This is a genomic window from Streptomyces sp. NPDC014889, assembly GCF_043081205.1.
GTDB lineage: Bacteria > Actinomycetota > Actinomycetes > Streptomycetales > Streptomycetaceae > Streptomyces.
This window is the reverse complement of record NZ_JBIBWH010000026.1, coordinates 1-57671: the sequence shown is the minus strand read 5'-3', so window position 1 is coordinate 57671 and position 57671 is coordinate 1. Positions and strand designations below refer to the sequence as shown.

At 69.7% G+C, this 57671-nt stretch carries 42 protein-coding genes and 1 pseudogene (1 of these 43 running past the window's edge); 28 read left to right on the top strand and 15 right to left on the bottom strand.

Annotated elements, in window-relative coordinates:
• Positions 1-219: the beginning of a sulfite exporter TauE/SafE family protein gene (locus ACF09J_RS34375; protein WP_392309388.1), read on the bottom strand. The gene continues 543 nt to the left of window position 1, outside the view; the window shows 219 of its 762 coding nt (coding positions 1-219); its start codon is at positions 217-219; its stop codon lies beyond the left edge, outside the window.
• Positions 220-1112: 893 nt separating this feature from the next.
• Positions 1113-3167 carry a SpoIIE family protein phosphatase gene (locus ACF09J_RS34370; RefSeq protein WP_392309387.1) on the bottom strand — a complete coding sequence of 685 codons (2055 nt, stop codon included), beginning with the start codon at positions 3165-3167 and terminating at the stop codon, positions 1113-1115.
• 325 nt (positions 3168-3492) lie between these two features.
• On the opposite strand from ACF09J_RS34370, the gene ACF09J_RS34365 reads away from it, so the two are divergent.
• From ACF09J_RS34365 to ACF09J_RS34350, 4 genes are all read left to right on the top strand, one after another.
• Complete coding sequence (locus ACF09J_RS34365; protein WP_392309386.1) at positions 3493-4026, top strand: hypothetical protein; 534 nt, start codon at positions 3493-3495, stop codon at positions 4024-4026.
• A 203-nt stretch (positions 4027-4229) separates the two neighbouring features.
• Entirely contained in the window at positions 4230-4535 is a 306-nt protein-coding gene (locus tag ACF09J_RS34360; RefSeq protein ID WP_392309398.1) for a ferrous iron transport protein A, read from the top strand.
• Entirely contained in the window at positions 4532-6469 is a 1938-nt protein-coding gene (locus tag ACF09J_RS34355) for a ferrous iron transporter B (RefSeq protein WP_392309385.1), read from the top strand. Before ACF09J_RS34360 ends, ACF09J_RS34355 begins: the two co-directional genes overlap by 4 nt.
• Positions 6466-7044 carry a NifU family protein gene (locus tag ACF09J_RS34350; protein ID WP_392309384.1) on the top strand — a complete coding sequence of 193 codons (579 nt, stop codon included), beginning with the start codon at positions 6466-6468 and terminating at the stop codon, positions 7042-7044. Before ACF09J_RS34355 ends, ACF09J_RS34350 begins: the two co-directional genes overlap by 4 nt.
• Before the next feature lie 225 nt (positions 7045-7269).
• Here the strand turns inward: ACF09J_RS34350 and ACF09J_RS34345 are convergent, their stop codons facing one another.
• The 7 genes from ACF09J_RS34345 to ACF09J_RS34315 form a co-directional block, all read right to left on the bottom strand.
• Positions 7270-7548: a hypothetical protein gene (locus tag ACF09J_RS34345; RefSeq protein ID WP_392309383.1), complete on the bottom strand. Its 279-nt coding sequence runs from the start codon at positions 7546-7548 to the stop codon at positions 7270-7272.
• Positions 7549-8408: 860 nt separating this feature from the next.
• Entirely contained in the window at positions 8409-12929 is a 4521-nt protein-coding gene (locus ACF09J_RS34340) for an Ig-like domain-containing protein (RefSeq protein WP_392309382.1), read from the bottom strand.
• A 286-nt stretch (positions 12930-13215) separates the two neighbouring features.
• On the bottom strand, positions 13216-15063 hold the full coding sequence (locus tag ACF09J_RS34335; RefSeq protein ID WP_392309381.1) for an alpha-L-fucosidase: 1848 nt from the start codon (positions 15061-15063) through the stop codon (positions 13216-13218).
• A gap of 29 nt (positions 15064-15092) precedes the next feature.
• A complete protein-coding gene (locus ACF09J_RS34330; RefSeq protein WP_392309380.1) occupies positions 15093-16517 on the bottom strand; it encodes a glycoside hydrolase family 28 protein in 1425 nt (474 codons plus the stop codon).
• Entirely contained in the window at positions 16514-17932 is a 1419-nt protein-coding gene (locus ACF09J_RS34325) for a glycoside hydrolase family 28 protein (protein WP_392309379.1), read from the bottom strand. Before ACF09J_RS34325 ends, ACF09J_RS34330 begins: the two co-directional genes overlap by 4 nt.
• A gap of 447 nt (positions 17933-18379) precedes the next feature.
• Positions 18380-20533, bottom strand: coding sequence for an alpha-galactosidase (locus tag ACF09J_RS34320; RefSeq protein ID WP_392309378.1), 2154 nt, complete (start codon positions 20531-20533; stop codon positions 18380-18382).
• Positions 20534-20566: 33 nt separating this feature from the next.
• Entirely contained in the window at positions 20567-21790 is a 1224-nt protein-coding gene (locus ACF09J_RS34315; RefSeq protein ID WP_392309377.1) for an ROK family protein, read from the bottom strand.
• Positions 21791-21902: 112 nt separating this feature from the next.
• Here ACF09J_RS34315 and ACF09J_RS34310 point away from each other — a divergent pair, with 112 nt between their 5' ends.
• The 3 genes from ACF09J_RS34310 to ACF09J_RS34300 all read left to right on the top strand — a co-directional run bounded on the left by ACF09J_RS34310 (position 21903) and on the right by ACF09J_RS34300 (position 24999).
• A complete protein-coding gene (locus ACF09J_RS34310) occupies positions 21903-23186 on the top strand; it encodes an ABC transporter substrate-binding protein (RefSeq protein WP_392309376.1) in 1284 nt (427 codons plus the stop codon).
• Positions 23187-23365: 179 nt separating this feature from the next.
• Positions 23366-24175: a carbohydrate ABC transporter permease gene (locus ACF09J_RS34305; RefSeq protein ID WP_392309397.1), complete on the top strand. Its 810-nt coding sequence runs from the start codon at positions 23366-23368 to the stop codon at positions 24173-24175.
• Complete coding sequence (locus ACF09J_RS34300; protein ID WP_392309375.1) at positions 24172-24999, top strand: carbohydrate ABC transporter permease; 828 nt, start codon at positions 24172-24174, stop codon at positions 24997-24999. Before ACF09J_RS34305 ends, ACF09J_RS34300 begins: the two co-directional genes overlap by 4 nt.
• Positions 25000-25125: 126 nt before the next feature.
• On the opposite strand, the gene ACF09J_RS34295 is transcribed toward ACF09J_RS34300, so the two are convergent.
• Complete coding sequence (locus tag ACF09J_RS34295; RefSeq protein ID WP_392309396.1) at positions 25126-25257, bottom strand: transposase; 132 nt, start codon at positions 25255-25257, stop codon at positions 25126-25128.
• 263 nt (positions 25258-25520) lie between these two features.
• On the opposite strand from ACF09J_RS34295, the gene ACF09J_RS34290 reads away from it, so the two are divergent.
• From ACF09J_RS34290 to ACF09J_RS34245, 10 genes are all read left to right on the top strand, one after another.
• Complete coding sequence (locus ACF09J_RS34290; RefSeq protein ID WP_392309374.1) at positions 25521-26213, top strand: FadR/GntR family transcriptional regulator; 693 nt, start codon at positions 25521-25523, stop codon at positions 26211-26213.
• Between the two features lie 848 nt (positions 26214-27061).
• Complete coding sequence (locus ACF09J_RS34285) at positions 27062-27913, top strand: fumarylacetoacetate hydrolase family protein (RefSeq protein ID WP_392309373.1); 852 nt, start codon at positions 27062-27064, stop codon at positions 27911-27913.
• Between the two features lie 11 nt (positions 27914-27924).
• Positions 27925-29292 carry an L-fuconate dehydratase gene (locus tag ACF09J_RS34280; RefSeq protein WP_392309372.1) on the top strand — a complete coding sequence of 456 codons (1368 nt, stop codon included), beginning with the start codon at positions 27925-27927 and terminating at the stop codon, positions 29290-29292.
• Positions 29289-30050: an SDR family NAD(P)-dependent oxidoreductase gene (locus tag ACF09J_RS34275; protein ID WP_392309371.1), complete on the top strand. Its 762-nt coding sequence runs from the start codon at positions 29289-29291 to the stop codon at positions 30048-30050. Before ACF09J_RS34280 ends, ACF09J_RS34275 begins: the two co-directional genes overlap by 4 nt.
• 2 nt (positions 30051-30052) lie before the next feature.
• Positions 30053-31042, top strand: coding sequence for an aldo/keto reductase (locus tag ACF09J_RS34270; protein WP_392309395.1), 990 nt, complete (start codon positions 30053-30055; stop codon positions 31040-31042).
• Complete coding sequence (locus ACF09J_RS34265) at positions 31042-31779, top strand: (Fe-S)-binding protein (protein ID WP_392309370.1); 738 nt, start codon at positions 31042-31044, stop codon at positions 31777-31779. The genes ACF09J_RS34270 and ACF09J_RS34265 overlap by 1 nt, the downstream gene beginning before the upstream one ends.
• Positions 31779-33245, top strand: coding sequence for a LutB/LldF family L-lactate oxidation iron-sulfur protein (locus ACF09J_RS34260; RefSeq protein ID WP_392309369.1), 1467 nt, complete (start codon positions 31779-31781; stop codon positions 33243-33245). Before ACF09J_RS34265 ends, ACF09J_RS34260 begins: the two co-directional genes overlap by 1 nt.
• Positions 33242-33892: a lactate utilization protein C gene (locus tag ACF09J_RS34255; protein WP_392309368.1), complete on the top strand. Its 651-nt coding sequence runs from the start codon at positions 33242-33244 to the stop codon at positions 33890-33892. Before ACF09J_RS34260 ends, ACF09J_RS34255 begins: the two co-directional genes overlap by 4 nt.
• Positions 33889-34200, top strand: coding sequence for an L-rhamnose mutarotase (locus tag ACF09J_RS34250; protein ID WP_392309367.1), 312 nt, complete (start codon positions 33889-33891; stop codon positions 34198-34200). The genes ACF09J_RS34255 and ACF09J_RS34250 overlap by 4 nt, the downstream gene beginning before the upstream one ends.
• Complete coding sequence (locus ACF09J_RS34245) at positions 34197-35048, top strand: amidohydrolase family protein (RefSeq protein WP_392309366.1); 852 nt, start codon at positions 34197-34199, stop codon at positions 35046-35048. The genes ACF09J_RS34250 and ACF09J_RS34245 overlap by 4 nt, the downstream gene beginning before the upstream one ends.
• Before the next feature lie 233 nt (positions 35049-35281).
• Here ACF09J_RS34245 and ACF09J_RS34240 read toward each other — a convergent pair whose 3' ends face one another.
• Positions 35282-36607, bottom strand: a complete 1326-nt coding sequence (locus ACF09J_RS34240; protein WP_392309365.1) for a histidine kinase dimerization/phospho-acceptor domain-containing protein — start codon at positions 36605-36607, stop codon at positions 35282-35284.
• A gap of 154 nt (positions 36608-36761) precedes the next feature.
• On the opposite strand from ACF09J_RS34240, the gene ACF09J_RS34235 reads away from it, so the two are divergent.
• From ACF09J_RS34235 to ACF09J_RS34205, 7 genes are all read left to right on the top strand, one after another.
• The gene (locus ACF09J_RS34235; RefSeq protein ID WP_392309364.1) at positions 36762-37421 is read left to right on the top strand and encodes a hypothetical protein; all 660 of its coding nucleotides are present in this window, start codon (positions 36762-36764) and stop codon (positions 37419-37421) included.
• 5 nt (positions 37422-37426) lie between these two features.
• Positions 37427-38167, top strand: coding sequence for an ABC transporter ATP-binding protein (locus ACF09J_RS34230; RefSeq protein ID WP_392309394.1), 741 nt, complete (start codon positions 37427-37429; stop codon positions 38165-38167).
• Complete coding sequence (locus tag ACF09J_RS34225) at positions 38154-38861, top strand: ABC transporter ATP-binding protein (protein WP_392309363.1); 708 nt, start codon at positions 38154-38156, stop codon at positions 38859-38861. The genes ACF09J_RS34230 and ACF09J_RS34225 overlap by 14 nt, the downstream gene beginning before the upstream one ends.
• On the top strand, positions 38858-41503 hold the full coding sequence (locus ACF09J_RS34220) for an FtsX-like permease family protein (RefSeq protein WP_392309362.1): 2646 nt from the start codon (positions 38858-38860) through the stop codon (positions 41501-41503). The genes ACF09J_RS34225 and ACF09J_RS34220 overlap by 4 nt, the downstream gene beginning before the upstream one ends.
• 38 nt (positions 41504-41541) lie before the next feature.
• Positions 41542-42273, top strand: coding sequence for a response regulator transcription factor (locus tag ACF09J_RS34215; protein WP_392309361.1), 732 nt, complete (start codon positions 41542-41544; stop codon positions 42271-42273).
• Between the two features lie 931 nt (positions 42274-43204).
• Complete coding sequence (gene abc-f, locus ACF09J_RS34210; RefSeq protein WP_392309360.1) at positions 43205-44839, top strand: ribosomal protection-like ABC-F family protein; 1635 nt, start codon at positions 43205-43207, stop codon at positions 44837-44839.
• Between the two features lie 79 nt (positions 44840-44918).
• Positions 44919-46616, top strand: coding sequence for an ABC-F family ATP-binding cassette domain-containing protein (locus ACF09J_RS34205; protein ID WP_392309359.1), 1698 nt, complete (start codon positions 44919-44921; stop codon positions 46614-46616).
• Between the two features lie 275 nt (positions 46617-46891).
• Here ACF09J_RS34205 and ACF09J_RS34200 read toward each other — a convergent pair whose 3' ends face one another.
• The 3 genes from ACF09J_RS34200 to ACF09J_RS34190 are packed head-to-tail and all read right to left on the bottom strand — an operon-like array spanning position 46892 to position 51960.
• Positions 46892-49639 (bottom strand): alkaline phosphatase family protein, encoded by a 2748-nt coding sequence (locus ACF09J_RS34200; protein WP_392309358.1) that lies wholly within the window; start codon positions 49637-49639, stop codon positions 46892-46894.
• A 6-nt stretch (positions 49640-49645) separates the two neighbouring features.
• Positions 49646-51022, bottom strand: coding sequence for an ABC transporter permease (locus tag ACF09J_RS34195; protein ID WP_392309357.1), 1377 nt, complete (start codon positions 51020-51022; stop codon positions 49646-49648).
• A complete protein-coding gene (locus tag ACF09J_RS34190) occupies positions 51019-51960 on the bottom strand; it encodes an ABC transporter ATP-binding protein (RefSeq protein WP_392309356.1) in 942 nt (313 codons plus the stop codon). Before ACF09J_RS34190 ends, ACF09J_RS34195 begins: the two co-directional genes overlap by 4 nt.
• A gap of 380 nt (positions 51961-52340) precedes the next feature.
• Between ACF09J_RS34190 and ACF09J_RS34185 the strand changes: the two genes are divergently transcribed.
• The 4 genes and pseudogenes from ACF09J_RS34185 (at position 52341) to ACF09J_RS34170 (ending at position 56797) form a co-directional block, all read left to right on the top strand.
• On the top strand, positions 52341-52994 hold the full coding sequence (locus ACF09J_RS34185) for a LuxR C-terminal-related transcriptional regulator (RefSeq protein WP_392309355.1): 654 nt from the start codon (positions 52341-52343) through the stop codon (positions 52992-52994).
• A gap of 164 nt (positions 52995-53158) precedes the next feature.
• On the top strand, positions 53159-54247 hold the full coding sequence (locus ACF09J_RS34180; RefSeq protein ID WP_392309354.1) for a DUF418 domain-containing protein: 1089 nt from the start codon (positions 53159-53161) through the stop codon (positions 54245-54247).
• Complete coding sequence (locus ACF09J_RS34175) at positions 54244-55251, top strand: sensor histidine kinase (protein WP_392309353.1); 1008 nt, start codon at positions 54244-54246, stop codon at positions 55249-55251. Before ACF09J_RS34180 ends, ACF09J_RS34175 begins: the two co-directional genes overlap by 4 nt.
• Positions 55252-55310: 59 nt before the next feature.
• A pseudogene (locus ACF09J_RS34170) lies at positions 55311-56797 on the top strand (oxygenase MpaB family protein).
• Positions 56798-57172: 375 nt separating this feature from the next.
• On the opposite strand, the gene ACF09J_RS34165 reads toward ACF09J_RS34170, so the two are convergent.
• Positions 57173-57517, bottom strand: coding sequence for a MerR family transcriptional regulator (locus ACF09J_RS34165; RefSeq protein WP_392309352.1), 345 nt, complete (start codon positions 57515-57517; stop codon positions 57173-57175).
• Between the last annotated feature and the right edge of the window lie 154 nt (positions 57518-57671).

Below are 57671 nucleotides of genomic sequence, written 5' to 3'. Positions count from 1 at the left end.
CGTCGATGTAGGCCCGACAGGGCTGAGTTGGCGTCGGGATACCCACGCGCTGGCCGCGGCGCCGGGTACGAGGGCGACTCGCGACACCGCGTTGGCCGTCACCGGTGGCAGGCCGAAGGCGACGAGAGCGGGCAGCGCCACGAACGTTCCCCCGCCCCCGATGGCGTTCAGGAATCCGGCGGCGACACCGGCCAGCAGGACAAGAGAAGACTCGATCACCTGCCGAGCATCGCCCTGCGGCGAGCGGGTTCACAATGCGTCATCGGAGCACCCAGCCTTAGGCTAGGCCTTAGTCTGAGCCATTAGAGGTCACCCAGCTGGGTGACAGGCGAGTTCGGCTTGCAGACGGGATGGGCACAGGTTCCGCGATCATGAACTTGCGACTGATCACTGACCTAGTCCGCGGGGCGTGGACGCACCTCGGGAAGGTCATCAAGGAGCGGGCCGGGGAGCATTTCGACCGCTTGAAGAACGACAACCGCGTGGGCGAGTTCTTCCGGAAAGTCTCGCTGAAGGTCTGCGAAAGGTCGCCCAGTGGGCGCAGGGGCACCTACAGCTCCCCGCGCCGGGGGCCCGGCGGCGGCACCCCGCCCTCAGGGCGGCCGCCGCTGAGGCCAGCATGAGCGTCAACGCGTACGTCGCGCGCGCCGCCCGCCGCTCCGCCACCCTCGACGCCGCACGGCAACTCGCCGCGATCGGCATCGGCGACGACCTGGCTGGCGAGGGCGACACCCTGTGAAGCGCGGGGAGATCTGGGCTCTGCCCGATGTCCGCAGCGTCCTGATCATCAGCCTGACCGGCCTGGAGGAGCCCTATGGCGCCCTCCTCGTGATCGTGCTGCACGAGAGCGGCCGGTACCGGCCCGTCGGTCCCGCGGCCATGGCCCGGGCGGACCAGGCCCTGCGTGGCGTCCAAGACCCCCAGCCCCGAAAAGCCGGGCGGCAGGCCGAGTTGCCGACCAGCGCACAACGCGGCGGGCGTGCCGTACCCCGTAGGCGTGCACGCCGGCATGGTCCCCCGACTGTGCAGCACCATTGCCGCTCCGCCGTCCGTGAGTCGCCCGGCGGGCATTGTCAATGGGCTGCCGCCCATCAGCAGCTGTCCCGCCGGCCCTACGGCTCCAAGGAACCGATCCGGGCGAGCAGCAGGGCGACGTCGTCGTCGGGTGAGGGGCCGAGCCGGTCCAGTACGGTTCGGCCGAGGTCGTCCAGCGGCAGCGCGGAATTGGCGGTCAGCACGTCACAAAGCTGGGTCAGGCGCTGGTCGAGGTCCGCGCAGCGGGTCTCCACGAGGCCGTCGGTGTAGAGGGTGAGGATGCTGCCCGGGGGCAGTTGCAGCTCGGTGGGTACGAAGTCGATGCCGCCGACTCCCAGCGGCGCCCCGGCGGGCAGTTCCAGCAGTTCGGCCGTGCCGCCGGGGCGGACGACCGCGGGTGGGGGATGGCCTGCCCGGGTGATCGAGCAGCGGCCGTCCGCGAGGTCACAGACCACGTAGGCGCAGGTGGCCAGGGGCGCGTCGGGAAGATCCGCCAGACTGGTGTCCAGCTGGCGCAGCAACTGCTCCGGGGACAGTGCCAGGCGGGCGAGCGCCCGCATGGCACTGCGCAGCTTTCCCATCGCGGCCGCGGCCGCGATGCCGTGTCCCATGACGTCCCCGACCACCAGGGCGGTCCGTCCTGCGGGCATCGGCACGACGTCGTACCAGTCACCGCCGACCTCGTTGACGTCGCTCGCGGGCCGATAGCGGTGGGCGACCTCGATCCCGGGCGGGGGCGTCAATCGGTCGGGAAGCAAGCTGCGCTGCAACGTCACGGCCGTGTCGTGTTCGCGGGTGTACAGACGGGCGTTGTCGAGGTAGACGGCCGCGCGGGAAGCCATGTCGCGGGCCAGCGTCACGTCGTCGGAGGAGAAGGGCCGGGCGGAAACCGTCCGGAAGAAGGTGGCCGCTCCCAGCACCCGGCCGCGGGCGAGCAGCGGGACGATCAGCAGGGAGCGCACCCCCAACTCGCGAAGTCGCCGGACGGCGTCGGTGTGGCAGGAGGAGGCGGTGATGGCCCGCTCGTCCACAGCGGCCACCACGAAGGGGGCCCCAGATGCTATGGCCTGCACATATGGTGCATCCGCCGGGTAGCGCAGGGTCGCGCCCAGCGGGGCGAGGACCTCGGCCGCCGGCGATCCCCAGGCCGGGGCCTTGCCGAGCCGCCGCAACGCGATGCCACCGGTCAGGTCGGTGCCAGGATCCGCGCCGGGGTCGTTTGCGATCGCCGCCATCAGATCCACGGTGGCGATATCAGCGAGCCCGTGCAGCGTCACGTCGGCCAACTCCTGCGCGGCCTCCCCCATGTCCAGAGTGGTACCGATGCACGTGCCGGCCTCGTTGAGCAGGTCGAGCCGCCGGCGCCCCTCCGCTGCCGCCTGCTCGGCCCGGACCCGTGCAGTGACGTCGACCACCGAGGCCCCGACACCGAACGGGCGTCCCCGAGGGTCCTCCAGACGAAAGTAGGAAGAGGACCACACCCGGTCCTCGCAAGGGGCTGCTAGGGTGCGGCCCGTCGCTCGGAAGTCGATCACGGTCTCGCCGGTGTCCAGCACCCGCTGCATCACCCTCTCCACCTCGGCGCATTTGACACCGGGCAGCACATCGGTCAGCCGCCGGCCGAGGTGCTCGGCCTCCGGCACTCCGTTGATCGCCTCCAGGGCGGCGTTGACCCGCAGAAAGCGCAGCTTGCTGTCGTGGGCGCACAGCCCGATCGGAGAGTGGCTGAACAGCCCGTCCAGGACAGTGCGGGACACGCGCATTTCCAGCGCCTCGGAAACGTCCACGAGGAACGCGAGCACGTCGCCGTCACCGGGCGGTTCCGTGACCGGGTTGGCCCACACCGCGAGCTTCACCAGGTGTCCGTCCCGGTGCCGCGCCGTGCAGGACTCCGTCGTGGCACGTCCGGCGGCGATCCGCTCCAGCAGCGGGACCCCGAGCAGCTCGCCCCGGCTGCCCAGAACCTCCGATGCCGAGTAGCCGAGCAGGGCCTCGGCCGCCGCATCCCAGTGAACGATGCGGCCCGAGGCGTCCACCCATACAGCGGCCACCGGCGATTCGCCCAGCCAGAGGTCACCCCGGCCCACCCCCGCCGCCTCGGCCACCTGCTCGAATGCTTCGGGACGGCGCATAGGGACTCCTCCCAGGCTGCTCTGCTCCATTGTCCCGCCATCCGCGCGAGGACCACGAATCGATCCACGAGGTCCGGCGTGACACCGTGAACAAGGAGCACGGGAGCTGTAAGACGTCCGCTGCAGGAGGCTGCGAGGGAGCACGGCGACAAGGGCGAATCCGGGGTGTACGCGGGTAGTTGGTATGTGCGTAGCGAGTGCGAGTGCGTTGACCAGCAAGGACATGGAGGGCTGAGGTTGAGCCTTCCGTCCAGGCGCGGTGCGCGGTGATGACAGGACGCCGGCGAACTGACGGGCTGCCAGGTTTCCTGACTACACTGACCGCGTGATCAAGACGGAGGTCGGTTTCTACGCGTTCTTCGGCTTGGGCTGGCTGCTCGCCGGACTGGGGCACTTCGGAGGCGCAGCCATGGGGGCGGCGTTCCTGATGGGACTGGCGGTCGCGCTCACCCTGGTACTGGTGGCACGCAGACCGCCGCCGGAACCGGCAGGTGAGGTACGCCAGCCGTTGCCGCCCCTGCAGCGACGGCGGTTCGGGCAGGTCAATGCCGTGCAGTGGCTCCTCATCGCCGCGATCGCCACAGGCTGCGGCGCGGGCGGGGTCCCCGAGCTGATCATGCCGCTGGTCGCGGTCGTGGTCGGGCTACATTTCCTCCCTCTGGCCCGTGTCTTCGCCGACCGCCGGCTTGTCGTTCCTGGCGTGGCTCTGACTGTCCTCGGCATCGCCGGTCTCCTGGCGTGGGCTGCGGATGCCTCTCCAGGCGCTGTCTTCACCCTCGTGGGAGTCGGCTGTGCGCTGACCCTGTGGTCCACGGCGGCTTGGTCCATCACCGGGGCGAGGCGGGCCGTCTCGGCCTGACTGCCAGGCACGGAAGATCGGAGTACGTCGCGCCCGTGTCCGGGAACAGGTGCCAGAACTGGACCGTCATCGAGCCGGCGTGGAGGCGCGCGCCCACTTCACGGTGGTGAGGCTGGCCTCATCAGGGGGCACGCTCGATCTTGCCGCTACCGGGATAAAAGGTTAGCCTGCCCTAAGCTACTTAGGTGATCCCGGGGTTGAGGATGTCGATGGTCTCAGTGCAGTTGGGTGCGCGTCAGAGCGGTCCGTCCGTGCCGACGGATTCAGCGGGGGATGCGCGGCTGGCCGACCTTCGACCCGGGATGAGTGGCCAGGTGATCGACATCGATGCGTCGGTCGAGCCGAGCACCGCGCGACGACTGTTCGACTTGGGGTTCGCCCCCGGCGCGGAGGTCACCGTGCTGCGGAAGGCGCCGCTCGGTGACCCCGTTGTCTTCCAGGTCGTGGAGTACGAGGTGGCACTGCGCAAGGCGCAGGCCGCCGGCATCCGTGTACGGCGCACTGCATGAGCGCGCACTGCGGTCCGGTGGCCCAGACGGTCACCGGCAATACTCGTCTGGCTCTGGTCGGCAGTCCGAACTCGGGCAAGAGCACGCTTTTCAATGCCCTGACCGGCCTGCGGACCAAGACCGGTAACTACCCAGGAGTGACCGTCGCGCGCTATGAGGGTCTGGCGCGTGTCGGCGAGCACGAGGTGGTCATCGAGGATCTGCCCGGCACCTACAGTCTCGACCCGATCAGCCCGGACGAGCAGGTCGTCGCCGATGTGCTCGACCCGGACAACCCGGGCATCGGCACACCCGACGGGATTCTCGTCACGATCGACGCGACGACGCTGCGTCGTTCTCTCGGGCTGCTGGCCCAGGTCATGCAGACTGGTCTGCCGATCTGTGTGGTGCTCACCTTCCGCGACGAACTGGCCCGCCGCGGCGGCACCCTTGACGTCTCGGCCCTCCGCCGTGCACTCGGCGTGCCGGTCGTCGCGGTGACAAGCGGGTCACGCAACGACCTGGCGCAGTTGCAGTCCATGCTGCTCGACCGGGCCGCATGGGAGCGGCCGGTCGTCCCGCCGCCCACCGACCCCTCGCAGAGACGGGCCTGGGTGGAGTCGCTGCTGCAGAGCGCGGACTACCAGGTACCCGAGGTCGATCACCGCACCCGGCGCATCGATGCCGTGCTGCTGCACCCGCTGTGGGGCACGCTCATCTTCTTCGCCACCATGTTCGCGTTCTTCCAGATCATCTTCACCGTCGCGACACCGCTGCAGGACGCGGTACAGAGCCTCTTCGACCGGCTCGGCACACTGGTCACCGAGTACGTCTCGAACCCGTTGCTCTCCGGCTTCCTCGGCAACGCCCTGATCGGCGGCCTGGGCAGCGTGGTGGTCTTCCTGCCACAGATCGCCCTGCTGTTCCTCATGATCTCGCTGTTGGAGGGCAGCGGCTACCTCTCCCGTGCGGCATTCCTGATGGACCGGCTCATGTCCAGGGCCGGGCTGGAGGGCCGGGCGTTCGTCGCCCTGCTCTCCTCCCTCGCCTGTGCCATTCCCGGCATCATGGCCACCCGCTCCCTGCCGTCGGCCAAGGACCGCTTCGCGACCATGATGGGCGCGCCGCTGATGACCTGCTCGGCGCGCCTGACGGTCTACGTGCTGCTGACCGGCCTGCTGGTGAGTCCCGATACCAGCGTCGGTCCTTTCGGCGCCCAGGGCGTCGTCATGTTCGCCCTGTATCTCGTCGGCGCGCTCTCGGCCATGGCGACGGCCTGGGTCTTCAAGCGGTTCAGCAGCCGGGGCGGGCCGGTGCTGCCGTTCTACATGGAGATGCCGTCCTACCGGCTGCCGCGGCCGCGGTCGGTGGCCGAGGCCATGTGGAGCGCCTGCAAGGGCTTCCTGCACAAGGTCGGCCGGATCATCCTGCTGGTCACCATCGGGCTGTGGCTGCTGCTCAGCCTGCCCATGCACAGCGATGCGCAACTGCGCTCCGCCGGAGTCGACCCGGCCGACCGGACCGCCGTCTCGGCCTATGAGGTCGACCACAGCTACGCGGCCGACATCGGTCACGCCATGGAACCCGTCTTCGAACCCCTTGGGTTCGACTGGCGGATCAACATCGGCGTGCTGGGATCGCTGTCCGCCCGCGAGGTGTTCGTCGCCACCCTCGGCCAGGTCGCTGCCGCCCAGAACCCCGACCAGCCGGCCGAAACCCTGGCCCGCATGACCTACACCGACGGGCCGCACCAGGGAGAGAAGCTCTTCACCCCGGCCACGACAGCCGCCCTGCTGGTCTTCTTCCTCTACGCGCTTCAGTGCATGTCGACCGTCGGGGTCATGCGCCGTGAGACCGGCTCGTGGAGATGGCCCGCCGTCGCCTTCGGCTATATGTTCGTGCTGGCCTGGACCATGGCCTTCCTGACGCACACCGTCGTAGGACTGCTGGCATGAGCGTCATCCCCATGCACCCCGAGGCCACGGCCGACCCGAAGACCGTCCGCTGGGTGATCCCGGCCGGCACGCTGCCAGTCGTCGGAGAGATCGCCGAGGCACCGGACGAGCTCGGGACAATGCTCCACTCCGAAGACATCGCCTTCATCGAGGTGGAGGCAGGGGCCGTGGTGATCCGGCTCGCCGACGGCCGGAGCTGGTCCGGCACAGGAGCGCGGGTACGCGACGCGCTCAGCGCCGCACTGCAGCACCCCCAGCAGTGGCGGCCGGCCGACGTGGTCACCGAGGACGACCTGCTGCGCGCCGCACTGCAAGACGTCCTGGACGGATCCGCCGGCGACTACATCCGCTCCCACGGCGGCGAAGTGACGATCGTCTCCGCCCACGACCGGCACGCGGAGGTGCGGATGGCGGGCACCTGCACCCACTGCCCGGCTGCTGGGTTCACCCTCCACTCCCGCCTCGAGGCGGAACTGCGTGCCCGGTTCCCCGATCTGGTCGAGTTGCGGGCCACGCAGGAGCCCGGCAGGGCGGCAAGACGCACATGGCTCACCCTGCGCCGCCGCAGCGCGTGACCGTAAAAGGAGGGGCGGCGACGGGATTCGTGGCAACCACCGTGGTCGCCTCTTCGATGGCGCACTCGAGGAGGGAGCCATCACGGATGCCCCGGGTAGACGTGCGCTCCGCCGTTGATCGCCTGCCGGATCTCGTACTCGGAGTCGGTCGCGTGGGCGGTGTTGGACCTTTCAGGACGCTCCAGCGGGGTGGAGCCGCGGCGGGCCCGCGTCGCGTTTGCAGGTTCAGCTGGTGTGAAGCCCGGCTCGGTCCCTGCTCCGTCGGGTGCGGATCTCGCGGAGCGACAGGACTATGGCCGCGAGGGTGAACGGGAAGGCGATGGCGCTGGCTATCTGGTCGATGCCGAAGGCGCGCAGGAGGCTGGCGCCGAGCGCGATCAGGAAGAGGGACACGGGGAGGTATCTGCGCGACGCGGGAAGGTTCCGCATCCGGGCAACAGTGAGCGAGCCCCAGAGCGTGAGGCAGAAGACCGTGACGCCCACGGCGGCGGTTGCGATCAACATAAGGAGACGTTTCTCTCAGGGGAGGGATGGTGCCCTGCGGAGCGTCTCCGTGGGGGCACCATCCTATTGGTTGCAGGTGTGGCGGAGCGCCAACCGTTCGTGCAGAGGGTGCGGTAGCTGGACAAGCTTGCCTGTCCGGCTCGCCCGCGTCACCACGGAGTACGCCGCCCCTGGATGAACGGGAAGGGGCATGGCCTGCTCCGTATCGGCGTCAGACATCGAGGGCGGCGACGAAGGCAGGGGAGGGCGCACGGATGCGGTCTGAGGGCACGTCGCCAGCGAGTGCCTGGACGGCGAGGTTGGTGCCGGCGCGTCCGCCGCGCCGGCATCGCCCCAGCACGACGTGCTCCGGCTCCGGATGCAACGGGCTGGACCCCGTCGTCTTGGGGTCCGGTCCCGACGGGCCGGGCCCCACCGGCGCCCGTCCCGCTGTCCGGAGGGGCCGTCCCCGTCGAGGCGTTGTCCGGCGCGCTCGACGCGCTGGGCGGGCTGCTTCCTGCCCGTCACGTCGTGGAAGGTGCGCGCACGCTCATGTTCTTCGACAGCGGCTGGGACCAGGTCGGGCATGGCTGTGATGGGCGGGTACCCGGCGGGCTCGCTCGTCCTCGGCCTCGGCGTCAGCGACTGGTACGACCGCGGGGGCTAGCTTTCCTCAATAGCGACCGCAGTTGGGTGCGGCTGAGCTTGGCGGCCTGGGTCGGGGCCGGGGTCGGGGTGGTACGGGTAAGGGTCTGACGATGCCGATGCTGGATCAGCCGCCAGAGGTCCCGGTACGACGCCGTACAGCCTGGTCGGCACGCGGCCGCCGCATGAAGAAACGGCACTTTCCTCGGAGGGAAAGTGCCGCTTCGTCAGTTGCTTCAGTTCGCCGGTGTCGTGGTGACCGTGACCTGGCGGTCGTTGGCCGCGTACAGCTCCATCGACGCCACGTTCGCGTGCGAGGTGCTCGTGCCCAGCCAGCGGTAGTACCGATAGGCCGTGTTGTTGTTGAGCGCCTTCACGTACCAGGACGACGAGTTCGCTGTGCTCGGGCTGTCGTCGATCGTGACAAGGTCGACGAAGCCGCCGCTCTCCGAGGTGTTCGAGCCCTGGAGCTTCGCCCCCGCGATCCGGGCCGCGTTCGTACCCGAGCGCGGCAGGAACCGGAGCACATTGACGGGCGTCGGGCTGCCGAAGTCCCAGCCCACGTACGGCGTTGTGGAGCTGTGGTCGTAGAACGTCCCCGGATTGTCGTCGAAAGCGTTCCGCGGCGGGTACGAACCCCCGCTCGTCGAGCCGAACGCAGTGCCGTTGCCGTTGTCGTTCAGGCTCAGGTTGCGCAGCGGTGACGGTACGTCGGTGAAGGTCACCGTGACCGCCACGTCCGCGGCATCCGGGGCCTTCGCCGTCACCTGGTAGGAGCCGTTGCCCGTCACCATCAGCAGGCCACCGCTCGGGTCGATGGTCGCGTCCGGCGCGGCCGACCCGTCGGCCGCAGTCACCGTCCAGGTCCGCCCGGTCCCGGCGACCAGCTGGACCAGGTGCCCGCCGCGCACTGCCACAGCGCTCACGCCGGACAGGTCGGCCTTCGGCACATCCGAAACGTCCCCGGATTTCACGGCAGACGCTGCCGACGCCAGCGCGGTGCAGGCGGCATCCACGTCCGCCTGGGTCGCCTGCGGGTCGTCGTTGACCTTCCGGGCCGCGGCCAGCGCCGCCCGCAGGTCATCCCACGCCTTCGGGGTCGCGAAGTCGTCCGCGGTCAGCTTCGACGCGTCGGCGATCGCCGTGACCAGATCGGTCTTGTCCGGCAGGGTGACCTCGAGGGCCGGGTCGATCGCCTTGATGGCCTCGTTCAGCGCGATGGCCGCGAAGTACGCGGTGTCCTTGCTGATGTTCACCGCCGAATACCCGGAGTAACGCGCCTTCACGCCCAAGGCGTTGATGTACGCCATCTGGAGGCGTTCCTGCCGTCCTTCCCAGTCCCGGCTGGTCGAGACCCGCTTGAAGCCGCCACCTGCGGTGGTGTCGCCCGAATACGCCGAGACCTTCTTCGCCGCGGCGAGTACCGAGGCCAACGGGCTGTACTTGCTGAAGTCAGCTCCCGGTGAGGTCACTTTCACGGTGGTCGTGACCGGCGGCAGGCTCGGGTTGGCCATGCTGGTGCCGGTGATCTCCACCGTGCCCGCCCCGCGCGCGATCACGAGCCCGTTCTTGTCGACCATCGCCACGTTCTGGTCGCTCGACCGCCACGCGATCCGCCGGTCGTAGGCGCCCACCGGCGACACCGAAGCCGTGAGCTGCAGCCGGTTCGTGCCGGTCACCTTGCCGGTGCTGGCACTGGTGGACGCCGGCCCGTAGATCGTCGCTTCCGACGGGCTGAGCAACTGCAGTCCGGTCGGGACCGTGGACACGTCGGCGACCTTGACGTTGATCGTCTGGCTCACCCCCTTGTCGGACAAACCGCCCCGTTCCACGCTGCGCGCGGTGATCGTCGCGTTCGCGACCTTGCCGCCGCCGGTGCCGACCGCCTGGATCGTCGCCGTCTTCCCGGACCCGGTCACCTTCACGACCTGGTTGTTCGAGGACTTCCACTCCACCGTGTCGCCGGGCTTGCCGCCCTCGAGTGTGGCCGTGACGGTGCCGGTGCCCGCGGGAGCGTGGCGGTTCGCGCTGTCGTGGACCAGCGTCGTCGAGTACGTGGACAGCGAGATGCCGGTGACGATGTGGGTCTGGTCGGTGGTGTCGACCATGACCATGTACCGCCTGCCCTGCTTGGTGTTGAACACGAGCTTGCCGCCCTGCACGTCGTAGTCGACGCGCTCGCCCAGCGTGTTGTCGGCGTTGACCACCTGGATGACCGGGCGGCCGCCGGCCCACGGGTCGACCAGCGCGATCTTCCCGTCCCGCTTGCTGGTCACGTCCACATAGGACACCGAGCCCTTGTCCGCGTCGAACGCGCTCGACACCTCGACGTTGCCCTTCGCACCCAGCCGCTCGTAGCTCACCGACTGGGTCCGGTCCCAGTTCGGGAAAACCGACAGGGTCGTCGGGAGGTCCGGCGTGGTGCTGCTCTGCAGCAGCATCGCGTTGACGCCCTCCATCGCCCCGACGGTCTCGACCGCGCCACCGCTGCCGTAGTAGGTCAGGTTGCTGGTGCGCACCTTGGCCTTGAGCGCGGTCTTGAACTTCGCCAGCAGATCCGCGGCCGGCCAGCCTGCGTGCGCCGCGATCGGGAACACCTTGGGGAAGCCGTTATTCTGGCTGCTCCAGCCGGCGAACCCGGTGGCCGACCAGGAGTTCATGTACTCCAGCGTGTTCCGGACCTTGCCGAGCAGTTCCGGGTCGCCGTCGAGCTGCTGCGCGTTCTCGAAGGGGAACACCACACCCTCGAGCTCGACCGGCTGGTCGCCCGGCTCGATCATGTCGACGTGCGCCTGGTTGGGCGACTGGTAGTCCGTGGCCATCAGCGTCGGGACGAAGTTGTCGTTGTTGTTCGCGGAGAAGATGCCCTTGGGGAGTCCGGCTTCCGGGAACGCCGTGTGGGCTGCCAGGTCCTTCCATCGAGCGACGGTGGCCGAGGCTTCGCCCATCTCCTTGGCGTGCGCGGACAGGAACTTCGACAGGTACTTGATCGCACCGATGTCGAGGTCGGGGTTGATGTCGGCGGCGTCGCCCTCGTGGATCGACGAGCCGATCACCGAGTAGTGGTACTGCCCGTTCCCGTCGTCCTGCTTCAGGACGTAGGAGCTGTAGAAGTCGAGCAGCTGCTTGAGGTGCGGATAGAGCACCTTGCGCAGGTACTGATCATCCAATGTGTACTCATAGTAGGAAAGCATGTTGATCGCGGCGAAGAAGCCGTTCGACTTCTGATCCGTGGACCCCGAGCTGAACCCGTAGACCGGCACGGGCGCCTTCGAGTTCAGTGCCGGCTGGTCGCTCGCCAGCAGGTGGAACGGGGACAGCGTCCGGACGTGCACCGCGCCGTCATGTCCCTGTGCGGCGGCGTTGTTCTGCTGCCACGGCAGGTCGTAGGCGATGACCCGGTTGAACGGCACTTCGGTGTCGATGCGGTTGGTCGAGCCCGACGCGTAGTACTGGGCCTGCTGGTTGTAGTTGAGGAAGTACCGGCCGCCCCAGCCGACGTTGTCGGCGGGGATCCACTCGCCGTACATCGAGCCCGGCAGGTTCTGCGGGTTCACCTTCCCGTTCGCGCTCTTCGGCCGGTTCGAGCTGCCGAGCACGTACAGCGATCCGTAGTAGTACTGGGCCACTTCCGGATCGGCGAACTGGACGTAGCTGCGGAGCCAGTACTTCTTCCACCAGGCCTGGTGCTCGGCCTTGAGCTGGTCGACGGCGCTCTGTGACGCATACGTGCGGGCCCCGTCGACGGCGTCCTTCTGCACGTCCGTGACGCTCTTGATCGCGTTGTAGTTGCCGCTGCTGCTGCTCAGGTAGGTGACCAGGGACGCGGTCGCGCCCGGCGCGACGGTGACCTTCCCGGACTCGCCCAGCGAGTTGTAGTACTTGCCCTTGTTGCTGTCGTAGTAGTCGTTCGCTTCGATTTCCTCGCGCGGGTTCACGAGTTCGGCGCCGACGACGGTCGTCGCGGTCGCCATCCGGCTGCGATGGCCGCTCGTGTTGGTGGTGGTGCTGTCCCGCGTCGTCCAGAGGACGGGACTGGCCTGCGAGGAGTCCACTCCGCCGGTGTACGGGTAGGTCTTCTGCGCATCGGTCAGGTCGGTCGCGCTCGAGTTCGCGTACGCCATCGCCGGGACCCACTGCTTGGCCCTCAGCGTCACCGGCCCGGTTCCGTTGTTGCGGATCTCGGTGACGAAGACGTTCGCGGTGTCGGCGGTCCAGGAGTTCAGCTGGAGCGGAGCGTCGGCACCTTGGTCGTCCTTGAGCTCCAGGTTCGTGGTGACCTGGGCGTTGAGGATGTCCTGCTTCATCCTGAACACACTCGCCGCGTTGGTACCCGCCGCGGTCGTCGGCCAGATGTCCAGTCCGCCGCCGGAGAGGATGCCCTGATTGTCCTTGACCGAGCTGCCCTGCGCGTGCAGCGTGCCCCAGAAGTCGTTCTTGCCGAAGTAGAACTGCTGCGAAGTGTTGGACACGCCGGCAGCGACGGCGCCGATGTCGCCGTTGCCCATGAGCTGGCCCGTCGTGTAGCTGCCCTTGTCGACGTCGCTGATCTTGAGCGGCGACGTCACCGAACCGGAGATGCCGGACAGGATCTTCTGGAGCTTGGCCCAGTCGTCCTGGCCGAGATGGTCGAGTACCGCTTGCGGCACCTTGAAACCGTGGGGGTTGGATGGCCCGACGTCCGCGGCGAGTGCGGGAACGGCCGTGAGGGCCCCCACCACCGCGAGCGCGGATATTACCGTTGTATGACGTCTCACATGAGCTCCTTGGCCGCCAAGACTTCACGAGCGACGGCCACCGATGTCAAGGCCACGGGGCCGTAAGCCGAGAGTATGGAAAGGAGGTCCGATGTCTGTCAACGATTTGGACCTCAAAATACGGACAGTTAACCCTACGCATTCCGGCGGCCGGAAATTGATCCGATGTGTGCGACCGTGTGAGGTCATGGTGCGGCCGATGGGGTTCCCGCACTGAACCCGGCGATGACAGGGGACGCCGCCCGGCGGCGGATGCCGTCGGGCGGCGCCTGGGGACGGGCGGGCCTCAGCCGTGGTTCCTGGGGTACATGAAGCCGACCTGGATCTCGTCGATCTGGAGTTGCTTGTAGAACTTGGACACGGTGGGCTCGGCCCAGGTGTCGGCGACGTCGAGCCTGAGGTAGCGGGTCTTCAGGACCGGGCCGCCGGGCTCGCCGAGGTCGATGAAGCGGACGCCGCGGGCGCTCTCGAGGACGCCTTCCTTCACCTGTCGCCAGTGGACGCCGTCAGCGCTCGCGGAGACCGAGTAGTTCTTGATGCGTGCGGAGTCCTCCTTGCGGCCGAAGGTCTCCCGGTTGTGGGTCGGGGACCACTCGCGCTGGTTGACGGCGAGGTAGGCGGCCTTGCGCTCCTCGCCGAGGTCGAGGGTGAAGGAGACGGGCAGCTTGCCCTTGTTGTCGGTGTAGGTGGTGAAGTCGCCGTCGGTCAGGGCCGGGGCGTCGGCTGTGACGGTGCCCGAGGGGTAGACGCCCTGGCGGTGACTGGTGGTCTCGACCTTGAAGACGGTGTCGTACGGGTCCCAGTCCTGGACCGACCGGATCGTGAGGGTGCCGTCGTGCTGGTCGAAGGGGATGTTCTTGCCGGTGCGCAGGTCGGTGATCCCCTTGACGCGGTGGCCGTTGTCCCGGATCTTCACCTGATCGCCCGTGGTGGGGCGGGTGGTGACGTGGATGTACTGGGTGGTGTCCGGGTGGGCGCGGCTGACGGTGACGTAGCCGTACGCGCCGTCGTTCCAGGCGCCCGGCTGCATGCCGCCGTACATGAAGCCGCCGCCGTCCACGCCGTGCAGGGACTCCCAGATGGGCGGGAGGTAGTCCTTCATCAAGTTGATGAACTTCTCCTGCCGCGGTGGGAACCTGCCGTCGACCATGGCGGTGAAGTCCATCAAAGACCGGACGGAGTTGCCTGCGTTGGCGATGTATCGGTCGACGTTGAGGTCGGTGGTGACGGGCTGGTCCTTGCCGTCGTACCACCAGGAGCCGGAGTCCGGGACCTTGTAGCAGGACTCGGCGAGCCGCGGCATCGGGGTCCAGATCGCCGAGGGCTGGTCGTAGGCCGGGGTCATCCCGGTCTTCTGCTCGTGGGACACCATGTCCATGATCGGGGTGTCCTCGTTGTTGTTGCTGAGCGTCATGTCCGGACGCGTCTCGTAGATCTTCTCGTACAGGTTGTTCTGCATCCAGTACTCGTTGTTGTTGTCGATCCAGAAGCCCGCGAGTTTCGGGTAGTTGTGCATGACCTCGAAGAAGTTCTCGTAGGAGAACTCACCGAAGCCGGGGCGGGTGGTGAGGTCGACGTCGCGGCCCTTGTAGGCGGAGTAGGCGGCCGAGTCGAGGGTCTCGATGCCCTGTTCGCCGTGCCACTTGGGGTCGTCGGTCATGTAGAGAATGGTCTTGAGGCCCTTGGCCTCGGCGGCGTCGATCAGCTCACCGAGGATGTCCCGCTTGGTGGAGCAGGAGCCGGGGATCTTCGACGGCCAGGGGCGGGCGTAGCCGAGGCGGGAGTGGAAGGTGGCGAGGACGATGTAGCTCGCCTTGATCTTCTTCGCCTCGTCGATCCAGTAGTCGGGGGTCCAGCCGCCGTCGGTGACGGCCTCCTCCCACGACTCGCACGTGTAGTGCTTGGGCGCGGTGAACATGCCCCAGTGCAGGAAGAGTCCCGCGGTGGCGTTGCGGAGCATGTTCTGGCGGGGCGGATAGGCGGGCGCTGCGGCAGATTCCGGAGCTGCGGGGGCGGCGTTCTGGGCCTGGGCTGCCGGGGTGGCGGTCAGGGCGAGCCCGGCGAGCAGGGAGAGTACGGCCGCCCACAGCGCTCCGGTCCTGCGCCGGCCGGTGCGGGTTCTGGTACCGCTCACCTGATGCGATCCGGTGGGGACGGTGCGATTCACGCGGTCACCTCTGTTCCGTTGACGAACACTTTCCTCAGGACCAGATCCGGGGCGGACCGAATGATGTTCGGGTTCGCCATGTCGGTGAAGTCGCAATGCTCGATGTGGATGCCGAGGAACGGGTCGGAGTCCAGTCCCTCCAGGTTGATGGCGCGACGGGCGCCGTCATGGACCATGTGCTCCACGCGGACGTTGCGGATGACCGCTGGGCGGTCGCCGGTCTGGTTCGAGTAGCGGGTGGTCAGATAGATGCAGTCGCGGTCGATCTGCCGCCCTTGGAACCGGCGCACGTACACGCCGTCTATGGCACCGCCCCGTTTCTTGTTGGTCTTCAGGAAGACGGGGTGGCGGGGGTTGTAACGGCCGGGGAAGTCGAGGGGGTTGATCCTGCAGTCCTCGGCGAAGATGTCGTACGCCCCGCCGGACATCTCGCTGCCGACCGCGAGTCCGCCCCACCGACCGGAGAACACACAGTTCTGGATGACGATGTTCCGGCTCGGTACGCCGACGCGAAGTCCGTCCTCGTCGCGCCCCGACTTGACGGCGATGGAGTCGTCCTCGGTGTGGAAGCGGCAGCCGGTGATGTGGACGTCGGTGCAGGACTCGGGGTCGCAGCCGTCGCTGTTGGCGATGCGGCCGATCACGTCGACGTCCTTGACCAGGACGTTGGTGCACAGCACCGGGTGCAGGGTCCACATGGCGGGTTCGAGGAAGGTGACACCCTCGATGAGGATGTTCCGGCAGCGGTAGAACTGCACCATGCTGGGACGCAGGTAGTGGCCCTCACCGAAGACGCGCTGGTCGACCGGGACGCCCTCCTCGCCCATGCGGCGCAGTTCTGCTTGGTCGACGGGGGCGCCGCCGCCGGGGTCGCGCCAGCTCTTCCAGGGCCCGGTCATGCCTTGTCCGTCGAGGGCGCCGGTGCCGGTGATCGCGAAGTCACGCTGGTCGAGGGCGTAGACGAAGGGCGAGTAGTTCCAGCACTCCGTGCCCTCCCAGCGGGTGAGTACGACGGGCAGGTATTCGGCCGGGTCGGTGCTGAACAGGACGGTGCCGGTGACGTGCAGGTCGACGCCGCTGCGCAGATGGATCGCGCCGGTGAGGAAGCGGCCCTCGGGTACGTCGACATGGCCGCCGCCGGCCCGGTGGCAGGCGTCGATGGCGCGCCGGATCGCCTCCGTGTTCTTGGTGGTGCCGTCGCCCACGGCGCCGAAGTCGCGGATGTCGAAGCGGCGGCGGGGGAAGCGGGGCGGACGGATGCGGGCGAGGATCCTCGGGACCCTCTCCCAGGGGTCGCGCGCCAGGTCACGCACGGTGCGGTCGGCGGCGGCCAGGGCCGCCCCGGGCAGCAGAGGGGGCAGCGCGGCGGCGGCCGTGAGGGCTCCGGCGGCCCGCAGCAGGGCGCGGCGTGTGGGGCTCATCGTCGCACCTCGACTCCGTTGACGGTGACCCGCTCGAATGTCAGGTCGTCCGTGAAAGCCGTGCTGTCCGGTTGGCGCACGCCGGTGAAGTCGCAGTCGGCGAGGTGGACTCCGCGCAGGTGGTCGGTCTCGAGGCCGACGAGTCCGAGGACGGAACGGGCGCCGTCGAGCCGGGTCTCGCGCACGGTGATGTCGCTGACGGCGACGGGCAGGGTGCCGCCCTCGCCGCCGTTGTAGTCCATCGTCACGTAGACGGCCTCCCGTTCGACGGCCTGTCCGGTGAAACGGCGGATGTGCACGCCCTCGACGTAACTTCCGCGCTTCTTGCTCGCCTTGATGTACACCGGGTACTTCACGGGGTAACGGCCTGGGAAATCCGGTGAATTGATGACACAGCGCTCGGCGAAGACGTTCCGCACACCACCGGACATCTCGCTGCCGACGGTCAGGCCGCCCCAGCGGCCGGAGAACATGCAGTCCTGGACGACGATGTTCTCGCTGGGGATGCCGACCCGGTGGCCGTCCTCGTCGCGTCCCGACTTGACGGCGACGCAGTCGTCGTTGGTGTTGAAGCGGCAGCCCGTGATGTGGACGTCGCGGCTGGCCTCGGGGTCGCAGCCGTCGGTGTTGTACAGGCTGCTGTCGACGGTGATGCCGCGCACCGTCACATTGGAGGAGAGCACCGGGTGCACGGTCCACATGGGCGGGTCGATCAGGGTGACGTCGCTGACCAGGACGTTCTGGCAGCGGTGGAACTGCACCATCTGGGGCCGCAGATGGTGGCCGGCGCCGAAGACCCGGTCCTCCACGGGGGTGCCCGAACTGCCCATCTTCCGTAGGAGCTTCTGGTCCGGACTCTGCAGTCCGCCGGTGCGATACCAGCTTTCCCAAGGGCCGAGCCGGGCTTGTCCGTCGAGAACGCCGCCACCGGTGACGGCGACGTTCCGCTGCCCGGAGGCGTAGATGAACGGCGAGTAGTTCCAGCACTCGGTGCCCTCCCAGCGGGTGAGCACGGCGGGTAGGAAGTCGGCGGGGTCAGGGCTGAAGGCGATCACAGCGCCCTCGGCCACATGGAGGTCCACGCCGCTGAGCAGCCGGATCGCTCCTGTCAGGTACCTGCCATTCTGGGCGACGACGTGGCCGCCGCCCGCGTGGTGCGCGGCCGCGATCGCGCGCCGGAAGGCACCGGTGCACAGGGTCGTCCCGTCGGCGACGGCGCCGTAGTCACGGACGTCGAACCAACGGCTCGGGAAGTGCGGCGGGTGGATACGGGCAAGGATGCGGGGGACCTGACGCCAGGGGTCGTCCCGGCCGACGGGCACGGCGTCGGGGTGCGCGGCGGCTGCCCGGCCGGGCAGCGCCACCGCCATGGCGGCCGAGAGGCCGGCCGCCTTGAGGGTCGTTCGTCTGGACAAGGGCGCGTACAACGACGGTCACCTTCCTTGGAACGTGTGGAGGGATGTCAGTGCGGGATGCTGTTTGTCCACGCGGCCCAGTCGTCGTCCTGGCCGCGGGTCACCAACTGGGGCGGATCGACGAAGCGTTGCACGACGGGCTCACCCCTTTCATCGGATGTATTTCGGTCGGGCGCTCCACAGGCGCAGAGAACAGTGACGAGTGCAACACCGCCGACGACCCAGCACGACAGCGTTCGGAGTGAAGCCGGATGCCTGGCTGAGGGGCGAACACAGCGGCTCCTGCGGGCGTCGGCGGGGGCATTTCCGATAGGATGAGGAGCTCCCTCGATCCGCGTGCTCGAACAAGGTCCTGCGATACATCGGATCTGTCAAGGCAGTACACCCAGACCAGATCACTCAATTCACGAATCACGAGGTCAGCGGGGAACGTCTCGGATCGCCGGATCAGGCCGCGCGCAGGTGGACCAGCGCCGCGCTCTGGGGGGCCCGCGCAGGACCCGGTAGCCCAAGTGCCCCCAACGCCGCACCGGATGCCTGAATGCCCGCAACCTCCCAGGTCACCGACGGGTGGGGCGGAGCGACAAGCGAGGCGCGGTAGCTCCGGTCCGGGTCGAGTCCCGGGATGCGGAGCCGCGGTGGCACCGGCACGATCTCGTCGATCTGGGCGTAGGAGAAGAGCGCCTCCGACCGGTCCCGAGAGACGACTCCATGCGCGAGCAGACCGTCGGGCAGCTCGACACGTGTCAAGCGGCCCGTGTGCAGGAGCGCGCGGTGGCGCTTGTAGAGGTCGATCCAGCACGCGAGGCGGTCCAGTTCGTGGGTCGGCACCTTCGTGAGGTCCCACTGGATGCCGAACTGGCCGAAGAATGCCGTGGCTGCGCGCAGGTCCAGGGTGCTGGTTCGGCCGGTCTGGTGGGAGACCGGCGCGGTGACGTGGGCGCCCAGGTACTCCAACGGGGCCAGCTGGGCGGTCCAGTGCTGGATCGGCTGGCGGGACAGTGGATCAGTGGCGTCGGAGGTCCAGGCGCTCTGGACCCGCGCCAGCACGTCCAGGTCGATTCTGCCGCCTCCCGAGGCACAGCTCTCCCACGAGACGGCGGGATGGCGGCGAGCCAGCTCGTCGAGGAGCTCGCGGAAGGCAAGGGTCTGCCGCCGTGACGCAGGACGGCCGGAGTCGCGCGAGCCGCCGCAGTCGATCTGGTCGCGGTTGTGGTCCCACTTGACGAAGTCGATCCGGTGCGCCGCCACCAGGCGGTCGAACGCGTCGAGCAGGTGTGCCCGTACGTCCTCGCGGCTGAGGTCGAGCAGGTAGCAGTTGCGTTCCAGCACGGGCGACCGGTCGCCCGTCCGCAGGATCCAGTCGGGATGGGCGCGGTAGACCGCCGAGGTCGGGTTGACGGCCTCCGGCTCCCACCAGAGGCCGAATTCCATCCCTTTCCCGTGCACCCGGTCCACGAGCGGTGCCAGCCCGTCCGGCCACACCGCGGGGTCCGGGGTCCAGTCGCCCAGGCCGTCGTCGAGGGAAGTGCGGCCCACGAACCACCCGTCGTCGAGCACGAAACGCTCGGCGCCCAGCCTGGCCGAGATGTCGACCAGCGCGGTCAACGTGTCGATATCCTGGTCGAGGTAGACCGCCTCCCACGGGTTGAACATGACGGGTGCGGGTGGGGACGGATGGGCCGCGAGTGACCGGACGTACTGATGTGTCGCATCCGCCAGGCCGTCGAGCCCGCACGCGGACGCGGTCACGTGCACCCAGGGCATGGCGTATGTCTCGCCCTCAGCGAGGACCAACTCGCCCGGGTGCAGCAACTCGCCGGCTCTGACGACGGCGACGCCGGAGCTGAGCTGCTCGACGGCATACCGGTGGTTGCCGCTCCAGGCGAGGTGGACGCCGAGCACCTCACCGTCGCCGTAACCGAAGCCAGGGGTACCGACCACGATCAGACCGGTGCCGTCGAGGATGCGCATGCCGCGGCGGTGCTCCCGGACCCACTGCCCGTCCGCGAGAGCACGGCGCTGGGGCTGCCGCTCGCGGCCCCAGCGCCCGGTGAAGTCGAGGATCTCGCCCGCGCCGGTCGGAACGGGGATGACCACGTCGAGCGCGTCAACGACGTAGGGACCGGCGCCGGCGTTGGTCAGCAGGTGCCGGAGGCGGAGCCCTCCCCCCGGGACGGCTTCGGCCTCGAAGCGCAGTCCGAGTCCTGCTGCCTCGTCGGTGGCCTCGACCACGAGCGAGTCGTCGGCACACCCCACGGAACCAGGACCGAACGCGGTGGACCAGTCGCTCCCGGGGCCTTCGGGGCCCACCCGGTGGCCGAGCAGCGCAGGCCGTCCCAGGTAGCCTCGCGCGTGCTCCGGGAGCACGCTGACCGGTGAGCCGATCAGCCAGGAGTTCCAGGCCGTGGTCTCGACCGAGGCTGGGATCGTCAGGGAGCGGACGTCCGTCGCCGCCAAGGAAAGCCCCACCCACCCGATGTCGGGCAAGCCGTCCGCCCGCGGCAGCAGGACCATCGTCGTGGTCTCGGTCCCGCCGAGACCGGAGAGGGACACGGGGGCGGTGGGCGCGGGCACGGCGACGCGTCCGGGCTCGATCATTCGGTGACTCCTTGATGCGGTGAGAGGAGCGGATCAGGTGTGCACAGCGAGCAGGCGCGCCTTGAGATCATCGAGGGCCAACCGGGCAGCGCCGAGGGCGACGGACTCGTCGCCGAGCAGGGACACGCGGAACTCCGGCGAGTTGAGGGAGGTCGCGGCCAAGTGCCGCTGGAACGGACCGGCGAGAACGTCCCCAGCGCGGGACAGACCGCCGCCGAGCACGACGAGGTCGGGGTCGACGGCGTGGACCAGGGTGGAAGCGCCCAGGGCGAGGGCCGTGGCGACGCGGTCGACGGTGCGCACCGCAGTGCGGTCTCCGTTCGCGGCCGCTTCGAAGAGCGCCCGGACGTCGTCGCCTGTGGCCTCCTCGGCGGTCGAGCCCGCGAGCTTGCGGCTCTCGTGGTGGAGCTTCGTCATCGCGTCGGCCCACCCCAGGATCTTCATGGCGCCGACGGACGCCGCCAGGCCGTGGCGTCCGTTGTGGATCTGCCCGCCGATGACGATCGCGGCCCCGAGGCGGTGGCCGGCGTGCATGTAGACAAGGTCGCGTGCCTCGGTAGCGGCGCCCTGCCACTGCTCGGCCACCGCCGCGAGGTGGATGTCGTTGGAGACCAGCACGTCGCGCTTGAAGCGCCCCGACACTTCCGAGACCACGTCGATCTCGTCGAAGCCCGGCAGCGAGTAGACGTCGAGGTCCTGGCCCGCAGGAACTGTGCGGATGTCCCTGACCTCCGAGCCATTGGCCGCCACGCCGGTAATGCCACAAGCCACCGAGCGGACGTGCTCCCAGCTCGTCCCGGTCTGCCGAACGGTCGCCTCCATCAGACGCGCCGCAGCCCCGATGCGCCCAGCCGGTCTGAGACCAGGATCCACGCTGCGCCTGCGCACAGCCACGACATCCCCGCGCAGGTTGCTGATGACCACGGCCACCTTGTGGGCGCCGATGTCGACTCCGACGACGGCGAAGTTCTCGGCCACGACCTCGTAGCGCCGGGCCGGCCGCCCCGCGGGCCGCTCGCCGTTCGGACGCCCGACCACCTCACGAACGAAGCCCTGGTCCAGTAGCGTCGCCAGCAGTTCCTCGGCGGTGGGGCGGGAGACTCCGACGATCGAACGCACGTCGCGGACCGTCAGCGACGGGGTGTCGAGAAAGGCCCGCACCGCGGCTGCGAGGTTGAGCTTGCGCAGCAGACCGGCATCGCCTGCACGGCCGGCGGGAGCCGCTGCGCCCCGGGTTTCACGTGTGTCTTGACTCACAGCGCCACGCTATCTAGATTGACGCCCCACCGGCAATATTGCCAAGAAAGTTACTTTACCTAATTCTGGCCGAGCGACATCCCTGGTGGGTTCGACCAGCAAGGAGGCCTCAATGGGCAAGCGGACCAACTGCGTCGCGATGGCCGGGGCACTGGGCCTGGTCGTACTGACGGGCTGTGCCGTCGGGGGCGGGAACACGGATGGGAACGAAGCGGGCGGCGCCGTGACGCTGAACCTGCTCACCTTCGAGACCCCCAACCTCACCGCCAAGTACTGGGACGACATCATCGCCAAGACCAGTGCCAAGGTGCCGGGGGTGAAGATCAAGAAGCTCGTCGCGCCCAGTGCCGAGCAGCGCAACGAGTACGCGCGCCAACTGGACTCGACCGGCGCACTGCCCGACATCATGGTCGCGATCGACCCTGCCGGACTGGCACAGGCGGGCAAGCTCGCTCAGTTCAGCCGGAAGGAACTGGCGGACTGGGTCACCCCGACCGCGAACAGCTTCGACGGCAAGATCTACCAGCTGCCCACCAACACGCAGAGCTGGCAGATCTACTACCGAAAGGCGGACTTCGAGAAGGCGGGCATCACCAGACCTCCGAAGACATGGAACGACCTGCTCGCCGCGGTCGGAAAGCTCAAGGCGTCGCAGATCACGCCGTTCGTCATCGGCAGCGGTGCACCGGACGGCCTCGGCCCGCGGTGGACCTTCTCCCAACTGATGGCCACCGAGGTCTACGCCAAGGACCCGAAGTGGCTCGACAAACTGGTCGCCGGCAAGACGGATTTCAGCGACCCTCTGTTCGTCGAAGCGGCGACCAAGATGAAGGCACTGGCGGGCAAGAAGAACGTCGACAACCTGTCGGCCACCTACGCACAGGCGCAGGACGCTTTCCTCGCGGGCAAGGGCGCCATGTACCCGATGGGTTCGTGGTTCGCGGCAGCCCCGGACAAGGCGCAGCAGAAGCAGATCGGGGCCTTCCCCATGCCCACGCAGGACGGCTCGCTCGTCGTGCCCGCGTTCACCGGTGGCGGACTCTCGGTGAGTGCCAAGGCCCACGATGTCGCGAAGGCCAAGCGGTGGGCCATCGAGTTCTCCAAGCTGAACGCCGACGGCGGGGCGCGCTACGACGGCTTGTTCATCGCCCTCAAGGGCTACAAGCCGCCGGCCGGCCTCCCGCCCCTGTACAACGAGACCCTCGATCTCTACAAGAACGCGCAGTCCAGCGGGACGGTGACGCCGAACTTCGGCGACGAGAGCGGCATCCCGGCCCTGCCGTCCGGCTTCATGCCTGCGGTCGACGCCGGGCTGAACGATCTCCTCAACGACCGCTCGGACGTGGGCAAGTTCGTCACGACGCTGAACACCAAGTTCAAGGAGCTCGCGAAGTGACGCACACCACGCGCACCCGGACGGGGGTGGTTGCCACTGGAGGAATCTCGCCGGCTGGTCAGCCCACTGCTGCCTCGTCCGGGCGCACGGGTGGGCCGAGCAGGCGCCGCACCTGGACGTGGCCGTCGGCGGGAGCCTTCGTCGTCTTCGTCCTGCCGACCCTCACGGTCTTTACCGCGATGGTCCTGGCTCCCATCCTGTGGACCCTCTACATCGGGATGACCGATGAGCGCGCCACCCGATCGAAGACCTCGTTCGTCGGCCTGGACAACTACGGTCACCTCCTCGGGGACGAGGGGTTCCGGCACTCCCTGTGGAACACCGCTGTGATCACAGTGATCGTGGTGCTGCTGACGAACCTGCTCGGTCTCGCAATCGCCCTGCTGCTGCGCCGGCAGGGCCGGCTCTACAGCCTTCTCCGCAGCGTCTACTTCACACCAGTGATTCTCTCCGCCGTGGTGGTGTCGGTGATCGGGCGCTCGATCCTGGCGGACGACGGCCTGCTGAACAGCACGCTCGTCTCGATGGGGATCGAGAACCCGCCAGGCTGGCTCACAGATCCGTCGTACGCGATCTACTCCGTCTCCGGGATCATGGTCTGGCAGATGCTCGGCTTCGCCATCGTGGTCTATCTCGCTGCGCTCGCGGGAATCCCCACCGAACTCGAGGAGGCCGCGAGCCTCGACGGCGCCGGACCCTGGCAACAGTTCCGCGCCATCACCTGGCCGATGCTCGCGCCCGCGTTGACGATCAACACCGTCATGCTGATGATCAGCACGTTCAAGGTCTACGACCAGATCGCCGTGCTCACCAACGGCGGCCCCGGCACGGGCGGCACGGCCACCGTCGCCTTCGACGTGATCCGCACCGCCTTCTCCGAGCAACGCCCAGGAATGGCGTCCGCGATGGCCGGGATCATGCTCGTCCTCGTCTCGGCCGCGAGCGTGACCACGCTGAAGCTCCTGCAACGCAGAGAGGTGGACCTGTGAACCCCCGAACGCCGTGGGCACGCCCGCTGCTGGCCACCAGCGTGGCCGCCGTCTTCTGCCTACCGCTCTATGTGGCGCTGGTCAACGTCTTCAAACCCAGCTCCGAGGTCGTCGCATCGCCGCTGGCGCTCCCGGTTCCGCCGACCCTCGACAACCTCGAGCACGTGCTGACCCGGCCGGATGGACTGTTCTGGTACGGCCTCGCCAACTCCATCATCCTGACCACAGCATCGATCCTCATCACCACCGTGCTGGCCGCGATGTCGGCGTACCACCTCGTGCGGTCGGGCCGCTGGTGGAGCCGTGCCGTCCTCGGCGTCATGCTGGCCGGCCTGATGATCCCGCCCGCCGTCATCATGCTGCCGATCACGCGGATCCTCGACGCCATCGGGCTGATGCACACGATGCCGGGCGCCGTGCTGGTCAACGTCGGGTACTACCTGCCGTTCGCCGTGTTCGTCTTCATGGGCTTCATCCGCTCGATCCCGTGCGAGCTCGAAGAGGCCGCGGCGGTCGACGGTGCCGGGCGGTTCCGGACCTTCTGGCAGGTGGTCTTCCCACTCCTGCGACCGGCCTCGGCCAGCGTGCTGATCTTCCTCGGGGTCTGGGTCTGGAACGACTTCCTCACACCGCTGCTCGTCCTGGGCCCCGGAGCCGGGAACACCGTGACGGTCGGGATATTCCGCTCCATCGGCCCCTACCAGCAGGACTTCGGCGCGGTGTTCGCCTTCATGCTGCTGGCCACACTGCCCGTACTGGCCTTCTACCTCGCGTTTCAGAAGCAGTTCGTGCGCGGCCTGACCGGTGGCGCCACGAAGGGCTGAGCCGGTGGTTTGCATTCGGATGTGGATGTCGTGGGGTTCTTGAGGACGCTGTTGAACGCCTCGCTCACGGCGCTGACGCCCCTATAGTTCGTCAAGCTGCTCCGGCGGTTTCTGGGCGGGCTTTGATCATCTGGTCGGCTGGTGGAAGCGCATCCGGACGATGACGATCCGGTAGAGCGCGGAGTTCAGCTGCCGGTGGCCGCCGTGGTTGAGCCTGTGGCGGTCGGTCCTGCCCGAGGAAGCCGGGACGGGGAGCAGCCGGTGGCCTTCGCGGCCGTGTCCTGGGCGATCTTGGTATGGCGGATCATCTCCACCGTGCCCTCAGCACTCTTCGGGGTCACGGTCGCGGTGCCGGCCAGCACCGCCCGGGCGGCGTTCTCCGCGTCGATGGGGTCGGACTTGCGGCGCTGGCGTCGCACCCTGCGGTCGGGGCGGCCAGGCGGCGGATCAGTTCAACCTTCGTTCACGGCGTTCATTCATCCGATGTATAATCGCGGTCGCAGCATGAGGAGGTCACCACTGTGCCGGTCACCGACGAGGCGATCGAGAAGATCAAGGCGATGATCGTCGAAGGCGAGCTGCGCCCGGGGCAGCGGCTGCCCAAGGAGGCTGAGCTGGCCGAGCGGCTGGGGCTGTCGCGCAACTCCCTGCGGGAGGCGGTCAAGGCGCTCTCGCTGATACGAGTGCTGGACGTGCGCCAGGGCGACGGGACGTACGTGACCAGCCTGGAGCCCGACCTGCTGCTGGACGCGCTCGGCTTCGTCGTCGACTTCCATCAGGACGACACGGTGCTGGACTTCCTCCAGGTTCGCCGGATCCTGGAGCCGGCCGCCGCGGCCATGGCGGCGGCGGTGATGCTGGACGAAGGTGTCGCCGCGCTGGAGGAGGTGCTCGACCGTCTTCCGCGGGAGCCCTCGCTGGAGGAACTCATTGCCAACGACCTCGAGTTCCACCGCCTGATCGCCTCCGGCTCCGGTAACCCGGTACTCTGCTCGCTGATCGACGGAATCTCCGGGCCTACCGCCCGGGCGCGGATCTGGCGAGGGCTGACCGAAGAGGGTGCGGTGCAGCGCACCCGCGACCAGCACCGGGCGATCTGCGAGGCCATCGCCGCCCGGAACCCCGAGCTGGCCCGGTCCTGGATGACGGTGCACGTCGCCGGCGTCGAACAGTGGCTGCACGGCACCCTCGGCGGGAGCACGTCCGCGTTCTGACGGCGCGTCACTACTACTGCTTCCCTGATTCCTGTGTCAGACCTTGCGGGTGTCGGCCCAGGGCTTCGGCAAAGTTGCTCGAGGTCCAACCCGTGATCATGTGAGTCCGAGGCGGGTGAGCGGCCGGCGGACGTCGCGGGCGTTGCGCCGAAGGGCGGAAGCGATGCTGGTCTTGCCGCCATGCGAAGGGCGCCGATGGCGAGGTTGCGTCCAGGTCGCCACGGCGCGGGGTGCGGCGCCTGTCCGCAGATGGAAGGCGTCTTCGGCGAAGGTCACGTCGCGGATGTGGTGGAGTGACTCGATCTTCCAGTGATCGCGGATGAGTGAACCCCGCCAGGAGTGTCACGGTGGCGGCCGTGGCCGCGGTTCTGGAGGAGGGCTTCATGGTGCTGACCTCCTTGGCTGGGATGCCCGGTGCCCGCGCCGAGTTGGGCGGGCACCGGGGCGAAGGGCTGGCGCGGGGAGGGGGAGGATCCTCCCGGGGAAACTGGGCGGCGGGGCGGAGCGGCCTTTCTCCCGCCCTCACCCGGGAGGAAGGCCGCTCCGCGGTCGTGGCGGTCCGTGACGGAACCTGTAGCGGAGCACACCTGCGCAGTCATCGGCTGGCTTGCGGTATCAAGAACCCTTGAACCTCAATGGTGACGCCCGGCTTTTCTGATCGCGAGGACTCGTTACCTCCATGTTGACCTGTGCGTATGAGGGTTGCGAGAGCCAGGTTCCGGAAGAAAGATCGGAGGACTTCTTGCGACGTCGCGATAGTCGCTCGTATGGTCAAGGCTCCGAGAGTCCTCCGATGTATTGAAGGTGGCGGAGGGTCTGGACCTCCGGAGCGACGACGGGAGAAACACATGAGGCTGTTGCGGATCGGGGAGCCGGGAGCGGAGATGCCCGCGGTCCTCGGCGAGGACGGCACCGCGTTCGCGCTCACCGGCTTGACCACCGACATCGACGGGCCCTTCCTCGCCTCCGGCGGAGTCGACCGGGTCAGGCAGGCGCTGGCCGAGAGTTCGCTGCCGCGCCTGGAGGTGGCCGGCCGGCGGATCGGCGCTCCCGTCGCCCGTCCGGGCAAGGTGGTGTGCGTCGGACTCAACTACCTTGACCACGCCGAGGAGACCGGCGCGGCAGTCCCTGAGCGGCCGGTGGTCTTCATGAAGGACCCCTCCACCGTCGTGGGCCCCCACGACCCGGTGCGGATCCCCCGCGGCTCGGTCAAGACCGACTGGGAGGTGGAACTCGCCGTCGTCATCGGCGTCGAGGCCCGCTACCTGGCCGGCCCGGCCGAGGCGGCCGGTCACATCGCCGGCTACGCGATCAGCAACGACGTCTCCGAGCGGGAGTTCCAGCTGGAGTACTCCGCCCAGTGGGACCTCGGCAAGTCCTGCGAGACCTTCAACCCGCTGGGCCCCTGGCTGGTGACCCCCGACGAGGTGGGCGACCCGCAGGGACTCGGCCTGCGCCTGTCCGTCAACGGCGAGGTCCGCCAGGACAGCGACACCAAGAACATGATCTTCGACGTCGCATACCTCATCTGGTACCTGAGCCAGTACATGGTGCTGAGCCCCGGCGACGTCATCAACACCGGCACCCCGGCCGGCGTGGCCCTCGGCCTGCCTGGCACCCCATATCTGCGCGCGGGGGATGTGGTCGAGCTGTCCATCGACGGGCTCGGCACCCAGCGCCAGACGCTCATCAACGCGTGAAAGGCACCGAGTTGTCCGCAACCACCGCGCGGATCACCGCCGTCGACACCTACGACATCCGCTTCCCGACCTCGCGGGAGCTGGACGGGTCCGACGCGATGAATCCCGACCCCGACTACTCCGCCGCCTACCTCGTCCTGCGTACTTCCACGGGCGGCCACGAGGGCCACGGCTTCACCTTCACCATCGGCCGCGGCAACGATGTCCAGGTCGCCGCCATCGATGCGCTGCGCGAGCACGTCGTCGGACGTCCGGTCGCCGAACTGTGCGCCGATCCCGGCTCGCTGTACCGCGACCTGATCGGCGACAGCCAGCTGCGCTGGCTCGGGCCGGAAAAGGGCGTGATGCACATGGCCATCGGCGCCGTCGTCAACGCGGTCTGGGATCTGGCGGCCAAACGCGAGGGCAAGCCGTTGTGGCAGCTCCTCGCCGACGCCGACCCCGCGTGGCTGGTCTCCCAGGTCGACTTCCGCTACCTCACCGACGCCCTGACCCCCGACGAGGCCCTGGAACTCCTACGCACGGGCAAGCAGGGCGCCGGCGACCGGGCCACCGAGCTGCTGCGGCGCGGCTACCCCGCCTACACCACCTCCCCGGGCTGGCTCGGCTACTCCGACGAGAAACTCACCCGACTCGCCAAGCAGGCCGTCGCCGAGGGCTTCACCCAAATCAAGCTCAAGGTCGGCGCCGACCTGCAGGACGACATCCGCCGCTGCCGTGCGGCCCGCGAGGCCGTAGGACCAAACGTCCGGATGGCCATCGACGCCAACCAGCGGTGGAACATCGGCGAGGCCGTCGAATGGACCAAGGCACTCGCCGAGTTCGACCCGTACTGGATCGAGGAGCCCACCAGCCCCGACGACATCCTCGGTCACGCCGCCGTCCGGCGTGGCGTCCACCCCGTCAAGGTCGCCACCGGCGAGCACGTCCAGAACCGCGTCGTCTTCAAGCAGCTCCTGCAGGCCGACGCCATCGACGTCCTCCAGCTCGACTCCGCCCGCGTGGCCGGCGTCAACGAGAACCTCGCCATCCTGCTGCTCGCCGCCAAGTTCGGCGTCCCGGTGTGCCCGCACGCCGGCGGCGTCGGGCTGTGCGAACTCGTCCAGCACCTGTCGATGTTCGACTACGTGGCCCTCACCGGCACCACCGAGGACCGCGTCATCGAGTACGTCGACCATCTCCACCAGCACTTCCTGGACCCGGTGGTGATCATCGACGGGCACTACCGGGCACCCACCACGCCCGGCTTCTCCGCCACCATGCACCGGACCACCATCGACACCTACAGCTTCCCCGACGGAGCGTTCTGGACGGCCGACGCGGCCCTGGCCGGACCCGGCACGGACACGACGGACACGGGCACGGAGGACCACGCATGAAGACCGAACTCAACGGGCTCACCGCCCTGGTCACCGGAGGAGCCTCCGGCATCGGACTGGCCACCGCCCAGCTCCTGAACGAGCGCGGCGCGGACGTCGCCGTCCTCGACCTCGACCCTCGCGGCGTGAGCGCCCCGCTGCGCGGCCACACCGCCGACGTCACCGACGACCGCTCCGTCCGCTCGGCCGTCGAAGCGGCCGCCGGGGAGCTCGGCGGCATCGACATCCTGGTCAACAACGCCGGTATCGGCGCCGCCGGAACGGTCGCGGACAACCCGGACGAAGAGTGGCACCGCGTGCTCGACGTCAACGTCCTCGGTATCGTCCGCACCACCCGCGCCGCCCTGCCGTACCTGCGTGACTCGGACGCCGCCTCGGTCGTCAACACCTGCTCCATCGCCGCCACTGCCGGCCTGCCCCAGCGCGCCCTCTACTCCGCAAGCAAGGGCGCCGTGCTCTCGCTCACCCTGGCCATGGCCGCCGACCACGTCCGCGAGGGAATCCGGGTCAACTGCGTCAACCCCGGCACCGTCGACACCCCGTGGATCGGGCGGCTGCTGGACGCCGCCCCGGACCCGGCCGCCGAACGCGCCGCGCTCAAAGCCCGCCAGCCCACCGGCCGCCTCGTCACCGCCCAGGAGGTGGCCACCGCCATCGTCTACCTCGCCTCCCCGGCCGCCGGGAGCACCACCGGTACCGCCCTCGCGGTCGACGGCGGCATGGCCGGCCTGCGCCTGCGACCGGAGCCCCGGCCGTGACCGTGCGCCAGAACGGGCTCGGAAGCAGCGCCGTACGGGTCAGCGAGCTCTCCTTCGGCGCGGCCGGCATCGGCAACCTCTTCACCCCGGTCACCGACCACCAGGCCGAACAGGCCGTGACCGCCGCCTGGGACGCGGGCGTGCGGTACTTCGACACCGCCCCGCACTACGGCCTCGGCCTGTCCGAGCGGCGCCTCGGCGCCGCCCTGCGCGACCGCCCCCGGGACGAATACACCCTGTCGACCAAGGTCGGCCGGCTGCTCGAACCCGCGGACACCGACGGAACCGACCTCGCAGCCGGCTTCGCCGTCCCCGCGACCCACCGCCGTGTCTGGGACTTCAGCGTCGAGGGCGTCCGCCGCTCCCTCGCCGACAGCCTGGAACGCCTCGGCCTCGACCGGATCGACATCGCGTATCTGCACGACCCGGACGACCACGCCGAGCAGGCCCTGGAGGAGGCCTACCCGGAGCTGGAACGGCTGCGCGGCGAAGGCGTGCTCGGTGCGATCGGTGCCGGCATGAACCAGGCCGAACTGCTGACCCGCTTCATCCGCGAGACCGACATCGACGCCGTCCTCCTGGCCGGCCGATACAGCCTGCTCGACCAGCGCGGCCTCATCGACCTGCTGCCCCTCGCGGCCGACCGCGGCGTGGGGGTCGTGATCGGCGGCGTCTTCAACTCCGGCCTGCTCGCCGACCCCCGCCCCGGTGCCACCTTCGACTACGCCGCCGCGCCCGACGACCTCGTGGCACGCGCCCTCGAGCTCAGGACCGTCTGCGAGCGGCACGGCGTGCCGCTGCGTGCCGCCGCCCTGCGCTTCCCGTTCGGACACCCCGCCGTCATGAGCGTCCTGGTCGGCACCCGCAGTGCCGCCGAGGCCGAGGACGCCGCCTCCCTGTTCAACCGCCCCGTGCCGGACGCGCTGTGGGCGGAAATCAAGGAGCTCGGGCTGTTGTCGCCGGATGTCCCGACTCCCGCACAGGAGCGCTGATGCGCGTCGCCCTGTTCATCACCTGCTTCAACGACACCCTCTTCCCCGGCACCGGCCGGGCCGTGCTGACCGTACTGGAGCGGCTCGGCCACACCGTGGACTTCCCGCAGGAGCAGACCTGCTGCGGGCAGATGCACTTCAACACCGGCTACCGCCCGGAGGCGGTTCCCCTCATGGCCCGCTTCGCGCGGACCTTCGCCGACTACGACGCCGTGGTCACCCCGTCCGCGTCCTGCGCGGGCATGATCCGCAACAGCCACCCCGTGCTGGCCAGGGAGTACGGGCCCACCGCCCTCCAGCAGCAGGTCGACGAACTGGTGCCCCGGGTCCACGAGTTCACCGAGTTTCTCGTCGACGTGCTGGGCGTCACCGGTGTCGGCGCCCGCTTCCCTCACCGGGTCACCTACCACCCCACCTGCCATTCCCTGCGCGGGCTGCGCCTCGGCGACCGGCCGTTGCGACTGCTGCGCGAGGTCGAGGACATCGACCTCGTGGACCTCCCGGCCGCCGACTCCTGCTGCGGCTTCGGCGGCACCTTCGCCGTCAAGAACGCCGATACCTCCGGCGCGATGCTCACCGACAAGACGCGAGACGTCCTGGCCACCGGCGCCGACGTGCTGTGCGCCGCTGACAACTCCTGTCTGATGCACATCGGCGGCGGCCTCTCCCGGCAGGGCAGCGCCGTGCGGACCATGCACCTGGCCGAGATCCTCGCCGCCACCGAAGGAGCCGCGTGATGAGCAACCCTGGTGACCGCGGGGTCGTCTGGCTCGGCTCTCCGTCGTTCCCCGACGCCGCCCGAAGCGCCCTCGGCGACACGCAACTGCGGGCCAACCTGAAGCGGGCCACCGCCACGATCCGCGACAAGCGCCTCGCGGTCGCCTCGGAAGTCGACGATTGGGAGGCACTGCGCGAATCGGCCGCCGCCGTGAAGAAGCGCACCGCCCGCCATCTCGGCGGGTATCTGGTGCAGTTGGAGGAGGCGGTCTCCGCGGCGGGCGGCACCGTGCACTGGGCCGCCGACGCGGCCGAGGCCAACCGCATCGTCACCGAACTCGTCCGGCTCACCGGCGAGTCGGAGGTCGTCAAGGTCAAGTCCATGGTCACCCAGGAGATCGGCCTCAACGAGCACCTCGCCGAGGCCGGCATCACCGCCTACGAGACCGATCTCGCCGAACTCATCGTGCAGTTGGGCGACGACCGACCCTCGCACATCCTGGTCCCGGCGATCCACCGGAACCGCACCGAGATCCGCGATCTGTTCGCCTCCGAGATGGGCCACTGGGGCCGTCCTGCCCCCGAAGGCCTCACCGACGACCCGGCCGAACTCGCCGAGGCGGCCCGACTGCACCTGCGGCAGAAGTTCCTCACCGCCAGGGTCGCCGTCTCCGGCGCCAACTTCGCCGTCGCCGACACCGGTACTGTCGTCGTCGTGGAATCCGAGGGCAACGGCCGGATGTGCCTGACCCTCCCGGAGACCCTGATCACCGTGATGGGCATCGAGAAGGTCGTCCCCACCTGGTCCGACCTGGAAATCTTCCTTCAACTGCTGCCCCGCTCCTCCACCGGCGAGCGGATGAACCCGTACACCTCCACCTGGACCGGCACCACCGACGGCGACGGCCCGACCCAGTTCCACCTGGTACTGCTCGACAACGGCCGTACCGACACACTCGCCGACACCGTCGGCCGCCAGGCCCTCGCCTGCATCCGCTGCTCCGCCTGCCTCAACGTCTGCCCGGTCTTCGAACGTACCGGGGGCCACGCCTACGGCTCCGTCTACCCCGGGCCGATCGGCGCCGTCCTCACCCCGCAACTGGTCGGGGTCGAGAACGCGGCCACCCTGCCCTTCGCCTCCACACTGTGCGGGGCCTGCTACGACGTCTGCCCCGTGAAGATCGACATCCCGGAGCTGCTCGTCCACCTGCGGTCCGAAGCCGTCGAGTCGAAGCGCCGCGCCGCACGCCTGCCCACTGCCGAGGCGGTGGCGATGAAGGCCGCCGCCACCCTCCTCGACTCCCCGCGACTCCTCGCCGCGGCACAGAAAGCGGCGGCACTCGGCGGCCGCGCCCTGGCCCGGCGCGGGCGCATCGGCCGACTGCCCGGCCCATTGCACGGCTGGTCCGGCACCCGGGACACGCCGGCACCGCCCGCCGAGACCTTCCGCACCTGGTGGCGCAAGAACCGAGAAGGTGACCGATGAGCAGCCGCGACGCAATCCTCGGACGCATCGAAGCCGCCCTCGCCGACGTCCCCGCCGACGAGACTCCGGTCGACGTGCCCATTCCCCGGAACTACCGCCGAAGCCACATCCAGCCCGGTGACGACATCGTGGCCCTGTTCGCCGAACGCGTCGCGGACTACCGCGCCACCGTCACCCGCACCGATCCGGCAGGCCTGCCCGCCGCCATCGCCGCCGCCCTCACAGCCCGCCGCGCCCGTCGCCTCGCCCTGCCCGAAGGCTTCCCCGCCGAACTGCTCCCGCCCGGCGACTGGCAGTGGCACAGCGAACCGCTCGACGTGCCGGCCCTGGACGCACTGGACGGCGCGCTCACTCTCGCGGCGGTGGGCATCGCCGTCACCGGTACCCTCGTGCTCGACACCGGCCCGGGGCAGGGCAGACGCGCCCTCACCCTCGTCCCGGACTACCACCTGTGCGTCATCCGCGCCGAGCAGATCGCCGCCGACGTCCCCGACGCCCTTCGCCGCCTCGACCCGGCCCGGCCGCTGACCTTCGTCTCCGGCCCGTCCGCCACCAGCGACATCGAACTCGACCGGGTGGAGGGCGTCCACGGACCCCGCACCCTGGATGTCGTCATCGTCGACCCCACCCACCCGGAGCAGCCATGAGGATCGCCCTGCACACCCGCGTACGCGCGGACCGGATCGCGCAGTACGAGTCTGCCCACCGTGAGGTGCCCGCCGAACTCACCACCGCCATCCGGGCCGCGGGCGTCAGCTCGTGGACCATCTGGCGCAGCGGCAGCGAGCTGTTCCACCTGCTGGAGTGCGAGGACTACACCCGACTGCTCGCCGAACTGGAACACCTCCCGGTCAACGTCGCCTGGCAGGCCCGGATGGCCGACCTCCTCGACGTCGTCCACGACTACTCCGAGGCGGGCGCCGAGGCCGGACTCCCGGTGGTGTGGGAGCTGTGACCGGGCGGCCGATCATCGACGCGCACCACCACGTCTGGGACCTCACGGCCCGGCCACAGCCGTGGATCACGGGCGAAGCCCTCGCCCCGCTCGCCCGGTCCTTTTCGGCCGCTGACCTCGCCACCGAGGCGCGGACAGTGGGCGTTGTCGGCACGATCGTCGTCCAGACGGTCTGCGTGCCCGAGGAGACACCCGAACTGCTGGCCCTCGCGGCCAGCAGCGACCTGGTCGCCGGGGTGGTCGGCTGGACCGACCTCACCGCCCCGGATGTCGCCGACGCGATCGCCGCCCTGCGCGAACGGCCCGGCGGGAACCGGCTGGTCGGCATCCGTCACCAGGTCCAGGAGGAGCCGGACCCGAACTGGCTGCTGCGCCCGGACGTACGGCGCGGCCTGACCGCCGTCGCCCAGGCCGGGCTGGTCTACGACCTCGTCGTCAAACCACACCAACTGGCCGCCGCGATCGACGCAGCCGCCCGGCTCACTGGGCTGACCTTCGTTCTCGACCACCTCGGCAAGCCCCCGATCGCCACCGGCGCTCTCGACCCCTGGGCCGCCGGCCTGCACCGCCTGGCCGCTCTGCCCAACACCGTGTGCAAACTTTCCGGCCTGGTCACCGAGGCCGCCCCCGGCGGCTGGCGTACCGAGGACTTCAAGCCCTACGCCGACACAGTCCTGGACGCCTTCGGTCCGCAGCGGTTGCTGTTCGGATCCGACTGGCCGGTCTGCACCCTGGAGGCGGACTACGCGGGGGTCGTCGGGATAGCAGAATCGCTCACGGAGGCACTCGGCCCAAGGGAGAAGGAAGCGGTGTTCCGGGGCAACGCGATCCGCGTCTACCGACTGTAGGCCCCCCGACATGCGCCCGCCGGCGATCTCGTTCAGGCGGGCGCTGCGGAGCCACCCTGCCCGGTTCGTCCAGGTTGCGATGACGGCGCTGCTCACTGCGGCGAACGGTGAGGAACACCTTCATCCAGTCGTTCGATCCCGCCCACGTCGTCGCAGTCGGGATCAGTACGACGACGACGTTGTGGATCACCGTGGTGACGCGGTCAGCGATGCAGGGATGCACTGGTTTGCCCTCAGGGCCCGCCTTGCCCAACGTCGTTCTGAGGGCTGGTCCCTTCCCGGCGTATGGGCAGCAGCAGGGTGAATGTGGTGGGCGCGCCGCCTGCCAGGACGAGGCGTCCGCCGAGGGAGACGGTGAGATCGCGGGCGAGGGCGAGGCCGATGCCCGTGCCTGCGCTGTCGCTGGAGAGGCCGCGCTCGAACAGCCGCGTGCCGTCGCCGTCCACCGTGCCTTCGTCGGCGACGTCGAAGGCGAGGGCGTCGTCGAGGTCCCGGACGGTGACGCGCACGGTTCCGTGTCCGTGGACGCGCGCGTTGTCCAGTAGTACGTGGAGGATCTCGGTGACGGACCCCCCGGGGACGCGGATGTCGTCCGGTACGTTCTCGGCGGCGAAATCCAGCCGCCGGCCGTCGCGGGCGAAGAGCCCGTGCCACCGCCCCTCGGTCTGTGCCACGAGTTCGCCCAGCGGCCGGTCCGGGGCGGGGGGCCGGGGCGGACGGGCGGAACGTGCCAGCCGGAGCACGTCCTCCACGGTCTCGTGCAGCCGGCGGGTGGCGGCCAGGGCTTCCTGAAGCGCAGGCCGGGTTTCCTCCTGCGCGAGTCCGGCTTCCAGGATGAGCTGCAAGCCGGTGAGCGGGGTGCGCAGCTGGTGGGAGGCATTGGCACTGAAGTTCCGCTCGTGGCGCAGGAGTTCAGACAGGCTGTGCAGCATGTCGTTGTGCGTGCGGGCGACCTGGTCGACCTCGGCGATGGCGCTGGGCGCGGCCCGCGCGGTCAGATCGCCCGCGGCGACGGCCTGGCAGTGACGCGAGAGGTCCTCCAGGGGCGAGGCGAGCACACGCGCCTGTCGGCGGGCGATGAGGACGGCGGCGGTGAGCGCGACCACGGCGACACCCGCCAGGGCCGCCCAGCCGACGAGCACGCGGTTGCGTACGTCCTGTGCGGGCGAGGAGGCGCGGACGGCCCCGATGACCTGCTCGGCATGGGAGACGGGCACGGCGGCGACGAGCTCGTCGTCCGTCGTCGACCGGGACACCCTGGCACCGAGAGCCCAGCGGACCGTGCCGTCGCCCGTCCGTGGTCCGGTACCCGCGCGCAGCCGCAGCTGCGGGTCGTACAGACCGAGGCGCTGCCCGGGCGCGGTCGCGGGCAGCTCCGGCGGGTCACCGGTCAGGTAATCCGGGTTCACGCGGACGGCCGCGGCCAGGGCCGCCCGTTCCAGCGCGTCTCGCTGGTCGGCGTACAGGGAGGACCTGATGGCGAGGGCCAGGGGGACCGCGAGGAGGACGAGGGCGACCAGGACGGCGGTAAGGGCCACCCGCTCCACACGCTGTCTCATGCCTTCATCATGCGGGTCGTCCACCACGTCGTACGAAACCCGGCTCACGGTTTTACCGTCGTCTAACCGTCGCCGCGCGGGCCGTTAACCGGGTCGCTCCTAGCGTCTGGGACGTGACCGTCCGGTCCCAGGCGCCTTCTGGAGGGCAGTGGCCATGACACATGTACGGACGTCCGGCGTCGTGGGGCTGGTGCTCTGCGCTGCGTTGATCGCCGGGTGTTCCGGATCCGGATCGGGGTCCGGGTCCGGCTCCGGTACGACGTCGGACAATTCGGCGTCGACGCCGGACAAGACGTCGTCGGCCGGTTCGGCGCCGAACGCCGCGGCGCCTACCGAGTCCAATCCGCCCGGCGACATCCCCGACAACCAGACGTTCATCGCCTACCGGCCGTCCGGCGGCTTCACCGGTTTCACGGTGAAGGTGCCCGAGGGCTGGGCCCGGACGACGAACGGCGCGACGACCGTGTTCACGGACAAGCTGAACCGCATCCAGATCTCCGCCGCGACCGCCACGGCCGCACCCACCGGCGGTTCGGTGACCAACACGGTCGTTCCGCAACTGCGCGGCCAGGTATCGAAGTTCGCGCACCCGAAGGTGAGCGTGGTGCAGCGCAGGGCGGGCACCGCCGTGCTGCTGACCTACCAGGGCGACTCCGCCGCAGACCCGGTCACCGGCAAGGTCGTGCGGGACGCGTTCGAGCGGTATGCCTTCTACCGGCACGGCCACGAGGTGGACCTCACCCTGTCCGGTCCGGTGAACGCCGACAACGTGGACCCGTGGCGCATCGTCAGCGACTCCTTCGGCTGGCGGTGAGCACGATGCCCGTACGGTCGTACGATGACGCCCTCACGGCCCGCGAGCTGTACCGCTTCTTCCGGGCCGGCGAGGAGGAGACGCTCGCACTGCGCGGTGTGTCGCTGCGGGTGGCGCGCGGCGAGACGGTCGCCGTGGTCGGTCCGTCCGGGGCCGGTAAATCCACACTGTTGTCCTGTCTGGCCGGGCTCGACGAGCCGTCGGGCGGCGAGGTGCATGTGGACGGCGTCCGCATCAGCCACCGGTCGGAGACCGAGCGCGCCCGGCTGCGGGCCCGGCACATCGGCGTTCTGCTGCAGACCCGCAATCTGCTGCCCCATCTGAGCGTGCGCGACAACGTGCGCCTCGCGCAGGGCGCCGTCCCTGGCCGGCCCGCCGCCCCCGCCGAGCGGCTGCTGGACCAGGTGGGGCTGGGGGAGCGCCGGCACGCGCTGCCCCGGCAGCTGTCCGGCGGGGAGCTGGCCCGCGCCGGGCTGGCTGTCGCGCTGGCCAACTCGCCCGCGGTGCTGCTCGCGGACGAGCCGACCGGCGAACTCGACGGTGGCACCGAACGGCTGGTCCTGCAGATGCTGCGCGATCGGGCGGAGGACGGCTGCGCGGTGCTCGTCGTCACGCACAGCACGGAGGCGGTACGGATCGCGGACCGGGTGATCAGGCTGGACGACGGGCGGATGACGCAGGTCGCCGAGAACGGCGCGGACTTCTGCGACACGGGTCTTCAGGAGGTGCGCGGTGTCTCCGGATGACGTGCTGATCGCCTGCCAGGACGCCGCACTCACCTTCGGCCGGGGCCCGAACGCGGTCGTGGCCGTACACGGGGCGGCGCTGCGGATCCGCAGCGGGGACCGGATCGCGATCGTAGGGCCTTCGGGGTCGGGCAAGTCGTCGCTGCTGCACCTGCTGGCCGGACTCGAACGGCCCACCAGCGGCACGGTGACCTGGCCCGGGCTGACCGGGCCAGGGGACATCGGGCTGGTCTTCCAGGGCGACAGCCTGATCCCGGCTCTCGACGTCGTGGAGAACACCGCGCTGCCACTGGTGCTCACCGGGGTGCCCGAGGACCGGGCGCGCGAGGCGGCCCTTGTCGCGCTCGCCCGGGTGGACGCGGCCGGTCTGGCCGACCGGCTGCCGGAGGAGATCTCCGGCGGCCAGGCCCAACGCGTGGCCGCAGCCCGGGTGTTGGCGCAGGCCCCGCGGGTGATCCTGGCCGACGAGCCCACGGGGCGGCTGGACCACGCGACAGGCGGCCGGGTCCTGGACGCGCTCCTGACGGCGGCCGACGAGACGGGTGCGGCCCTCGTCGTCACCACACACGATCCGGCCGTCGCCGCACGCCTCATCGCGCGGCGGACGATGCGCGACGGCCGGCTGCTGCCGGCGGACGGCACCGCCACCGAGCGGGCAGAGCAGACCACAGACAGTCCCCGGGAGCACTCATGATCACCCCATGGGCGGGCGGCCTCGTCCGTCACCGCACCGGGCGCCTCCTCGCCGCCACGGCCGGGATCGCGCTCGCCGTCGCGCTCGTCGCCGCGCTCGGCTCGTTCCTGACCGCATCCAAGGCGACCATGACACAGCGGGCGGTGCGTTCGGTCGCCGTGGACTGGCAGGTCGAGGTGCAGCCCGGCGCCGACCCGAACGCGGCGCTGTCGCTGGTCCGCAGGACACCGGGCGTACGCTCAGCCGTCCCGGTCAGCATCGCGCACAGCAGCGGCTTCACGGCCACCGTGCAGGGAAGCACCCAGACCACGGGCCCCGGCATGGTCCTCGGCCTGCCCGACGGCTACCAGACCCTTTTCCCCGGCGAGATCCGCTCGCTCACCGGCCGCCCCACCGGCGTGCTGCTGGCCCAGCAGACCGCCTCGAACCTCCACGCGGCCCCCGGTTCCACTGTCGGCCTCCGGCTGCCCGGGACGACGGGCGTGCGCCAGGTCCGCGTGGACGGAGTCATCGACCTCCCGCAGGCCGACTCGCTGTTCCAGAAGGTCGGCGCGCCCGCCCAGTCGCAGCCCACCGCGCCACCCGACAACGTGCTGCTCCTGCCCGCCGCGCAGTTGGCCTCGCTGACGGGGAGCGCCACCTCCCTCACCACCCAGATCCACGTCGCCCGCGGCGCCGCGCTGCCCCACGACCCGGCCGCCGCGTTCACCTCGGTGACCCGCGCAGCCCACAACCTGGAGGCCCGGGGCACCGGTTCGATGCTGGTGGGCGACAACCTGGGGGCCGCGCTCGACTCAGCCCGCCAGGACGCCCTGTACGCGCAGATCCTCTTCCTCTTCCTCGGTGTGCCCGGCGCGGTGCTCGCCGCTTCGCTGACCGCCGCGGTCGCGGGCGCCGGCGGTGAACGGCGCCGCCAGGAACAGGCGTTGCTGCGGCTGCGCGGCCTCCGACCCCGGCAGATCGTGTCCCTGTCGGCCCTGGAGGCGGTGCTCGTCGGCGTCGTCGGCGGGCTCGCCGGCCTCGGTCTCGCGGCGCTGACCGGCCGGCTCGCCTTCGGGGCGGCCTCGTTCGGCGCGAGCGCCGGCACGTGGATCGTCTGGTACGCCGTCGCGTTCGTCCTCGGTGCGGCGGTCGCCGCCGGCGCGGTGCTGGTCCCGGCCGTGCGCGACCTTCGCACCGTGACGGTCGCCGACACCCGCAGGACCGCGAGCCGCACCGGTTCGCCGTGGTGGATGCGGACCGGTCTGGACTTCATGCTGCTGGTCGGCTCGTGGCTGGTCTTCCGTGCCTCGTCCGGCAACCAGTACGCGCTCGTCCTCGCCCCGGAGGGCGTGCCGAGCATCTCCGTGTCGTACTGGGCGTTTCTGGGTCCGGCACTGTTGTGGACCGGGGCTGCTCTGCTGCTGTGGAGGCTCACGCTCCTGGCGCTCACCCGCGGCCGCCCGGTGCTGGCCCGGCTCGCGCGTCCGCTGACGTCGTCGTTGGCCGGGACGACGGCGGCCGTCCTCGCCCGGCGCAGCCGCCCGCTGGCCCGTTCGATGGTGCTGCTGGCGCTCGCCGTGTCGTTCGCCGTGTCCACGTCGGTCTTCAACTCCACCTACCAGCAGCAGGCGGAGGCGGACGCGCGCCTGACCAACGGCGCCGACGTCACGGTCACCGAGCCCCCCGCAGCACAGACGCCTCCCAGCGCCGCAGCGTCCCTCGCAGTCCCCGGCGCCCGCCACATCGAGCCGCTCCAGCACCGGTTCGCCTACGTCGGCTCCGATCTCCAGGACCTGTACGGCGTGCGCCCGGACACGATCGCCTCGGCGACCTCACTGCAGGACGCATACTTCTCGGGAGGCACCGCGCGGCAGCTCATGCGGCTGCTCGCCCAGCGTCCCGACAACCTGCTGGTCAGCGCGGAGACGGTGAGTGACTTCCAGCTCTCCCCGGGCGACACCGTCAATCTGCGCATCCAGGACGCGAAGACCAAGGCGCTGCGCACGGTGCCGTTCCACTACGCCGGAATCGTCAAGGAGTTCCCGACCGCGCCGAAGGACAGCTTCTTCGTCGCCAACGCCTCCTACATCACGAAGACTACCGGCAGCGACGCGGTCGGCGCCTTCCTGGTAGACACCGGCGGCACGCACCAGAAGGCCGTGGCCGCGCAACTGCGCAAGCAACTGGGCACGCGTGCCACCGTCACCGACCTCACCCAGACGCGGGGCACCGTCGGCACCAGCCTGACCTCGGTCGACCTGGCCGGTCTGACCCGGATCGAGCTGGCCTTCGCGGTGCTCCTCGCCGCCGGGGCCGGCGGTCTGGTCCTCGCATTGGGGCTCGCCGAGCGCCGCCGCACCTTCGCGATCACCACTGTGCTGGGCGCCACGCGCCGGCATCTGCGCGGCATGGTGCTCACCGAGGCGGTCGTGCTGACGGCGGGCGGCCTCGCGGGCGGCGCGCTGATCGGCTGGGCGCTGTCCGAGATGCTGGTCAAGGTCCTCACCGGCGTCTTCGACCCGCCGCCGTCCGCCCTCGCGGTGCCAAGCGGCTATCTGACGCTGACCGCGGCCGCAGCCGTGGCCGCCGTGCTCGCCGCCGCCCTCAACGGCGTGCGGCGGGCCCGGCGCCCCGCCGTCGAGGAACTGCGCGACCTGTGAGCGCACCGAACGGCGCACCTGCCCGTATGCTGCCGAACGTGCGTACGCCCCCAGCACCAGACCCCGGCCGTTTCGGCGTCCTCGTCGTGGAGGACGACAGCACCATCGGCCGCCACCTGGAGACGGGGCTGCGCAGCAACGGCTACGCACCCACCTGGAGCCGTACCGGCGCGGGCGCGCTCACACAGGCATCCCAAGTGTCCTACGACGTGTTGCTCCTGGACCTCGGACTGCCCGACATGGATGGCCTCGACGTCGCCCGCACCCTGCGCGCCCGCTTCCCGAACCTGCTGATCGTCATCCTGACCGCCCGCACCGACGACATCGACGTCATCGCGGGTCTGGACGCGGGAGCCGACGACTACCTCGTCAAACCCTTCAGCCTGACCGTGCTGCTCGCCCGGCTCCGCGCCCATCTGCGCCGCCGGTCCGCGGCCTCCCCGCCGCCGGAGCCGGTACCGCTCGGCGACCTGGTCCTGGACGAGGCGGCTCGCCGCTGCACCCTGCACGGCACGGACGTCCCGCTGCGGCCCAAGGAGTTCGAGCTGCTCGCCCTGCTGGGCCGGCACGCGGGCGAGGCCGTGGCGCGCGAGACGCTGATGGCACAGGTATGGGACGAGAACTGGTTCGGCCCCACCAAGACCCTCGACGTCACGATGGCCGGGCTGCGCCGCCGCCTTGCCAAAGCGGCGGACTCCTCCCCACACCCCGTCCGGCTGCCGCTGATCACCACCCTGCGCGGGCACGGCTACCGGCTCGAGGACGACTGACGCATATCGAAGCGGAACATGTCCGGCCAAGTCGATGCCGTGCGGGCGGAGGATGTCGGCCAGCAGGCGAAGACTCAAGGGGGATCGGTGTTGTCTGCCATGGATAGCCTTCGACCAGTGACTGCTCGAGGACGAAGGAGCTTTGGTGCGTGACGAGCTGAGTGGTGAGCCTGTGGCAGGCTGCTATCCGTCTCAATGTCCATTGTGTGAGGGGCCCCTCGTTAGGGCAGAGCGAGTTGCCGCGGGTCAGAGCTGGCTATGCATAAAGGTCCGTACGGCAGGCAAGCGGCTGGCGCGGCACCGCGAAACCATGGCCTTGGTGTGTGACCGGTGCCACCATGTTCTGCTGTTCCTGCAGCCTCCTTGGTCCGCGGAAGCGGATGCCGGGCTGTGAGAGCTGCCTCCGCATAACGCGGATCAGGGTTGCGTTTCGCGAGGCGCGCCAGTTCAGCACGACAACCGGCGCGGTCGACTCCTCAATTGGCTTGCGAATAGCCAGGTCAAATGGGGCAAGATGCTGCAACGGGCGTGGACAGGGAAAGCAGCGTGGCCGAGGTCATCGAGCGGAGAGTTGCAGTTGATGAGTCCGGCCGTCTCGCCCTACGCCTACAACTATCCCAGGATTGGCACCAGTTGGGCGAACGGCGCATCACCACGAGTTCACACATCACACCAAGTCGGCTTCACGGACGGCACCAGCCCCTGACTTCCCGGGCTTGGCTGTTAGACTGGCAGAGACGTTGATCGTTTGTTGAGGAGCCCAGACATGGTGGTGGACGACGACATCTCCGGGTGATACCCGGACCTGACAGGCCACCGGCCCGGTGCGTGGAAGCGCCGCCGAAGTGGCCTCGCTGTCGTCCCCTCTTTCCCTCTGTCTGCTGCCGGGGCAGGAGTGTTTTTTCTGCCCCCTCCCCACGAGGTCACCTCTATGTCCGACGCCTCCATCGTCTGCTCGAACCTGTCCTTCACCTGGCCCGACGACACTCCCGTCTTCCAGGACCTGTCCTTCACCGTTGGCTCCGGCCGTACCGGCCTCGTCGCGCCCAACGGCACCGGCAAGAGCACACTGCTCAAGCTCATCGCCGGTGAACTGCGGCCCGGCACCGGGTCGGTCTCCGTGGCCGGTACCCTTGGCTACCTCCCGCAGACCCTCCCCCTGGCCAGCGACCTCACGGTCGCCGAGGTGCTGGACGTCGCCGCGATCATCCAGGCCATCGACGCCGTGGAGTCCGGGGACGTCGACGAAAAGCACTTCATCACCATCGGCGACGACTGGGACATCGAGGAACGCACCCGCGCCCAGCTCGACCGCCTGGGCCTGGCCGACCTCACTTTGGATCGCAGCCTGAGTACTCTCAGCGGCGGCCAGGTCATCTCCCTCGGTTTTGCCGCCCAGTTGCTGAAGCGGCCCGACGTGCTGCTCCTCGACGAGCCCACCAACAACCTCGACGTCGATGCCCGGCGGGGGCTCTATGACGCGCTGGAGGACTTCAACGGCTGCCTGCTCCTGGTCAGCCACGACCGCGCCCTGCTCGACCGCATGGAACGCATCGCCGAACTCAACCGCGGCGAACTTCGCTTCTACGGCGGCAACTTCACCGAGTACGAGGAGGCCGTACGGGCCGAGCAGGAAGTCGCAGAGAAGAACGTCCGCAGCGCCGAGCAGGAGCTGAAGCGGGAGAAGCGGGAGATGCAGCAGGCCCGGGAGCGCGCTGAACGTCGGCAGAGCAACGCCGCCCGCAACTTGAAGAACGCCGGTCTGCCCCGCATCTTCGCCGGCAACATGAAGCGGGGCGCGCAGGAGTCCGCGGGCCGGGCGGGCCAGATGCACGCCGGCCGGGTCAGCGAGGCGAAGGCCCGGCTGGACGAGGCCGGGGGAGCGCTGCGCGAGGAGCAGCGCATCACGCTGGACCTGCCGGACACCAACGTGCCCGCGGGACGCAACCTGTTCCTCGGCCGGCAGCTCCGCGTCCGCCTCGGCGACAAGGACGTGTTCGCCGGCCAGGGCGTCGACCTGACCGTCCGTGGCCCGGAGCGCATCGCGCTGACCGGTCCCAACGGTGCCGGCAAGAGCACACTGCTGCGTCTGCTCAGCGGCGACCTGACACCACACAGTGGCGAGATCAAGCGGGCCGACGGCCGCATCGCCTACCTCTCGCAGCGCCTCGACCTGCTGGACCTGGACCGTACGGTCGCCGAGAACTTCGCCGACTACGCCCCAAAGCGGTCGGAGGCCGAGCGGATGAACCTGCTCGCCCGCTTCCTCTTCCGGGGGCCTCGCGCCCATCTGCCCGTCGGAGTGCTCTCCGGAGGCGAGCGGCTGCGCGCCACCCTGGCCTGTGTGCTGTGCGCGGAACCGGCTCCGCACCTGCTGCTCCTGGACGAGCCGACGAACAACCTCGACCTGGTCAGCGCGGGCCAGTTGGAGAGCGCCCTGAACTCCTACCAGGGGGCCTTCGTGGTGGTCAGCCACGACGAGCGGTTCCTGCGCGAGATCGGCGTGAACCGGTGGCTGCGGCTGGCCGACGGCGAGCTGAAGGAGACGGGGGCCCCTGAGGTGTGAGCCGCCGGCGTGTCGACCTGGCCCGTGTCCGAGGCATGCCGCCCCGCGGGCCGAGCACCGATCACGTTGGACGGACCCCATGCCTCAGCCCGCTCTGCTCGCCCACGACCTCGTCCACACCCTCGGCGACCGACGGCTGTTCGACGGTGTCTCCCTGACCGCCTCGCCCGGGCACCGCATCGGGCTGATCGGGGAGAACGGCGTCGGCAAGTCGACCCTGCTGCGCCTGCTCGCCGGGACGGAAGAGCCGGACGCCGGCAGCATCACGCGCCCGCCCGACCTGGGCTTTCTTCAGCAGGAGATGTCGTACGACGCCGACGCGACGATCGCCGACGTGCTCGACGACGCCCTGCTGGAAGCCAGGGAGGACCTCGCGGAGCTGGAACGGCTCACCGAGCAGCTCGCGCGGACCGCGCAGGACGCGCCCGAGTACGCCGGCCTGCTCGACGCGTACGGCGTCCGACTCGAACAGGCCAAGGAGCGGGAGGCATGGGACGCCGACCGGCATGCCGCGCTCGTGCTCGACGGCCTGGGACTCGAAGTTTTCGCACACGACCGGACGCTCGGGTCGCTGTCCGGCGGGCAGCGCGGCCGGCTCGCGCTGGCCGCGCTGCTGGTCCGGCGGCCCTCCGCGCTGCTGCTGGACGAACCGACCAACCATCTCGACGAGGATGCCGCCGCCTTCGTCGAGGACCAGGTGCGCAACCTGCCCGGGGTCGTCGTGATGGCCAGCCACGACCGGGCCTTTCTGGACGCCGTGTGCACGGACCTGATCGACCTCGACCCCGCGATGGACGGCCCGGTCCGCTACGGCGGCAACTACAGCGCCTACCTGGCCGAGAAACGTGCCGAGCGGGACCGCTGGGAGCGACGCTGGGCCGAGGAACAGGAGGAGGCGGCCGCGCTGCGTGTCTCCGCCGGGGTCACCGCGCACCGCGTCGCAGCGGACCGGGGACCGCGCGACAACGAGAAGATGGGCTACGGCCACCGCGCCGGCCGGGTACAGAGCCAGATCTCCCGGCGCGTGCGTAACGCCACCCGCCGCCTGGAGGAGCTGGGGCGCTCCCAGGTCGGCGAGCCACCGAAGCCGCTGCGGTTCGAGAGCACGACGCTCGCCGCACCGGCGGCGGAGGGCGACGGTCCACTGGTGTCCCTGCATGACGTACGGGTGCCGGGCCGGCTCGCACCGGTGAGTGCGGAGGTGTCGGCGACCGACCGTCTGCTGGTCACCGGTGGGAACGGGACCGGGAAGTCGACTCTGCTGGCCGTGCTCGCCGGGCGGCTCGTAGCCGAGGGCGAGGTGCGGCGGCGGCGCGGGCTGGCCGTGGGACTGCTCGCCCAGGACACCGTTTTCGACCGGCCGGACCGGTCCGTGCGGGACACCTATGAGCTGGCGCTGGGCGCCGAGCGTGCCGAAGCAGTGCCGCTGTGCTCGCTGGGTCTGATGCACGAGGCGGACCTGGACAAGCCGGTCGGCCGGCTCTCGGTCGGACAGCGCCGGAGGCTGGGGCTGGCGCTGCTGGTGGCGCGACCGCCGCAGTTGCTGCTGCTCGACGAACCCACCAACCACCTGTCGCCGCGCCTGTGCGACGAGTTGGAGGCGGCGCTGGGCACCGGCCCCGGCGCGGTCGTACTGGCCAGCCACGACCGCTGGCTGCGGGAGCGCTGGCAGGGACGGGAAATCCGGCTCGGCCCGGACCACGAGCGCTCGGACCGCGCCGGTCACAAGCCTTTCGCCGGCCTACACCGCCACACCCGCAGGGGGTTGGCAAGATGACGGCCGGAAGGGGCGCGCCCGTCGGGCCTGGTGTAGGGGCGCCGGCCTTGCGAGCCGTGCGGTTCGTTCACCCGGTACCCCCAGTCGCCTCATGCGGCCAAGAGGCCTTCTTCGATGGGCACGTCCACGTCCGAAACCCGAATCCGGGCCCCCGCACCAGCCGGCGCCCGCGAGCCGTCCGCGCCCCTGTGGAAAACGCAGTCGGCCCCTGACCGGCGGATGCCGGCCAGGGGCCCTGTGACGACGGTCAGGCTGTGCCGACCGGCCTGCTGCGGTCAGCCGTCGTTCTCGGCCGACGGGATGTAGGCACCCGGCACGTCCTGAGGAGCGTGGATCTTCTTCTCACCCGGGTACGGCTTCGTCCAGTTGTGTGACTCGTACCAGGCGAAGTGGTTCATCTGCGCGGGGGGAGCGTAGTCCGGCACGGCCTGGGGACCGGTCAGCCGCTGCTTCGACTTCCACTGGTTCCACTCGGCGGCGACGTTCTTCATGTTCGCAGGCACCGAGGCCGCCGGCACGGCCGCCGCCTGCGGGTTCTGCTCCGCGGGGGTGTCCAGACCACAGGACGGCGCGGTCTTCGCACCGTCGGTCAGCGAGACCCGGTTGGGCAGCGCCTTGAACGGCGTGAAGTCCGGGTTCTGCGTGAATGCCGAGGCCATCGGGCTGGCCGCGGTGTCCTTCTGGTTCATCGGCTGGATCCCGAGGATCTGCTCGATGGTCCGCATCATGTTGATCTGCGAGTAGTAGTGGCTGTCCACCACTCCGTGCTTGGCCCAGGGGCTGATGATCTGGACCGGGGCGCGGTGGCCGTCCACGTGGTCGAGGCCGGCCTGGGAGTCGTCCTCGACGACGAAGATCGCCGAGTCCTTCCAGTACTTGCTGTGCGAGATCTCGTCAACGATCTTGCCGACGGCGAGGTCGTTGTCCGCGACCTGGGCGGCACCGCTCACCGGGCCACCGGTGTGGTCGCTGGAGAGCCAGAACATGTTCAGGTTCGCCGGACCGTTCTTCTCGAAGTCCTTCTTCCAGATCTCGGCGCGGTAGACGTCCGGGACGCTGGTGTCGAACTTCGGGAAGCCGTGCACCGACACGTCGTTGAGCGACGGGATCGGCGAGGTCGAGTTCAGCGGGTAGGCGGTGTCCTGACCGGTCGCCGCCATGTTCTTGCTGTCGCAGTACAGGTTCTGCCAGCTCGCGCCCGCCGGCTTGGTCAGGAACTGCTGGAACTCGCCGAAGTTCCGCACGGACTTGCCGGCGTCCTGCGCTCCGGTCCAGATGAAGCCGGTCCGCTGGTGGCCGAGGGCGTCGTCCTCGGTGTCGTAGCTACGGGCGTACTCACCCGCGGAGGACTCGGTGTACTCCGGGTTGTCGGACTGCATCAGCCAGTTGTGGCCCTCGGCGGAGTTCGTGCCGATGTCGTACGTGTTGTCGAACAGGCCGAACTGGCGGGCCAGGGCGTGCTGGTTCGGCGTGACGTTCTCGCCGTACTGCGTCAGCGACGGGTCGCCGTTGCCCTGCGGCATGTCACCGAAGACCTGGTCGTAGGTACGGTTCTCCTTGACGATCAGGAACACGTGCTTGATCGTCGAGGGGTCGCCGAGCTTGACCGGGACCGGCACCGGCCGGGCCGGGGACCCGGTGGACTTCTTGAGCGACTCGCCGTTCCAGCCGTTCTGCTTGAAGACCTTGCCGGTGTAGGACTTGATCACTCTGTCGTCGGGCAGCGTGAACTTCTGCACGCTCGACGTCGTGTCGTGGGTGCCGTGACCGCTGGCGTTGCGACGGGCGTCGATACCACGGGTGTTGGAGACGTAGACCTGGTTGCCGACGGTGGTGATCTCCGAGGGGAAGTAGTCCGTCGGGAGCAGGCCGACGTAGCTCACCGGCTCCTGCGCGGAGGTGTACCGGTAGACGGCGACCGCGTTGGCACGGCCGAGGGTCACCAGCAGGTGACCGTCGTCGGTGAGGGTCACCGCGTCGGGCTCGTAACCCACCGAGGCTTCGGCCCACGGCCGGGTGGCGATGGTCTGGACGACCTTGTCCTTCGCCGTGTCGATGACCGAGACGTCGTTGGTCGCGGTGTTGGTGACGAACAGCGCCCCGTTCTTGGCGTACACGGCGGTCGGATGCAGACCGACGTCGATGTTCGCGACGGCGGCGTCCTGGTTCGCCAGGTCGATGACGCTGACCGTGCCGGTGGTGGTGGCAGCGGTCTTCTGGTCGGCGAGTACCTGCGTGCCGTACGAGTTGATGGTGGGCTCGCCGGGCTTGGCCGGGCGGCCACCCTCGTTGCTGACGTAGAGCTTGTTGCCGACGATGATCATGTCACGCGGGGCGTTGCCCACGGCCCAGCTCTGCGTGATGGTCCCGGTCGCCGCGTCGATGGCGACGACCCGGTTCTGGCCGTTGACCGCGGAGTACACGGTCTTGCCGTCGGCCGAGAACACCGCCTCGCCCACCAGGGCTTTCTTGGACCCCTGCGCGGGGATGGCGACGGTCCTCGGGCTGGTGACGCTACCCTCCGGGTTCACGCTGAACACGGTGTAGCCGTCCGGCTGGCCCAGCCATAGCTGCTTGCCGTCGGGCGAGTACGTCGGGCCTTCCTGGCCCACGTTGTTGCTGCTGATGCGGGGGTTGGACGACGCGGCGTTGCTGACGAGCTGCTGCGTCTCCCAGTTCTTCAGGTCCACGATGGCCAGGGCCGCGCCACCGTCGGTGACCGAGGCGGCCATGTGCGTGCCGTCCGGGCTGACCGAGGACGACATGATTTTGCCCTGGTTGATGACAAGACGGTCGCCGTACGGGGCGATGTACTGGTTGCCGGAGACGACCTGGCCGTCGGCAGTGACCTGACCGACCTGGGCCGTGCCGAACTGGTGGGTCTGCGCGAACGCCGTGCCGGCGGCCACGAGGGCGACAGCGGTGGTGCCCGCCGTCAACAGCGGTATCCGGCGCCCGATGCGTCTGCCGAGGAGGTTGAACCGAGATTCCTCGACGAGCTTGCGGCGGCGAGTTACCTGCATTGAGTGTTATCCCTTCGGGGTGGTGTCGAGCAGCTCGACGTTGCCGTCGAACTGCCACAGCGGGTTCGGTGCGTCTCCTTCGGGGGTCCGCACCAGGAAGTAGCCGTTCACTTCCTTCGGTCCATCGCCATCGGCCATGAACCGCCCGTCCGGAGTGACGTCGAGTTGGTAGATCGCCTGTCCTGTGGCCTCGACGCCGGGAAGATGCCAGGTCACGACGCAGCGCCAGTCGTTGCCCGGGCCTTCTGCTGCGACCCTGGTGCTTCCCTTGTTGCACGTCGCCGTGGCCTTCAACTGGGCCTCGGTGACGGCGGGTCGGTTGAGTTGGTCGGTCTGCATGCGGTACAGGTGCGCGAACGCCGTGGCGACCGAGCGCTGCACCTTGTCCTGCTCGATCCCGGAGCCCGTCGCCGAGGTCGTCGCGGCGACGACCGCGAACGACACGGCGGCCACCCCGACGAGCGGCAGGACTCCGACGGTGATGGCGCGGCGGCCCGAACCGTCATGGGTCGGGTTGGTGAATTCGCGCCGTACGAAGAGCACATAGGCCAGTGCCGTCGCGACCACGGCCCAAGCGAGGCTGACGACGATGCCGATCAGCAGCGGGCCGAGTTGCTGCGGGCTGGTGAACAGTCCGTTCCAGGAGATGAAGGCGTAGCTGGGCAGGGCGACGCGGACGGCCACGGGGAGCGGCAGCATCTGGGCGACCGCCATCGCGAGCGAGACGAGTACGGGCACCAGCAGCCCCATCGGGGACCGTCCCAGGGTGACCGATCCGAGGAAGCCGAGTGCGGCGAGCGCCAGGGTCGGAGCGAGGACGCAGATCCAGGAGAGCAGGACCTGAACGGCGGCGTCCGACGGGGCCAGGAGGTGGCCGTCGAGGCCGACCAGCGGCTGGTCGCCGACCGTGAGGAGGCCGCCGACCGTGCTGGAGACCGCGAGCCCGGCCACGAACAGCAGCAGGACGGTGAGGCTGGCGACCACCTTCGCCACGAAGATCCGCCGAGGCGAGCGGACCGCCACGAGCAGTTGGCGCCAGGTACCGAGGCGGTCCTCGGAGGCGAACACGTCACCGGCCACGACCGAGGTCAGCAGCGGGAGCGCCCAGGTCCCCGCGAAACCGAGCATCACCAGCGGCCCGGCCCACCCGGAGACGTGCATCCAGCGCCCGAAGAGGGTGTCCACGGGGAGCGTGGCCTGCTGGCTCACGCCGGCGACGAAGAGTGCGGGAACGATCCAGCAGGCGAGGACCAGCAGGCGGATCCGCCACTGGGAGATGAGCTTGACGAGTTCGAAGCCACAGGCGCGGGTGACGGGGACACGACGGCCCCGGGCCGCCGGCTCGTGTTCCTGTTCCGGGCTCTGTGTGAGGGTCGCGGTCATCGGCCGGCCTCCTGCTGCTCGGTGAGGGCGAGAAACGCGGCTTCGAGTGGCGACACCACGGGAGTGAGCTCGCGCAGCGCGACGCCCTCCTCCACGAGTCGCACCACGAGGTCGTCCAGGGCGGGCACCAGGGCGCGGACGACGAGCAGTTCGGCGTTCTGCCGTACCCCCGCGTCGTCGACGACCCGGACCCCGCGCGCCTCGTCGGCCACCCGGCGGGCGGCCTGCGGGTCGGAGGTGAGCAGCCGGTAGTCGAGTTCACGGTTGTCGGTGGCCAGCTTGCTCAGCGGGCCGGAGAAGACGACGCGTCCGGTGACGAGGATGGTCACGTCGGAGCACAGCGTCTCCAGGTCATCCATGTTGTGGCTCGAGAGCACGACGGCGGTCCCGTCGGCCGTGAGCCGGTTGAGGACACCGTGCACGTGCTTCTTGCCCGCCGGATCGAGGCCGTTGGTGGGTTCGTCGAGTACGAGCAGCCGGGGCTTGAACAGCAGGGCGGCGGCGAGTCCGAGCCGCTGGCGCATGCCGAGGGAGAAGCCGCGGGTGCGGTCGTCGGCGACGCCGGTGAGGCCGACCTCGGCGAGTACGTCGTCGATTCCCGCCGTGCGCGCGTCGTGACCGCGGAGCGCGGCCAGCGCGGCGAGGTTCTGCCGTGGGGTGAGCGAGGGATAGAGCGCGGGACCGTCCACGAAGCCGGCGACACCGTCGGGAGCTTCGAGTGCCCGCCCGACCGGTGTCCCCAGGACCTCAAGGCGACCGCTGTCGACGCCCGAGAGCCCCAGCAGGAGGCCGAGCAGGGTCGTCTTCCCGGCGCCGTTCGGTCCGACCAGGCCGTGGATCTGCCCCTGCGTCACATCGAGGTCGATGTCGTCGAGGGCGACGACATCACCGAAACTCTTCGTGATGGCGCGAGCCCGGATTGCGGGAAGTTGTTCCATGGGTCCCTTCCTTCAAGAGCCTCAAGGACCATAGGGATTGCCCATGCTGCTCACAGGGATCAGGAGTTGAATGCTGGTGGAACATGAAACGACTTGGCATTCGCGACGCCGTCACAGGGCGCGAGCCGTCCACGCTTCGACCAGCGGTTTTTGTGATGCGAGCCACCGCGTCAGGAAACGGCCCGTCCGCGATGGCCGTGCCGACGGTACTGGCGTCGCCCGTCCGCAGCAGCCGGCGCCACGCGTCCTGGAGGCAGGCGAGCCCGGTCGCCGCGTGTGTCAGAGCAGCCGACGACCCTGACCACACCACCGTTCAGCGATCACTGGATTCTCAAGGATGTGGTCATCCCGTCGGCCGAGGAAGTGCAAAATGGAACGCCATGAGGGTTGTTGTCGCCGAGGACTTGACGCTGCTGCGCGACGGTCTGATCCGGCTGCTGACCGCGCACGGCTTCGACGTGGTCGCTGCGGTGGACAGCGGGCCGGATCTGGTGCGCGCCCTGTCGGAGCAGCGCCCGGACGTGGCCGTGGTGGACGTCCGGCTGCCGCCGACCCGCACCGATGAGGGGATCAGGGCCGCGCTGAGCGCCCGGGAGGAGATCGACGGACTCCCCATCCTGGTGCTGTCGCAGTACGTCGAGCGGCTCTACGCCCGAGAGCTGCTCGCGGATGGCCGGGGCGGCATCGGCTACCTGCTCAAGGACCGGGTGTCGGACGTCGGGGAGTTCGTCGAGGCGGTACACCGGGTCGCCGCCGGCGGAACCGCCCTCGACCCGATGGTGGTGGCGAGGCTGCTGGACAGCCGGCGGCGGGCGCTGCCGCTGGACCGACTGACCCCGCGTGAGCGGGAGGTGCTCGCGCACATGGCGCAGGGCCGGTCGAACGCGGCCATCGCGACCGCCCTGGCGATCACCGAGAAGGCAGTCGGCAAGCACACCAACAACATCTTCGCCAAGCTGGGGCAGCCGCCCTCGGAGGACGACAACCGCCGGGTCCTCGCCGTGCTGGCGTACCTCGACGGATGGGGGGTCTAGGCCCACCACCGAAGACACAGTCCAGGCCCAGGGACTTCCCCGCGCTCGCGGACCAGCCTGGGCTCATGACACACACCAACAGATGCCCCAGCGTCGCGACTCCCACCGCGGGGCCGGTGCTTCGTTCCCAACGGGCACTCGCCCCCGACCTTGCCCGCGGCGCGATGCTGCTGTTCATCGCGCTGGCCAACGCGGCGAACTTCGCCTTCGCGGGCCAGCCCGGCATCGACGGTACGCCACACGGCCTGCAGCGAGTGGTCAACTTCTTCATGATCACGTTTGTGGACAGCCGGGCGTACCCGGTGTTCGCGGTGATGTTCGGCTACGGGCTGGTGCAACTGGCCCGCCGCGCTGCCGCGGCCGGCGCCGATCCGCGACGCATCCTGTTGCGCCGTAACGCGTGCCTCATCGTCTTCGGCGCCATCCACGCCACGTTGTTGTATTTCGGCGACTTTCTCGGCGCGTACGGCATCGTCGGGATCATCGCCACGCTTGTCCTCCTCCGCCGCGGCGACCGGGTCCACCGCCTCGTCATGTGGCTGTGGGCGCTCGTGCTCGGCTTCACCCTCGTCCTCGCCGCCATGCTGGTCGTCAACGCCGAGAGCGGTCACGCGGTCGTCACCAACACCCCCAACCCGTCGTTGGCGGCAGCCTCTTACGGACAGGGCGTTCTGGATCGGCTTGCGGAATGGCCCGTGCACACCGCGACAGTGGTGCCGTTCATCTTCATCGTCTGGCTCGGCATGTGGGCAGCGCGCCGCCGCATTCTGGAAGACCCGGAGACACACCAGGTCCTGCTGCGCCGCACCACGGTGGGCTGCCTGGCCGTCACCGTGCTCGGCGCCCTGCCGTACGCGCTGGTGGCCGCCGGTGCGCTCCAGGTCGACCCCGGTACTCTCGATGCCATGGCCTATCTCCACGCAGTCAGTGGCGAGTTCGGTGGTCCTGGCTACGTCGCCCTGTTCGGGTTGCTGGCGCAGCAGTTCTCCACCGGCCCGCGCCGGCCGAAGATCGTTGGCGCGGTCGCCGCGTTGGGCCGGCGGTCGCTGAGCGGGTACCTGTTCCAGTCGGTGGCCTGGACCATCGTCTTCGCCCCGTTCGCCTTGGACCTGGGGGGCTCCACGTACCGCGCGGTCATGGCCGCGGTCGCGGTGTGGACGGTGTCGGTGCTGGCTGCACGGGCCATGGAGAGGCGGCGGTACCGGGGGCCGGCCGAGCGCCTGCTGCGCCGCTTGACCTACGGCCGGTCATGAGCGGCCCCCCGTGGCGCTGGCCCGCCAGAGTCCGGATCGGCCTGGCCGCGGTGGTGTCCGCCGCGGCCGGGCTGCTCTGGGCCGGCACCGGTGGCGGAGACTTCTGGCCGCGGTGGGTCTGGTTCGGCCTGGCCACCGTGCTCGCCGCCGACCAGCTTCTGCGGTGGGTGTTGCGCGTGCCACCGGGCCGGCGGCGCTGGCTCGCGCTGGACGGCGCCCTCTGCGCGCTCATCGCCACCGACGACGTGGCGATCTGGGCGCTCTCCGGTGGCGGACTGTTCTGGCCCATCTTCACCTTTCTGGCACTGTCCATGGTGTGGGGCACACACGCGTTCCTGGTGAGCCGCCACCCCGACGACCGGGAGCGGGCCTTGGTCGCACGGGTGGACACGCTCACTCGTACCCGCCGCGGTGCGGTGGAGAGCCAGGCGGCCGAGCTGAAGCGGGTCGAGCGCGACCTGCATGACGGTGCGCAGGCCCGCCTGGTGTCGCTCGGCCTGACCCTCGGCATGGCTCAGGACCTGATCCACCGCGACCCGGACGCCGCGGCGGAGATGCTCGGCGAGGCCCGTTCCACCGCCGGCAGCGCGCTGGAGGACCTCCGTACCGTCATGCACAGCATCCAGCCGCCGGTACTCGCCGACCGCGGCCTTGCCGACGCGGTCCGGGCACTCGCGCTCGACCTGCCGCTGCCGGTCACCATCACCGGCGACCCGCCGCCGGACATCCCTGTGGCGGTCCAGACGGCCGGGTACTTCGCCATCGCCGAATGCCTGGCCAACACGGTCAAACACGGCCAGGCGACCGCGGCATCCGTGACCTACGTGACCGACCCGCAGGTGCTGCGGGTCGAGGTGGGCGACAACGGCGTCGGCGGCGCCGTTGTCGCACCCGGCCGCGGCCTGCACGGCATCGTCCAACGGCTGGCGATCCTCGACGGTCAGCTCGACGTCGACAGCCCGGCCGGCGGCCCGACGCGCGTCACTATCACCGTCTTGGTCTGAGGCAATGCGGGTTGAACGCGCCTCAGATCACCGCCGCGTCCGCACAATGCGGACCCGCGATGACAACCGCAACGACCCGCGCGACCCGCACGGACACCACGCGACCGGCCGACGGACCGCCCCTGTTCGGGCCGGATTCGCAGTTCCACGCGTTCTTCGACGACCCGCGCTGGGCGCTCGCCATGGTCCGCGCGACCGTGCTGGAGGCGGCCCACCCGCAGATCGGCGCCGCCCTCGTCGACAACTCCACCTTTGTCGCCCACCCCTGGCGCTGGCTCCGCAACACCTTCCTCAGCATGCGCCGCATGTTCGACGCCGACCCCGCGGTACGCGAGCGGGAGGCCGCCCGGCTCAACCGGCTGCACGCACGCATGAGCGGCTCCGACTCCCGAGGCCGGGCCTATGACGCGATGGACCGCGCGACCCGCGCCTGGGTGGTCGCCACCCTCTTCGAGAGCGCCGTCACCATGTGCCGGCTGAGCGGCCAGCCGCTCGACCAGGACACGATGGAGCGTATGTACGCCGAGTACCGCGCGTTCCTGGCAGCCCTCGACGGTGACGCCGGAGAACTCCCCGAAGACCTCCACGATTTCTGGCAGTACTTCGACCGGGTCGTCGAGAACGAGTTGGAGTACACCGAGGCGGCCCGCGTCATTCTCTACCGGCTCTTCGACCACCTGCCCGCCCCGCCGCTGCTCGACGGCGCCCCGACGCTGTGGGCGGCAGGCCGGGCCGTCGCCGGACCTCTCCTCGGCGCGATCATCGTCGCCTCGCTCCCCGGGCCGTACCGGCGCCGGGCCGGCCTGCCGGAGATGCCCGGCGCCCAGACCCTCATGCAGGGCGCCTACCTCGCCGCCGGACTGGCCCGCTTCCTGCCCGAGGGCTGGCTCAACGCCGAAAGCGTCATCGAACTCCTCTCGCTCTCGCCCGGGAGCGACGACCCCCGCTCCCGGACCGTGGCCGCCGTGCGCGGCCGCATGAGGCGGGCATCCGCCCTGCTCCGCCTACTGACCCCGCTGGGCGGTGACACCGATCCGGACCCGGCATCCGGGGCGGGCACGGGGGAGGGCCGACGTTCAGCGGAGGAATTTTTCCGCCAGGTGCTGGACCAGACCGGCGACGGCCACCTTGACCGGCCTGACCTCGCCGCCATGGCCCGCGAACTCTCCACCCGCCTCGACCTGGACGAACCCGAGGAGACCCGGCTCTACGAGGCCTTCGCGCCTGGTGGCGCGAACTCCAGGCCGCCCTCGACACGGACGGCGACGGCCGCGTCAGCGCCGACGAGTACGCCGCCGCCGTCCCCTCCCTCGCCGGACCCGCGCTCATCCGCGTCGCCGAGGTGCTCTTCGACGCCACCGACAAGGACGGCAGCGGGGCCATCGACGCCGACGAGTACCGGACTCTCTACCGCACCGCCTTCCGCCGCGACCTCCCCACCACCGACGGAATCTACGGCCGGAGCGCCTTCGTGAGTGACTTCCTCTCCTTCATGTCCGCCCGCCGCACGGGCACCCCGTACGACCCCCTCCTCGCGGACGCCTGATGTGATCTCTTTGATCTGGAGCTTCGAACGTCGTCTCGCACTTGATCACTCGCGTGGGTGACTGCCGTACGTGCAGGCGGCCATGTTCGAGTCGGCCACCGACCGTCTCCCTCGTCCTGCGCCTGGCAAGGGAAGATTTTGGGCGGGGGGACAGGCGCGTCCACGGTGAGCTGCTGATCCGCAGGCGTGAAGGTGGCCGTTTCCACCGTCTGGGAGATCCATCGCGGGGGATTGAGGTCGTGCTGACGGGAGCCCGGATGCCGAGAATGAACTCGATCATGGAGAGGTGGGTGCGGACCTGTTGGCGCGAGCTGCTGGACCGCACCTTGATCTGTCCGCTGGCTGTCGGTGTCCGACTCGGCGCCCGGCGTCCTGTCAGGCTGAGGTCTTCGATGGGGACTCGCGGCCCTGTGTGCGCAGTTGCTCGTTGAGGCGCTGGGCTTCTTCGAGTTGGTCTTCGAGGATGATGATGCGGCAGGCGGCCTCTATGGGGGTGCCCTGGTCGACGAGTTCGCGGGCGCGGGCAGCGATGCGCAACTGGTAGCGGGAGTAGCGGCGGTGGCCGCCATCCGAGCGCAGGGGGGTGATCAGGCGGTGTTCGCCGAGGGAGCGGAGGAAGGCGGGGGTGGCGCCGAGCGTTTCGGCGGCCCGGCCCATGGTGTAGGCGGGGTAGTCGTCATCGCCGAGGTTGTCGATGGGACGGGAGGCGGCAGGGGGCATAGACCTCTTCTTTCGTGGACGCGTCGGGGGGGGGGGGGGGGGGGGGGGGGCCCCCCCCCCCCCCCCAAAAAAAAAAAAAAAAAAAAAAAAAACCCCCCCCCCACGGCCCCCCGCGTAAACCCGCCGGGGGGGGGGGGGGGGGGGGGGGGGGGCG

What these genes read in the sequence shown, in the direction of transcription:
- ACF09J_RS34330 (WP_392309380.1), bottom strand. Translation starts at nt 16,517, where the DNA reads ATGAGCCCCACACGCCGCGCCCTGCTGCGGGCCGCCGGAGCCCTCACG.
- ACF09J_RS34320 (WP_392309378.1), bottom strand. Translation starts at nt 20,533, where the DNA reads ATGATCGAGCCCGGACGCGTCGCCGTGCCCGCGCCCACCGCCCCCGTG.
- ACF09J_RS34185 (WP_392309355.1), top strand. Translation starts at nt 52,341, where the DNA reads ATGAGGGTTGTTGTCGCCGAGGACTTGACGCTGCTGCGCGACGGTCTG.
- abc-f (WP_392309360.1), top strand. Translation starts at nt 43,205, where the DNA reads ATGTCCGACGCCTCCATCGTCTGCTCGAACCTGTCCTTCACCTGGCCC.
- ACF09J_RS34250 (WP_392309367.1), top strand. Translation starts at nt 33,889, where the DNA reads ATGAGGATCGCCCTGCACACCCGCGTACGCGCGGACCGGATCGCGCAG.
- ACF09J_RS34190 (WP_392309356.1), bottom strand. Translation starts at nt 51,960, where the DNA reads ATGGAACAACTTCCCGCAATCCGGGCTCGCGCCATCACGAAGAGTTTC.
- ACF09J_RS34175 (WP_392309353.1), top strand. Translation starts at nt 54,244, where the DNA reads ATGAGCGGCCCCCCGTGGCGCTGGCCCGCCAGAGTCCGGATCGGCCTG.
- ACF09J_RS34255 (WP_392309368.1), top strand. Translation starts at nt 33,242, where the DNA reads ATGAGCAGCCGCGACGCAATCCTCGGACGCATCGAAGCCGCCCTCGCC.
- ACF09J_RS34305 (WP_392309397.1), top strand. Translation starts at nt 23,366, where the DNA reads ATGGTCCTGGCTCCCATCCTGTGGACCCTCTACATCGGGATGACCGAT.
- ACF09J_RS34350 (WP_392309384.1), top strand. Translation starts at nt 6,466, where the DNA reads ATGAGCGTCATCCCCATGCACCCCGAGGCCACGGCCGACCCGAAGACC.
- ACF09J_RS34240 (WP_392309365.1), bottom strand. Translation starts at nt 36,607, where the DNA reads ATGAGACAGCGTGTGGAGCGGGTGGCCCTTACCGCCGTCCTGGTCGCC.
- ACF09J_RS34235 (WP_392309364.1), top strand. Translation starts at nt 36,762, where the DNA reads ATGACACATGTACGGACGTCCGGCGTCGTGGGGCTGGTGCTCTGCGCT.
- ACF09J_RS34285 (WP_392309373.1), top strand. Translation starts at nt 27,062, where the DNA reads ATGAGGCTGTTGCGGATCGGGGAGCCGGGAGCGGAGATGCCCGCGGTC.
- ACF09J_RS34360 (WP_392309398.1), top strand. Translation starts at nt 4,230, where the DNA reads ATGTCGATGGTCTCAGTGCAGTTGGGTGCGCGTCAGAGCGGTCCGTCC.
- ACF09J_RS34220 (WP_392309362.1), top strand. Translation starts at nt 38,858, where the DNA reads ATGATCACCCCATGGGCGGGCGGCCTCGTCCGTCACCGCACCGGGCGC.
- ACF09J_RS34370 (WP_392309387.1), bottom strand. Translation starts at nt 3,167, where the DNA reads ATGCGCCGTCCCGAAGCATTCGAGCAGGTGGCCGAGGCGGCGGGGGTG.
- ACF09J_RS34260 (WP_392309369.1), top strand. Translation starts at nt 31,779, where the DNA reads ATGAGCAACCCTGGTGACCGCGGGGTCGTCTGGCTCGGCTCTCCGTCG.
- ACF09J_RS34165 (WP_392309352.1), bottom strand. Translation starts at nt 57,517, where the DNA reads ATGCCCCCTGCCGCCTCCCGTCCCATCGACAACCTCGGCGATGACGAC.
- ACF09J_RS34205 (WP_392309359.1), top strand. Translation starts at nt 44,919, where the DNA reads ATGCCTCAGCCCGCTCTGCTCGCCCACGACCTCGTCCACACCCTCGGC.
- ACF09J_RS34180 (WP_392309354.1), top strand. Translation starts at nt 53,159, where the DNA reads ATGCTGCTGTTCATCGCGCTGGCCAACGCGGCGAACTTCGCCTTCGCG.
- ACF09J_RS34200 (WP_392309358.1), bottom strand. Translation starts at nt 49,639, where the DNA reads ATGCAGGTAACTCGCCGCCGCAAGCTCGTCGAGGAATCTCGGTTCAAC.
- ACF09J_RS34265 (WP_392309370.1), top strand. Translation starts at nt 31,042, where the DNA reads ATGCGCGTCGCCCTGTTCATCACCTGCTTCAACGACACCCTCTTCCCC.
- ACF09J_RS34230 (WP_392309394.1), top strand. Translation starts at nt 37,427, where the DNA reads ATGCCCGTACGGTCGTACGATGACGCCCTCACGGCCCGCGAGCTGTAC.
- ACF09J_RS34195 (WP_392309357.1), bottom strand. Translation starts at nt 51,022, where the DNA reads ATGACCGCGACCCTCACACAGAGCCCGGAACAGGAACACGAGCCGGCG.
- ACF09J_RS34310 (WP_392309376.1), top strand. Translation starts at nt 21,903, where the DNA reads ATGGGCAAGCGGACCAACTGCGTCGCGATGGCCGGGGCACTGGGCCTG.
- ACF09J_RS34345 (WP_392309383.1), bottom strand. Translation starts at nt 7,548, where the DNA reads ATGTTGATCGCAACCGCCGCCGTGGGCGTCACGGTCTTCTGCCTCACG.
- ACF09J_RS34275 (WP_392309371.1), top strand. Translation starts at nt 29,289, where the DNA reads ATGAAGACCGAACTCAACGGGCTCACCGCCCTGGTCACCGGAGGAGCC.
- ACF09J_RS34355 (WP_392309385.1), top strand. Translation starts at nt 4,532, where the DNA reads ATGAGCGCGCACTGCGGTCCGGTGGCCCAGACGGTCACCGGCAATACT.